Source organism: Gillisella vitis, from assembly GCF_001541345.2.
In the GTDB taxonomy this organism is placed as follows: Bacteria; Pseudomonadota; Alphaproteobacteria; order Rhizobiales; family Rhizobiaceae; genus Allorhizobium; species Allorhizobium vitis.
In genome coordinates this window covers 1-57,671 of sequence record NZ_LMVL02000009.1, presented here as the reverse complement: position 1 = coordinate 57,671, position 57,671 = coordinate 1, and the positions used below count along the sequence as shown (strand labels likewise).

The 57,671-nt window shown below is 56.8% G+C and carries 49 protein-coding genes and 2 pseudogenes (1 of these 51 running past the window's edge); 36 read left to right on the top strand and 15 right to left on the bottom strand.

Annotated elements, in window-relative coordinates; genetic code table 11:
* Positions 1-442: the 3' portion of a conjugal transfer protein TrbH gene (trbH, locus tag ASB66_RS23375; protein ID WP_045025162.1), read on the top strand. The gene continues 35 nt to the left of window position 1, outside the view; the window shows 442 of its 477 coding nt (coding positions 36-477); the start codon falls outside the window, past its left edge; the stop codon is at positions 440-442.
* A 14-nt stretch (positions 443-456) separates the two neighbouring features.
* Positions 457-1,764, top strand: a complete 1,308-nt coding sequence (gene trbI, locus ASB66_RS23370) for an IncP-type conjugal transfer protein TrbI (RefSeq protein WP_060716492.1) — start codon at positions 457-459, stop codon at positions 1,762-1,764.
* A gap of 194 nt (positions 1,765-1,958) precedes the next feature.
* Here trbI (ASB66_RS23370) and ASB66_RS23365 read toward each other — a convergent pair whose 3' ends face one another.
* Both ASB66_RS23365 and ASB66_RS23360 read right to left on the bottom strand, forming a co-directional pair.
* The gene (locus ASB66_RS23365) at positions 1,959-2,717 is read right to left on the bottom strand and encodes an amino acid ABC transporter ATP-binding protein (RefSeq protein WP_060716491.1); all 759 of its coding nucleotides are present in this window, start codon (positions 2,715-2,717) and stop codon (positions 1,959-1,961) included.
* A 14-nt stretch (positions 2,718-2,731) separates the two neighbouring features.
* Positions 2,732-2,917, bottom strand: a complete 186-nt coding sequence (locus ASB66_RS23360) for a hypothetical protein (protein WP_197433256.1) — start codon at positions 2,915-2,917, stop codon at positions 2,732-2,734.
* A gap of 391 nt (positions 2,918-3,308) precedes the next feature.
* Between ASB66_RS23360 and ASB66_RS23355 the strand changes: the two genes are divergently transcribed.
* The 24 genes and pseudogenes from ASB66_RS23355 (at position 3,309) to trbI (ASB66_RS23245) (ending at position 27,635) form a co-directional block, all read left to right on the top strand.
* Positions 3,309-4,082, top strand: a complete 774-nt coding sequence (locus tag ASB66_RS23355) for a DeoR/GlpR family DNA-binding transcription regulator (protein WP_060716490.1) — start codon at positions 3,309-3,311, stop codon at positions 4,080-4,082.
* A gap of 189 nt (positions 4,083-4,271) precedes the next feature.
* The gene (locus tag ASB66_RS23350; protein WP_060716489.1) at positions 4,272-5,831 is read left to right on the top strand and encodes an ABC transporter substrate-binding protein; all 1,560 of its coding nucleotides are present in this window, start codon (positions 4,272-4,274) and stop codon (positions 5,829-5,831) included.
* A gap of 10 nt (positions 5,832-5,841) precedes the next feature.
* Positions 5,842-6,702, top strand: coding sequence for an ABC transporter ATP-binding protein (locus tag ASB66_RS23345; protein ID WP_060716488.1), 861 nt, complete (start codon positions 5,842-5,844; stop codon positions 6,700-6,702).
* On the top strand, positions 6,699-7,571 hold the full coding sequence (locus ASB66_RS23340; RefSeq protein WP_060716487.1) for an ABC transporter ATP-binding protein: 873 nt from the start codon (positions 6,699-6,701) through the stop codon (positions 7,569-7,571). Before ASB66_RS23345 ends, ASB66_RS23340 begins: the two co-directional genes overlap by 4 nt.
* A complete protein-coding gene (locus ASB66_RS23335) occupies positions 7,565-8,491 on the top strand; it encodes an ABC transporter permease (protein ID WP_012654931.1) in 927 nt (308 codons plus the stop codon). The genes ASB66_RS23340 and ASB66_RS23335 overlap by 7 nt, the downstream gene beginning before the upstream one ends.
* A gap of 11 nt (positions 8,492-8,502) precedes the next feature.
* On the top strand, positions 8,503-9,378 hold the full coding sequence (locus ASB66_RS23330; RefSeq protein WP_041723951.1) for an ABC transporter permease: 876 nt from the start codon (positions 8,503-8,505) through the stop codon (positions 9,376-9,378).
* Between the two features lie 96 nt (positions 9,379-9,474).
* Positions 9,475-10,272 (top strand): glycerophosphodiester phosphodiesterase, encoded by a 798-nt coding sequence (locus tag ASB66_RS23325; protein ID WP_060716486.1) that lies wholly within the window; start codon positions 9,475-9,477, stop codon positions 10,270-10,272.
* A gap of 92 nt (positions 10,273-10,364) precedes the next feature.
* The gene (locus ASB66_RS23320) at positions 10,365-11,165 is read left to right on the top strand and encodes a glycerophosphodiester phosphodiesterase family protein (RefSeq protein ID WP_012654928.1); all 801 of its coding nucleotides are present in this window, start codon (positions 10,365-10,367) and stop codon (positions 11,163-11,165) included.
* Positions 11,158-11,976, top strand: coding sequence for an inositol monophosphatase family protein (locus tag ASB66_RS23315; protein WP_012654927.1), 819 nt, complete (start codon positions 11,158-11,160; stop codon positions 11,974-11,976). Before ASB66_RS23320 ends, ASB66_RS23315 begins: the two co-directional genes overlap by 8 nt.
* A gap of 200 nt (positions 11,977-12,176) precedes the next feature.
* The gene (locus ASB66_RS23310; RefSeq protein WP_060716598.1) at positions 12,177-12,704 is read left to right on the top strand and encodes an NUDIX hydrolase; all 528 of its coding nucleotides are present in this window, start codon (positions 12,177-12,179) and stop codon (positions 12,702-12,704) included.
* Positions 12,705-12,726: 22 nt separating this feature from the next.
* Positions 12,727-13,623, top strand: a complete 897-nt coding sequence (locus ASB66_RS23305; protein WP_012654925.1) for a TIM barrel protein — start codon at positions 12,727-12,729, stop codon at positions 13,621-13,623.
* A 20-nt stretch (positions 13,624-13,643) separates the two neighbouring features.
* Positions 13,644-14,618, top strand: coding sequence for an aldose 1-epimerase family protein (locus ASB66_RS23300; RefSeq protein ID WP_060716597.1), 975 nt, complete (start codon positions 13,644-13,646; stop codon positions 14,616-14,618).
* 371 nt (positions 14,619-14,989) lie between these two features.
* A complete protein-coding gene (locus tag ASB66_RS23295) occupies positions 14,990-16,648 on the top strand; it encodes a Na/Pi cotransporter family protein (protein WP_060716485.1) in 1,659 nt (552 codons plus the stop codon).
* Between the two features lie 41 nt (positions 16,649-16,689).
* On the top strand, positions 16,690-17,721 hold the full coding sequence (locus tag ASB66_RS23290) for an aldose 1-epimerase (protein ID WP_060716484.1): 1,032 nt from the start codon (positions 16,690-16,692) through the stop codon (positions 17,719-17,721).
* A gap of 161 nt (positions 17,722-17,882) precedes the next feature.
* A complete protein-coding gene (gtfA, locus tag ASB66_RS23285; RefSeq protein ID WP_060716483.1) occupies positions 17,883-19,349 on the top strand; it encodes a sucrose phosphorylase in 1,467 nt (488 codons plus the stop codon).
* A gap of 120 nt (positions 19,350-19,469) precedes the next feature.
* Positions 19,470-20,174, top strand: a complete 705-nt coding sequence (traR, locus tag ASB66_RS23280) for an autoinducer-binding transcriptional regulator TraR (protein ID WP_060716482.1) — start codon at positions 19,470-19,472, stop codon at positions 20,172-20,174.
* A gap of 44 nt (positions 20,175-20,218) precedes the next feature.
* Entirely contained in the window at positions 20,219-20,530 is a 312-nt protein-coding gene (locus tag ASB66_RS23275; RefSeq protein WP_060716481.1) for a hypothetical protein, read from the top strand.
* A gap of 20 nt (positions 20,531-20,550) precedes the next feature.
* Positions 20,551-20,769, top strand: a pseudogene (locus ASB66_RS27200) (methyl-accepting chemotaxis protein); the annotation flags it as partial.
* Between the two features lie 116 nt (positions 20,770-20,885).
* The gene (locus ASB66_RS26935) at positions 20,886-21,746 is read left to right on the top strand and encodes a DUF4158 domain-containing protein (RefSeq protein ID WP_234614335.1); all 861 of its coding nucleotides are present in this window, start codon (positions 20,886-20,888) and stop codon (positions 21,744-21,746) included.
* Positions 21,722-23,779, top strand: coding sequence for a Tn3 family transposase (locus ASB66_RS23265; protein ID WP_411910138.1), 2,058 nt, complete (start codon positions 21,722-21,724; stop codon positions 23,777-23,779). Before ASB66_RS26935 ends, ASB66_RS23265 begins: the two co-directional genes overlap by 25 nt.
* A 90-nt stretch (positions 23,780-23,869) precedes the next feature.
* Positions 23,870-24,604, top strand: a complete 735-nt coding sequence (locus ASB66_RS23260; protein ID WP_060716479.1) for an alpha/beta fold hydrolase — start codon at positions 23,870-23,872, stop codon at positions 24,602-24,604.
* A gap of 45 nt (positions 24,605-24,649) precedes the next feature.
* Positions 24,650-25,489 (top strand): glyoxalase superfamily protein, encoded by an 840-nt coding sequence (locus tag ASB66_RS23255; protein WP_234625151.1) that lies wholly within the window; start codon positions 24,650-24,652, stop codon positions 25,487-25,489.
* Between the two features lie 222 nt (positions 25,490-25,711).
* The gene (locus ASB66_RS23250) at positions 25,712-26,278 is read left to right on the top strand and encodes a recombinase family protein (protein ID WP_060716477.1); all 567 of its coding nucleotides are present in this window, start codon (positions 25,712-25,714) and stop codon (positions 26,276-26,278) included.
* A gap of 100 nt (positions 26,279-26,378) precedes the next feature.
* Positions 26,379-27,635: an IncP-type conjugal transfer protein TrbI gene (gene trbI, locus ASB66_RS23245; protein ID WP_060716596.1), complete on the top strand. Its 1,257-nt coding sequence runs from the start codon at positions 26,379-26,381 to the stop codon at positions 27,633-27,635.
* 53 nt (positions 27,636-27,688) lie between these two features.
* Here the strand turns inward: trbI (ASB66_RS23245) and ASB66_RS23240 are convergent, their stop codons facing one another.
* The 11 genes from ASB66_RS23240 to ASB66_RS23190 form a co-directional block, all read right to left on the bottom strand.
* A complete protein-coding gene (locus tag ASB66_RS23240; RefSeq protein ID WP_060716476.1) occupies positions 27,689-29,554 on the bottom strand; it encodes a LysR family transcriptional regulator in 1,866 nt (621 codons plus the stop codon).
* 175 nt (positions 29,555-29,729) lie between these two features.
* Entirely contained in the window at positions 29,730-31,067 is a 1,338-nt protein-coding gene (locus ASB66_RS23235) for an MmgE/PrpD family protein (protein ID WP_197433276.1), read from the bottom strand.
* A 145-nt stretch (positions 31,068-31,212) separates the two neighbouring features.
* Entirely contained in the window at positions 31,213-31,998 is a 786-nt protein-coding gene (locus tag ASB66_RS23230) for an amino acid ABC transporter ATP-binding protein (RefSeq protein ID WP_060716474.1), read from the bottom strand.
* Between the two features lies 1 nt (position 31,999).
* Positions 32,000-32,767: an amino acid ABC transporter permease gene (locus ASB66_RS23225; protein ID WP_060716473.1), complete on the bottom strand. Its 768-nt coding sequence runs from the start codon at positions 32,765-32,767 to the stop codon at positions 32,000-32,002.
* Positions 32,768-32,855: 88 nt separating this feature from the next.
* A complete protein-coding gene (locus ASB66_RS23220) occupies positions 32,856-33,578 on the bottom strand; it encodes an amino acid ABC transporter permease (RefSeq protein ID WP_060716595.1) in 723 nt (240 codons plus the stop codon).
* Positions 33,579-33,719: 141 nt separating this feature from the next.
* Positions 33,720-34,622 carry an ABC transporter substrate-binding protein gene (locus ASB66_RS23215; RefSeq protein ID WP_060716472.1) on the bottom strand — a complete coding sequence of 301 codons (903 nt, stop codon included), beginning with the start codon at positions 34,620-34,622 and terminating at the stop codon, positions 33,720-33,722.
* 171 nt (positions 34,623-34,793) lie between these two features.
* A complete protein-coding gene (locus ASB66_RS23210; RefSeq protein WP_060716471.1) occupies positions 34,794-36,755 on the bottom strand; it encodes a hydantoinase B/oxoprolinase family protein in 1,962 nt (653 codons plus the stop codon).
* 3 nt (positions 36,756-36,758) lie between these two features.
* A complete protein-coding gene (locus ASB66_RS23205) occupies positions 36,759-38,816 on the bottom strand; it encodes a hydantoinase/oxoprolinase family protein (protein ID WP_060716470.1) in 2,058 nt (685 codons plus the stop codon).
* A 337-nt stretch (positions 38,817-39,153) separates the two neighbouring features.
* The gene (gene hutC / locus ASB66_RS23200) at positions 39,154-39,903 is read right to left on the bottom strand and encodes a histidine utilization repressor (protein ID WP_060716469.1); all 750 of its coding nucleotides are present in this window, start codon (positions 39,901-39,903) and stop codon (positions 39,154-39,156) included.
* 229 nt (positions 39,904-40,132) lie between these two features.
* Positions 40,133-41,662: a histidine ammonia-lyase gene (gene hutH / locus ASB66_RS23195; RefSeq protein ID WP_060716468.1), complete on the bottom strand. Its 1,530-nt coding sequence runs from the start codon at positions 41,660-41,662 to the stop codon at positions 40,133-40,135.
* A gap of 168 nt (positions 41,663-41,830) precedes the next feature.
* Complete coding sequence (locus ASB66_RS23190) at positions 41,831-42,793, bottom strand: cucumopine synthase-related protein (RefSeq protein WP_060716467.1); 963 nt, start codon at positions 42,791-42,793, stop codon at positions 41,831-41,833.
* Positions 42,794-43,196: 403 nt separating this feature from the next.
* On the opposite strand from ASB66_RS23190, the gene ASB66_RS23185 reads away from it, so the two are divergent.
* The 5 genes from ASB66_RS23185 to ASB66_RS23160 all read left to right on the top strand — a co-directional run bounded on the left by ASB66_RS23185 (position 43,197) and on the right by ASB66_RS23160 (position 48,463).
* Positions 43,197-44,144 (top strand): cucumopine synthase-related protein, encoded by a 948-nt coding sequence (locus tag ASB66_RS23185; RefSeq protein ID WP_071208191.1) that lies wholly within the window; start codon positions 43,197-43,199, stop codon positions 44,142-44,144.
* Between the two features lie 510 nt (positions 44,145-44,654).
* Complete coding sequence (locus tag ASB66_RS23175) at positions 44,655-45,677, top strand: ABC transporter substrate-binding protein (RefSeq protein ID WP_060718526.1); 1,023 nt, start codon at positions 44,655-44,657, stop codon at positions 45,675-45,677.
* Positions 45,677-46,759, top strand: coding sequence for an ABC transporter ATP-binding protein (locus ASB66_RS23170; protein ID WP_060718525.1), 1,083 nt, complete (start codon positions 45,677-45,679; stop codon positions 46,757-46,759). The genes ASB66_RS23175 and ASB66_RS23170 overlap by 1 nt, the downstream gene beginning before the upstream one ends.
* Entirely contained in the window at positions 46,737-47,639 is a 903-nt protein-coding gene (locus tag ASB66_RS23165; protein ID WP_060718524.1) for an ABC transporter permease, read from the top strand. Before ASB66_RS23170 ends, ASB66_RS23165 begins: the two co-directional genes overlap by 23 nt.
* Positions 47,636-48,463, top strand: a complete 828-nt coding sequence (locus ASB66_RS23160; protein WP_060718523.1) for an ABC transporter permease — start codon at positions 47,636-47,638, stop codon at positions 48,461-48,463. The genes ASB66_RS23165 and ASB66_RS23160 overlap by 4 nt, the downstream gene beginning before the upstream one ends.
* Positions 48,464-48,608: 145 nt before the next feature.
* On the opposite strand, the gene ASB66_RS23155 is transcribed toward ASB66_RS23160, so the two are convergent.
* Positions 48,609-49,970: a formimidoylglutamate deiminase gene (locus tag ASB66_RS23155; RefSeq protein WP_060718522.1), complete on the bottom strand. Its 1,362-nt coding sequence runs from the start codon at positions 49,968-49,970 to the stop codon at positions 48,609-48,611.
* 121 nt (positions 49,971-50,091) lie between these two features.
* Between ASB66_RS23155 and hutI the strand changes: the two genes are divergently transcribed.
* The 5 genes and pseudogenes from hutI to ASB66_RS23125 all read left to right on the top strand — a co-directional run bounded on the left by hutI (position 50,092) and on the right by ASB66_RS23125 (position 56,472).
* The gene (gene hutI, locus ASB66_RS23150) at positions 50,092-51,339 is read left to right on the top strand and encodes an imidazolonepropionase (RefSeq protein WP_060718521.1); all 1,248 of its coding nucleotides are present in this window, start codon (positions 50,092-50,094) and stop codon (positions 51,337-51,339) included.
* Positions 51,340-51,412: 73 nt separating this feature from the next.
* Complete coding sequence (gene hutG / locus ASB66_RS23145) at positions 51,413-52,225, top strand: N-formylglutamate deformylase (protein ID WP_060718520.1); 813 nt, start codon at positions 51,413-51,415, stop codon at positions 52,223-52,225.
* Positions 52,226-52,232: 7 nt separating this feature from the next.
* A pseudogene (gene hutU / locus ASB66_RS23140) lies at positions 52,233-53,919 on the top strand (urocanate hydratase).
* Positions 53,920-53,976: 57 nt separating this feature from the next.
* Complete coding sequence (locus ASB66_RS23135) at positions 53,977-54,720, top strand: HutD/Ves family protein (protein ID WP_060718519.1); 744 nt, start codon at positions 53,977-53,979, stop codon at positions 54,718-54,720.
* Positions 54,721-55,437: 717 nt separating this feature from the next.
* Complete coding sequence (locus tag ASB66_RS23125; protein ID WP_233741845.1) at positions 55,438-56,472, top strand: cucumopine synthase-related protein; 1,035 nt, start codon at positions 55,438-55,440, stop codon at positions 56,470-56,472.
* Positions 56,473-57,044: 572 nt separating this feature from the next.
* Here the strand turns inward: ASB66_RS23125 and ASB66_RS23120 are convergent.
* The coding region (locus tag ASB66_RS23120; protein WP_337442304.1) for a RolB family protein at positions 57,045-57,671 on the bottom strand (627 nt) is incomplete at its 5' end.

Here is a 57,671-nt window from a genome sequence, read left to right as displayed (position 1 = left end):
CCCCCTCCGCAGCCTCGCTGCCACCTGCGCCCTCGCCCTCCTCCTTTCCGGATGCCAATCCGCCGGGACGGACGGGTTGAGCTCCAGCAATGCCCCTGCCGAGATCTCGGGGCCGGCGGCCAGCGCCATTGCCGGCGACATGGTGAGCAGGCTCGCCGAGCAGATCGGTCCTGGTACCGCGACCGTCTCGCTGAAGCAGGACGGCTCGCCCTTCGGGCAAGCGTTGGAGGCGTCCCTCAAGGGATGGGGTTATGCGGTCGTGACCGACCAGAAGACGGATGGCACGACGCGCACCGTGCCGCTCGCCTATGTCGTCATTCCCTTCGAGGGGCAAGTGCTCGCCCGTCTGTCGACCAACAGCGTCGAACTCGGCCGCGCCTATACCGTCACAACGATGAGCGCGCAGCCGGCGAGCGCGCTCTCGGTCATGCAACGCGGTTAGTGGAGAGGGCGGTCATGGTTCAATCGCTCAAGCTCGGCGGCTCTAAAAACGAGGAGGTGGGCTCCGGCATGCGCCGGATCAACCGCATGCCGATCATCGTCGTGATCGTGCTTGTGGTCGTCTTTCTAGCCGTCATCTTCTACGGCCTGACCTCACGCGGACTGTATTTCCGCGACACCGGCCCGGACACAAGCTCCGGCAATCCGGCGTCAACCTTCGCCGATCAGATCAAGCGCGGCGTTTCCGACGGCATCATCGGCGAGCCGCAGCAGGTGACGACGCTGCAGCCGACGCCGGTCGAGAGGGAAGAGGAGAAGCGCTCCGTCAATCCATTCACACCTCAGCCCGGTCAAAGGGAAGATGCGCGGACGGAACCGCAACTGGAATCTGAACAGGTCTGGCGCGCCCGCTTGCAGCGCGAGCAGGAAGAGCAATATCTTCGTGAGCGGCAGCGCCAGAGAATGGCCCGGCTGCAGGCCAATGACGCCGCCTATGACTCACCGATCGCTATCGACCGCGGCAAGTTTGACAGGCAGGGAGCTAATGCAAACGACACGGCCGGGACGACTAACGAGGTTTCCACGGCAACGGCTCCCGGAGCATCCGACCTCTACGCCGCCGCTCTTCGTGCGGGTCTCGCCGGGCAAAATGTTGATCCGAACGGCCAGAAGACGAAGGAGGATTTCTTCAATGCCGACCTCAAGGAGCTCGGTTATCTTCCGAACCGTGTCGTCCCCCAGCAGTCGCTTTACGAACTCAAACGTGGCTCGGTCGTTCCCGCGACATTGATCACCGGGATCAACTCCGACCTGCCCGGGCGTATCACTGCCCAGGTAAGCCAGAACGTCTATGACTCGGCGACAGGACACCGCCTCCTGATCCCGCAGGGAACGAAACTGTTCGGCCGCTATGACAGCAAGGTGTCGTTCGGCCAGAGCCGTGTGCTCGTCGTCTGGACGGACATCATCTTCCCGAATGGCTCGACGCTCCAGATCGGCGGCATGTCCGGGACGGACGCGCAGGGCTACAGCGGTTTCCGCGATAAGGTGGATCGGAAGTGGCTCCAGACGTTTGGTTCGGCCGTCCTTATTGCGGTGATCGGCACGGGGATCGACATGGCCGTGCCCGAGAGTTCGACACTGGCGACGCAGGATACGGCCTCCGATGCGGCGCGTCGGAACTTCGCCGAAACCTTCGGTCGTGTCGCTGACCGGACCATCCAGAGAAACATGGACGTGCAGCCGACGCTCGAGATCCGGCCTGGCTACAAATTCAATGTGCTGGTCGATCAGGACATTGTTTTCCCGGGAGCATATCGATGAGACACGTGTCCAGTCCCAACAAGTCTGCTGTGTTCAGGCAAAACAACACCGTGTAGAAAAGTACCCAACCGCTCGAATTGCGTAGACGCCCACCGCAGCGCTGCTTAAGATCAACGATGGTGACGCAGTCCTCCGAGCTCTGGGCGACCATTGATCGAACAAAACGCAAGAGCAGCGGTCCGACCGATCGACACCTAAAGAACTTTGGAAAGAAACTCTTTCGTCCGCAGGTCCTGCGCGTGGTCAAAAAGCTGAGCTGGCGGACCACTCTCTACGATCCGACCGGCATCCGTGAAATAGACCCTGTCGGATATTTCCCGAGCGAAACCCATCTCATGGGTAACAAGTACGCAGGTCATGCCCTCGGCCGCCAGTTCCTTGATGGTAACGAGGACCTCCTTGACCATCTCGGGATCCAATGCAGCAGTCACTTCGTCGAACAGCATGACGTCAGGACGCATGCAGAGGCTTCTGGCGATCGCCACACGTTGCTGCTGCCCGCCGGACAGCTCGGCCGGATAGGCATCGGCTTTCCCTTCGAGACGCACTTTAGCAAGAAGAGAGCGCGCGCGTTTCTCGACTTCGCCTCGCTTTTCACCAAGGACCAGCGTCGGCGCCATCATCAAGTTTTGAAGCGCTGTGCGATGAGGAAACAGATTATACTGCTGAAATACCATGCCAACTTTACGGCGGAGGGCCAACTTGTCCAGGTTTGCGTCGTGGACCTCTTGCCCCTCCACCTTTACAGATCCCTTCGTGACCGGCGTGAGACCATTGATCGTTCGGATCAGCGTCGATTTCCCGGATCCTGACGGCCCGATGATGCAGACGACCTCGCCTTTCATCACCTCCATCGTGATGCCTTTCAAGACTTCGAACGTGCCGAAAGACTTGTGCACGTCCTGGAGAGCGACGATCGGCTTGTCGGGCGACCAATTTGTAGAGGTGTTCATTTCAAACGACTCCGTTACGAGCCGGTCCCAAATCGCCGTTCGAGACGGCGCGTGAAAACCGAAAATGGATAGATGAAGGCGAAGAAGATCGTCATGAGGAAGAGATAGAAGGGCACCAGAAACTCCGGGCGTGAGCCGGCGGCTTCCATAGCCGCTTGCGTGTTTCCAAGTGCTTCATGAACACCAAGAATAGCTGCCATTGGGGTCATCAGTGTCAACAAAGCAAACCAGTTCATCCATGGAGGAAGCATTCGTTTGATGCACTGGGGTAAGATGATATGCCTTAAGTGTTGATTGCCACTGAGAACTGACCCGGTAGCATAGGATAGGCGTCAATCCCGGGGTGCTGCCCCGAAGCTTTGGATCTCGGGCAACCTGACGACACAACCACCATCAGCCTGATTTGCCTTTTATGATCGATTTCGCTCAACATACAGCAGGATTTGTGCGATGCAGCACACAATTAATTCAATTCGTCAGCAGATTTACTATGCAAAAGCCAACAAAGCTGTCATATAGCTGTCATCTACGGGAGGTAGATATCGCTCACGATTGATCGATAAGCATCACATACGGACGAGGAGGAAACGCGTGTTGACCCAAGCGGAAGATCGCCAAGCGAAAATTGTCGACCTGCTGCGGACGCGTAATTTCGTGGATATTCGTACACTGACGGAGCACCTCGACATCTCGGTCGCGACTGTCCGCCGTGACCTTGGCGAGATGGAAGCGGCCGGATTGGTGCGCCGGACGCACGGCGGCGCCGTCAATATCAACCAGGTCGCGATGGACGCATCCAACGCCGCCCGTGCCGTCTCAAACCAGACCGAGAAGGCGGCCATTGCCGCTGCCGTGGCTGAGATGGTTGTCGATGGCGACACTGTTCTTCTTGATGCAGGCACGACAGCATTGGAAGTCGCCAAGCACCTCGCTGGACGCAACACCCTCACATTCATTTCCAACGGCCTCGACATTGTTGCCGAACTGACGCGTGCCGAAAGGCAGAGCATTTACTCGGTAGGAGGCGAATATTCCGAAGCGAACCGCTCTTTCCGGGGGCCGCTGGCGGAGCAGTTCATTCGCCAGTTCAATGTCGACAAGCTTATCCTTAACGCGGCGTCGATCGACATAGATCGTGGTTTGATCTGCACCTCAACGCCCGTGAACGCGAGTATCGCTCGCGCCATGATCGAGGTTTCCCGGCGTGTCATCGTCGTGGCGGATTATTCGAAGTTCACAAAGTCCAGTCTGTCGGTGGCAGCAAAGATCGAAGACATCAGCGTCATCGTCACCGATGCGGGCGCCAAGTCGATGATCGACACCGCTCCAGAGAAGCTGCGCAAGAAGTTCGTGATTGCAACGTGAGGGTCCACGCTCGGTGTGCGTCCATCCTCGAACAGAGTTCGATGGGCATTGATTGCCCGTCTCAGGTCTCGTCTCGCCGGATCAAAGCGTGGGGGAAGTCGCCAACATAGCGTCGGCGACAGGGAGTGAAAGCAAGAAGCACCGGCTCGGTACAGCCCAGCTGACCGGCCTCGTCAGGGAGTGGAGAATATGAAGAGAAGAACATTCATTGCGTCGACGGCACTCGTCATTGCCTCGCTGGCGGCCGGGGCAGCCGTCGCTCAGGAGGACAATCGTCGCGACTTGAGAATAGCAGTTCAGAAAAACCCCGAGACCCAGGAGCCGGTCGACCAGGCATCCAACGCCGCGTTCCGCAATAACCCATCGATCCACGAAACTTTGCTAAAGCTCGACCTGAACGATTACACGGTTCGGCCGAACCTTGCGATCTCGTGGAAATGGATCGACGACACGACCCTGGAAATAAAGCTTCGCAAGGGCGTCATCTTCCACGACAGCCGTGAAATGACCGCAGACGACGTGGCATTTTCGTTTGGTCCGGAACGCTTGACTGATCCAAAGGCGCCTGGATATCCAACCTACCTGACAAGCTTTAGCAGCCTTGATCATGTCGACGTTGTCGATCCGGAAACAGTGCGCTTCGTCACGAAGTTCAAGGATCCCGTCTTGTTGCAGCGTCTGGCGAACTATTCCGCCGTTGTCATCAGCAAGGACGCCTGGGTGAAGATGGGCGGCGACTGGGTCAAGTGGAAGCAGAAGCCAATCGGCGCGGGCCCGTACAAGGTCATTGAGTCTATCGCGAACGATCATGTCACGCTGGCTGCTCACGATCTATATTTCGGCGGTAAGCCCAATGCTAAAACCGTTACTTTCAAAGTGGTGCCGGAGGTCTCGTCGCGCATCGCCGGTCTTCTCGCGGGCGACTATGACATCGTCACCGATCTTCCGCCGGACCAGCTCGACGTTGTAAACAAATCAAATGAGGCGAAGATCGTCGGCGGTCCGGTTCCGAATAATCGCATCCTGTTCTACGACAAGAACAATCCTGTGCTCAAGGATCCGCGCGTTCGCCAGGCGCTAAGCCTGGCCATTGATCGACAGGCAATCGTCGACTCCATCTGGGATGGAAAAACCGTCGTCCCGAATGGCGCGCAGTTCAAGGAATTCGGACCGATCTACCTGAAGGATCGTCCAAAGCCCGAGTACAATCCAGAAAAGGCGCAGCAGCTCCTGAAGGACGCCGGCTATAACGGCGAGCAGATCACGATCCGGTCGCAGAACAACTATTACACGGCAGAAAACCCGGTCAGCGAGGCCATTGTCGCTATGTGGCAGGCCGTGGGTATCAATGCCAAGCTGGAATTTGTCGAAGCCGGCAAATTATTCGAAAACACAAATGCTCGCGCGACGGGCAATTGGTCCAGCACTGCCATCGTTTCGGATCCTTATGTATCCGTGTACGCGCTTTCGTTCGCAAAGACCGCAACGATGGGTACACAAAAGATCTGGGAGAACCCGGAATTCGACGCTCTCGGTGCGAAGCTCGAACAGGCCATCGATCCGGCTGATCGCGCCAAGATCTTTTCCGACATGCTGGACATCATCGAGTTAAAGGATCCGGGCATCACCGTCCTGCACCAGAACGCCGTCTTCTACGGGATTTCCAACAAGTTGAAGTGGGAGCCTAAGCAGACTTTCGCCATGGACCTCGGCGCCCAAAGCCTGTCCTTCGCAAACACCACCAAATGAGGATGCGCCAATGAGTGAACCCGTTCTCTCCATTCGAGACTTGAGCATTTCCTTTTTGAAACTGACTCCAGTCAAGTCCGTCTCTTTCGATGTCAAGGAAGGCGAAATTCTTGGGATCGTGGGAGAGAGCGGTTCGGGAAAATCGCTCTCCTGCCTCGCCATAGCCGGCCTCCTGCCGGCTATGGCTCATGCTTCCGGTACGGTGACGATCGGCGACCACGCATTTGAAGCCTCCGATCTGCCAGGGGCACTTGCGTCGAAAATGCTTCCACCGATCGGTATGATTTTCCAGGAGCCGGTCTCCTGTCTTAATCCGGTGCGAACTGTTGGCGAACAAATCGCCGAGGCCGCAAGAAGTGCCGGACACTCTGCGGAAGAAGCTCGCAAGATAGCACTGCAGCTCCTGAAGGACGTCGCGATCGACGAGCCTGAAAAGCGTTATCACTACTACCCCTCGCAATTTTCCGGAGGCATGTGCCAGCGCGTCATGATCGCAACGGCCCTTGCTCTTGAACCGCACCTGGTCATTGCAGATGAGCCGACGACGGCCCTGGACGTTACTGTTCAGGCCCAGGTCGTTTCGCTTCTCGTTTCGTTGGTCCGTAAACGCGGCATCGCCATGATCTTTATCAGCCATGATCTCGATCTAATCGCCGAGGTCTGTGATCGCATCGTCGTCATGTACGGCGGCGAAATCATGGAAATCGATACGACTGAGAATATCTACGAGCGGCCGAGCCATCCCTACACACGCCTCCTGCTGGACGCGATGCCAGGACACGGCGAACCGCTGACCAGGTTGGTGGAAATGCCTCAGAACTGGCGGCTCGAAGCCGTAGCATCAACAAACGAAACGGAGCTCTCGCCATGAGTCTGGAAACATTGGGCAGGACGACCGTTCTCGAAGCCCGCGATCTTGATTTCACTTACAAATCCGGCTTTTCACTTTTGCCGAATAGCCGCAAGGGTCACCATGCCGTCCGCGGCGTCTCCCTCACCCTCGGCCAGGGCGAAACGCTCGGTCTGGTCGGTGAGTCTGGATGCGGTAAATCGACCCTTTCCGCACTTCTTTGCGGTGACCGCAATCCCGATAGCGGATCGCTGGAGCTGTTCGGCGAGCCATTCAAAACGTATCTCCGGCCGAACCGTCGGCGCCTGGCACGTGTCCTTCAAGTCGTCGCCCAGGATACGCTTGGCGCTTTCGACCCGCGCCATACGATCGGTCACCAGATCGAGGAAGTGCTCGCCATTCATTCGATCGGACGCAAGACAGATCGGCGTGATATGGCCAGGGATGCGCTCGATGCAGTCGCACTTCCAAGCGCGATGCTGGACCGCTATCCCCATCAGATGTCGGGCGGCCAGCGGCAACGCGCCGCCATCGCCAGGGCGCTCGTTGCCGAACCGAAGATCCTGCTCTGCGACGAACCTGTCTCGGCGCTGGACGTGTCGGTCCAGGCACAGGTTCTCAATCTCCTGCTCGATCTTCAGGAGAAGCGCGGTCTCTCCATCCTGTTCATCAGCCATGATGTGCGCGTGGTGCGGCATGTGTCGCATCGCGTCGTCGTGATGCAGGCCGGTCGCGTGGTGGAGACAGGACCGACCGCAAAAGTCTTTGCCGGGCCCTCCGATCCCTACACGGTGAAACTGCTCGCGGCGGTCCCGAAAGGCAGGCGCCGGGCAAATTCGGCGGATTCCGCATCCAACCGCCAGATACCTACGGAGGCTGCATCATGCTGAACACAATGACCAGCGCAGTCCTGCGCGCAATCTTAACGGTCTGGCTCGTCATCACCTTCACCTTCGTCATGCTTCGCATCAGCGGCGATCCGATGACTTCGCTTCTTGGTGTCGAAACCCCACCCCAGGTCATCGAGATGCTGCGCCAGCAATGGGGTCTGGATCGTCCTGTCACCGAACAGTATTTCGCTTATATCGGGCGCATGCTGACCGGGGATTTCGGAGTGTCGCTACGTAGCGGCCAAGACGCGCTCGGTACAGTCCTCGGAAAGCTTCCGGCCACTTTGCAGCTCATGGCGGCAGCACTTGTACTTGCTCTCGTCGTCGGTGTTCCACTCGGCATCGTGGCCGCACGTTACCGTGGCGGTATCGTCGACCGGACCGTGATTGGCCTTGCTGTGCTGACCCATTCCGTCCCGACTTTTCTGACCGGAATTCTCCTCATCCAGCTCTTCGCCGTGAAATTGCGGATCCTGCCGTCCGGCGGAGGATCGACGCTCGCTCACCTGGTGATGCCCACATTGGTAATCGGTCTTTACAACGCGGGAGTCATCGCGAGGTTCGTTCGCTCCAGCGCCCTCGAGGTCATGGGCCAACGCTATATCCTCGCGGCGCGCGCGCGTCGTGTCTCGGAGTGGGGACTTATCGTCAGGCATGTGATGCCGAACGCGGCCCTCCCACTTCTGACACTGCTCGGATTTCTGCTTGGTGGAATGATCGGTGGATCGGCGGTCGTTGAAGCCGTCTACGCATGGCCCGGCGTCGGCCTCCTCCTCATCAGTTCCGTGGCGTCCCGCGATGTCGCGGTCGTGCAGGCTATCGTCATTCTCATCACGATCGCCATGGTCAGTGCAAATCTGCTCGTCGATTTCCTCCAGACGCTGGCTGACCCGCGCCTGCGCTACTCGAACCGGTCTTGAAGGAGGCATCCATGACAGATCTTACGCCCGCTACACCGAAGAGCTCCGACCTCGTCTCGAAGCTGCCGCGCATCAACCCTCTGCTGGCCATGTGCCTTTTCGTGATGGTTGCAGCTATTTGCCTGGCCGTCTTCGCCGACAAACTGGCACCATACGGATTTGCTCAGATTGACCTGAAGGCGCGTAAGATGCCGCCGCTTCACGTCGGGACCGGCGCCGTGCACTGGTTCGGCACGGATGAGATGGGGCGCGATATCCTCAGCCGCATCTTCTATGCACTGCGCATGAGCATCATGATATCGCTCGGTGCGGCGATCATCAGCATGACCATCGGCACCACGCTGGGCCTTATTGCCGCCTTCCGCCGTGGTCTCGCCGATGCCATTATCCGGGTAGCTGTCGATTTCCAGGCATCCATGCCGTTTATCATCATCGCACTAACGGTATTGGCCTTCCTCGGAAACAGCCTGACGCTCTTCATCTGCCTGCTTGGCTTGTTCGGGTGGGAGCGTTTCGCGCGACTGACGCGGACCATGGCCGGTCTTGAACTGGAAAAACCGTATATCGCTGCCTTGCATCGCAATGGCGCCGGCAGCTTCCGTATCGCGGTGAAGCACGTTCTTCCCAACATTCTTGCCATCGTGCTCGTCACGTTCACGGTCGTGATGCCCGAGGTTCTGATTCTGGAATCTTCATTGAGCTTCCTTGGGCTCGGTGTGCAGCCACCGATGGTCAGCCTTGGATCGCTGGTTGGTGCGGGCCGCGACTACATCATGACGGAATGGTGGATTTCGATCGTTCCCGGAGTCGTCATTTTCGTACTTGGACTGACCATCAGCCTTATCGGCGATCAGTTGCGCGACATCTTCGACCCCACGCTGAAATGACCGGAACGGTTTAATTTCGTCTGACGCCCCACTCCGGCCAGATAGTCCACAACCGGCGTCCGGACGGCGTACTTAGCCAGTGACAGGATTTATACCATGTCGATTTTACGATCAGAGACCGGGACAGTTCATATCTGCGGACACCGCGGTCACCTTGTCGCTTCGCCTGAAAACACGTTTGCGTCCTTCCGCATGGCAAAGGAGCTCGGTGCAACCATTTGCGAGACCGATCTGGTCCTGTCGGCCGACGGTGAGTTGATCCTTTTCCATGATGCCACGGTCGACCGCACATCGAACGGCAAAGGCTTGGTGTCAAAGATGACGCTGGCCGAACTCAAGGCGCTCGATGTCAGCAGTTGGTTTTCTCCGGAGTTTGAAGGCGAGCGCGTACCGACATTGCGCGAGGCCATCGTGTTTGCCCGGGAGAACGGGATGCTGCTGCAACTTGAGCTGAAGGTTCAGGGACTGGACGACCTGCTCTTTCCGAAGACGGCTGCGTTGCTCGATGAGCTGGATGCCCACGACGTCGTGTGGTTTTCGTCGCTCGACTTCAGGCAACTTCGGGACATCAAGAGACAGATCCCGGAGGTCCCGACCGTCGGTCTCAGCCACACCAGCTTCATGGATCCGGTCGCGCTTGCGAAAGAGGCGCATCTCGATGCGCTTCAGTTCGATTGGCACCGGTTCTCGCCAGAGGAGGCAATCCTGCTCCACAGGAATGGCATCGCAGCCACTGTCGTCGTCATCGCAACCCAAAAGGAGATCGAGCGTCGAGCCTCCTATGGCGACGATATCGAACGCCGTGTGGCCGGTTGGATATCAGATGGACATATCGACCAATTGCTGGGCGACGACGTTGCCTGGGTCGAACGCGTCGTGCGCAGCGCAAGCTGACATCCGCCTGGAGATGGGCAGTTTTTGTATGCCGACAGAAATTACCTGCGTGATCTCCCAACGCGCAGTTCGGTTGAACGAAAGGAAAGAAAATGAATCCGCTTAGAATGACGCCGCAGACTCTGCGTCTTGGTGGTCACCGAGGCCATAGCGCCGGCGCTCCGGAGAATACGCTCACAGCCTTTAGAAAGGCATCCGAATTCGGGGGCCCCAAGGTCACCTGCGAGACCGACCTCTCGATCACGCGCGATGGCGAACTGGTCCTCATTCACGACAAGACGGTCGACCGGACCACCAACGGTCGCGGTCTCGTCCAGAACATGACCTATTCGGAGATTTCCAGGCTCGACGCCGGAAGCTGGTTCGGCGAACAATTTGCCGGAGAACGGATCCCGCTGCTGAAAGATGCCCTTCAGCTCGCCCGTGAACTCGACATGATCTATCAGGTCGAGCTCAAGATCTACGACCAGAATGACATCTTCTTCCCGAAGCTGAGAGCGCTCGTCGACCAACTGGGTTGTGCCGACCTTATTCAGTTCTCCTCGTTCGATTATGTCCAGCTGAAGGCCGTGAAAGCAGCGATACCGGAAGTGCCGACCGTTGGTCTCATGCACTCCCGCCTGATCGACCCTGCCGCTATTGCCCGCCAGGCCAATCTCGATGCGATGAACATTGAGATCTACCACTTCGCCAGCGGCGAGGCGCGCCAGCTTCGGGACGAGGGCTTCGCGGCATTCTGCTATTTGCCAGCCGGACATCACGAAAAGCTGATGCAGTACGGCGTCAATGTCGAAGCTCAGGTCGTTCAGGGGATTCGCGATGGTCAGCTCGACCAGCTACTCGGAGACGACGTCGCACAGGTTGCAAGGCTGAAAGAAGAAGCAAATGGCTGATCAGAATAATCCGAAGTCTGCGGGCCAAGATACCGCGGCCATTGTCGAGAAGATCGCGCGCAAAGCCGGCGAGCGCGCCCTTGCTCACTTTCGTTCCCTGTCGAGCCTTCCGGTAGAGACAAAGGGACACCTTGATCTCGTTACCGAGGCTGACAAGGACGTTGAGGAATTTCTGATTGCCAGCTTGCGAAAGGCATTCCCGGATGACGGCATCATGGGTGAGGAGAGTGGCGAGATCGCTGGTACCTCCGGTCGCGTCTGGGTCATCGATCCGATCGACGGAACATTCAACTTCGTCCGCGGCGGCCAGAACTGGGCAATCTCGGTCGGCCTTTACGAGAACCGTCGTCCATCATTTGGGGTGATTTATGCGCCTGTTCGAGATCTGACTCTGGTCGGCGGGAAGACTGTTCCGACTCAACTCAACGGTCAACCGATCAAGCCGCTGCCTGCGCTTGATATGTCGCGCGCCTCGACCGGTTTTAGCTATCACCCCTCGGCATCGACGGCTGACCGGCTGGAGGTCATTCGCTTTATTTCGGATGACCTGAATATCAGCTTCCGGTTCTGCGGGGCGGCGACGCTGTCGATGATCGAAGTGGCGATGGGCGAGACCGACGGCTACGTGTCGCTCGGGGATTCGACCTGGGATGTGATGGCAGCACTGCCGATACTCAGCAATCTGGGTATCTCCAATACGATCGACTGGGACAGCATCGATCTCTCTTCGAAGCTCCGCTTTGCGTGTGGAAGCGAGGAATTCCTGAGCAAGGTGCGCCCGCTGATCGAAAAGGTCTCTGCGGCTGCATAGTCGCGGCCCTGGCGGTTTGATTGGACACCTCTTCGCAATCCGGGCGCCGCGTCATTGCTGGTCGCGGCGCCCCTCAAAAGCCGGGCGCGGTCCCTTGTTTCAGGGCGATGCTGCTTCGGAAAGGAACATTCAGTTCGTAGAGCGTGCCCCTCACCGAGGATGGCCGCCATCGCTTTCTCAATTTGAGGGTGGATCACGCCATGCCCGGTGAACCTGCAGGACAAACAGCTTTAACGCGGTTGACCCTGGTAGCAGACAAGCTCTGGAACAGAGAGAGCAGGCCCCAGTACGCGGCGATCTGCTACCGGCGAACCGGCGAAAGTTCATGCCCAATTGAGATTCTTCTCATCACCAGCCGCGGGACCGGTCGATGGGTCATACCCAAAGGTTGGCCAATGGGGAAAAAGAAGCCGCACGAGGTCGCAAGCCAGGAGGCCTGGGAAGAGGCAGGTGTCCGGGGGCGCGTCCGAAAAAAGGCTTGGGGTCACTTCACCTATGTCAAGAGGCTCGATGACGGTGAGCTCATCCCGGCAACGGTGCAGGTTCATCTTCTCGATGTCCAGACAACGGAAGATGACTTTCCGGAGCGCCATCAGCGCGATCTTCAATGGTTCAGCCCGAGCACGGCGGCATCTGCGGTCGGAGAGCCGGAACTGCGCGGCCTCTTCGCGAGACTGGAACAACGAGAAAAGCAACGGACCGCAGGCGGCGCCTCCAAGGCGGGCTGAAACATGAGGAGCGGAAATCACTATGAGCAATATCATTGCAACCGGCTTCAATACGGCATCGGCAGACGGCGAGCTTGGCAGCCTCGAGAGAGATCTGCGCCGGCTTCAGTCAATCGGCGTCGACACGGTCGAACTGGCCCTTTCCAGCCTCGATCTGATCGCGGGCGGCCGTATCATCAAAGAGCGAGCCAATCGGCTCAGGACCCTGCTTCAGACATTCTCCTTTCGCTATACCGTCCACGGCCTAGTGTCCTCGAACTTCATGGACCCCGCCACGCACCGGTATCAGGTCGATGCTGCAAAGGCATTGGTCGAGATATGCGACAGCATTAACGCGCGCGTCCTCGTCCAGCACGCGGGGTTTCTTCGCGCCGACCAGGTTGCTGAACGCGCCAGCGCTGACGAGCGCCAACGCGAAGCCCTGTCCGAATTGGGCGAGCACGCCAAAGGATACGGTGTTCGCATCGCTTTCGAGAATATTTTTACCACAGAGCCGGGCCAGTATCGTCAAACTCCGGCCGAGGTTGCGGCGACGGTAAAGGCCGTCAACCACCCGAATGTCGTAGCCCTGATCGACTTCAGTCACGCCTATCTCGAATCAACCTATCGGGGCCTTGATTTTCGCGATCAGCTCCGCGCCATGGCCCCGGTCGCTGGTCATCTGCATGTCCACGATTCCTTTGGCCGACCGTTTGAATTCTACAAGGGACATTTCCCCCAGGAATACACGGCACTGGGTATCGGCGACTTACACATGCCTCTCGGGTGGGGCGATATCCCTTTCGACGAAATCTTTGCCGAACTCGACTTCCTTCCGGAAACCATCCTGATGATGGAGATCAACTCTCGCTATCGCAGCGAACAACCGGACTGCCTTCAGCGCGCCCATGAGCTGATCGACTTAAATCGAGGTCGATGAAGATGGCCGAGGGCTTCGACATGGATACTGATCTCCTAAGACGAACAGCAGATCTGCGTGCTCTGGCAGATATTCGGCTTGTGACACTGGACGACGGACCAGGGCGCGGCCAGCGACTGTTGATCGGCCGAAATGCAAATGGCGTCGCATTCGAAATCGCGGTCGATCGAGGCTTCGATGTTTCGGGCCTGTCGTTCAGAGGCACCAATGTCGGATGGCATTCTCCGACTCAAATGGTGTTTCCGACCCACGATCCCGACTCCGAGGAAGGATTGGGCTTTTTCCGCAATTTCGATGGCTTCATGGTCACATGCGGCCTGGATCAGTACAGCAGGCCTTATGACGCCGACGTAGGGCACTACAACTATCCCAACCTGAGAACCCGGAGGATGCCCCAGCATGGCAGGATCTCGACTGAGAAAGCGCGACTGCATCGATATGTTGTAGAACCAGGAACCTTGAGAATCGTATGCGAGGGGATCGTACGCCAGGCAAGCGTCTTTGGCGAGGTTTTGGAACTGCATCGCAAGATCACCCTCCCCGTTTTCGAAACCGCTCTGATCATTGAAGACACAATTACGAACCGCAGCTTCCGACCTTCGGACCATGCAATCCTCTATCATCTGAACTTCGGCTATCCCTTTCTGGATGACGGCTTGACGATCGCCGGACTTCCGGAGGGGATCCTCGCTGAGATCAATTCCACGCCGCCCGTTCCACAGGATGGCTTTGGCGAGAAAGTCGACCACGTCGATTTCCGTGTAACGCCACACGAGGCACCGATCAGACTTCACAACCCGACGTGTGGGTTTGCCGTCTCTTTGAAATATGACCAGAGCGCCCTTCCTAAGTTCGCGGCATGGCGGGCATATCAGTCGGGAGTCTTTGCGCTTGGCATCGAGCCGCGCTCGGATCTTCGGCCGGCTGAAGGAGGAAAACTCGGCCCTGGTGAGAGCCGTAGCTATTCTTTGCAATTGAGCTTCACTCAAGAATGACGGCGGGATCGAAGCACATAGCCCCGCGCGAGGGGCCTCGCGAAATGGCAAGAGCTCCCTGGCGACCGATGTCTGCTGGTGCAGATCAAGAGACAAGCAAGCTTGAGCTCTTCCCTGTCGCTCCCACCAAGGCCAGCGCCTTTCGCCAAAACAAGACACTTATCCTGCCCGCGTGGCAAAGTCGGCAGGATAACGGTGGGCAGCGATCCTCCCTTGCTGTCCACCGACCTTTTCAAGCTGCTGGATCGACGAAATACGTGAGGATCCTCATCGCGCGACGCGCGTCGGCCAAACCCGTGTCCATACCATCACCTTCAGCGGTCAACGTTCAGTCGTGCGGTGTGCCCGGCCGATCGAGAAAGGAATAGCCGTTGGAATCGACCATCGTCATGATCAATCTGCTTGGCGCCGTGGCATTGCTCTTGTTCGGCCTCTCTCAGGTGAAGGACGGCGCGACCCGCGCATTGGGAGCCAGATTGCGATCTGGTCTCGCAACGGGAACGCGCAGCAGTCCCCGTTCTTTCCTCTCCGGCTTCGTCGCCACCGTCGCCCTTCAAAGCTCCACGGCAACAGCACTGATGGTCTCGTCCTTTGTGGAACGGGAGCTGATCAAGCCAAGGATGGCGCAGGTAGTTCTGCTCGGCGCCAACGTTGGAACGGCTGTCACGGCATGGATTGTGGCAACCGGCATAGAATGGATTTCACCCGTTCTCCTTTTTCTTGGCATCATACTTCATCGGAGTGGCTCGACATCTCGCCAAGGCGCAGGAGCGGCACTGATCGGCATAGCCCTTATGTTGCTCTCTCTCCATCTGCTGAGCACCGCCACCGAGCCTTTGCGGCATTCTGCGGCGCTTGCAGCCTTTGTCGGTTTGCTCGACAACGCCTGGCCGGTGGCTATGATTTTCGCAGCCGTCATTGCCTTCGTGTCATCGTCAAGCCTCGCCGCCGTCATCCTCATTCTGTCACTGACGTCGGCAGGCATGCCGTCGGGTGGCCTCATCGTCGCACTGGTCCTTGGTGCAAATCTCGGCGGAGCCATTCCCCCCGTGATTGCATCGCTGTCAGGCTCAAGCGCCGCGAGGCGCGTTACCCTCGGCAATCTGATCGTCCGGGCGATTGGTTGTTTGTTGACCTTGCCCATCGCCCAGTCTTTGGCTGAATGGCTCGCCTTGATACCGCTCCCGCCATCGAAACTACCCGTCGATGCGCATCTTGCCTTCAACCTTGCGCTTGCGGCGCTCGCCTGGCCATGCTCAAGGCTTATCGCTCGCTGGATGGCAGTTCTCATCCCGGATCAAACCCAGGCGGAAAACACACCCAACTACCTCGACACGGACGAACTTTCGACGCCGGTCGTCGCTCTGGCCAGTGCGGCGAGAGAGGTGCTCGGCGTCGGCGATATTGTCGAGAAGATGCTCCTGAAGGTTTCCGATGCCTTCGACCGGAACACCACCGCGAGACTGGCGGACATTACCTCTCTCGAGCGTCAGGTCGATCGGTTGCAGCAGGAGATCAAAGTCTATCTTTCAAAGCTGGGACGTAACGGGCTGTCGGAGGAAGAGGGGCGCAGATCGATTGTCATCATCGACTACGCCATCAATCTCGAACATATCGGCGACATCATCGAAAAAGGCCTGGTGCCCGAAGTCACGAAAAAGGTCGCGCAGGGCCTGAAGTTCTCAGACGATGGTTTCGAGGAACTCCAGCAGCTTTTCCAGTTGACAATCGACAACCTCAGGATCGCGCAAACGATCCTGATTACTCGCGACATAAAACTCGCCACGCAGCTGATGGAAAGGAAGATCGACGTACGCCGCATGGAGAAACGCTCTTCGGAGCGTCATCTGGAACGCTTGCGCGACGGGCGCGCCGACAGCCTGCAAACGAGTTCACTTCATCTCGACATCCTTCGCGATCTCAAAAGGATCAATGCTCACATCACCTCGGTGGCGCATCCAATCATGGACGAAGAGGGCCTGCTTGGAGAAAGCCGGCTTCTCACCAGCAATTCTGCGCCTGACGCATAGGAACATTCGACGGCCCAATTCGATGGGTCGGACGCTCGATTATGGAGAAACTGGTGCTCAGTACCAATTCAGGACAAAGCCATACGACAATATCGTCGAAGACGATGCAGGGGATGGAAACGATCGAGGTTACAGGGCCCCGGTACCGTGCCCGAATAGCTTTGCAAGGCGCCACGCTTCTCGACTGGTGGCCAAGAAGCGTCGATGGTCTGGAAGACGAAAGCCTCGTTGACGGCTATCGTGACCTGCACGAACTGAAGTCGCAGAACGGCGTCCGCAATGGAATCCTCGCTCCGTTTACCAATCGCCTCACAGGAGGTCGATTCGATTTCGACGGCCGTGTCCACGAGCTTTCGCCGATCGCCGAAGGCGAAGATGAGGTTTATCACGGATTTGCACGTGTCAGGCTTTTTGCGCTTGGTCAGGTCGATTCTGACGGAGACAATCTCCGGATCGAGCTCATCCATAAAACGGCAGATGTCGGCGCCACCGGCTACCCGTACGATCTTAGAATCTCCGTTGTATATATGTTTTCTGCACATGAGGTCGAGCTTCAGATCGCCACCACGAACCTCGGCCAACAGCGAGCTCCCTATGCTGCTGGATGGCACCCCTATTTCAGATTGCCCGGAACCACCGCGATCGATGATCTGATTTTGCAGGTTCCATCGCGGTCTGTTGTCGAAACCGTTGATCTCATCCCCAAGGTCGCGTCGAACGGCGAGGTGAAGCTTCGAGACGACGATACCTTCAACGAGCCGGAGAGGATTGGGGATCGGGTTCTCGATTGCTGCTTTACGAACCTCGTGAATGAGAGAGGCACTCTACGCACGATCCTTGTTGATCCGGGCTCTGGAGCGGAATTGTCGGTATGGCAAGAACGCGGGCACATGCACGTTTTCACGGGTGACACCCTTGCGAGGGATCGACGCAGGTCCATCGCGCTCGAACCCGTTGAAGATTTGACAAACGCCTTCAATCTGCCGGGTCGCATCGATCACTTACTTCTCGATCCGGGGATAACTCGAACCTTCCGGTGCGGATTCACGTACGAGGAAGGCGAGAGATCATGACAACAATCTCATCGGCGAGGCTCTTTCGATGCTCTTTTTTGGACGAGCGGACCTTGATCGACAGCTGTCCTGGAGAAAGTCGACCGTCCTCGACTGAAGCAACTTACAGAAGTCGAAGACCAACGTACCTCAAGCGCCAGACAGTAGACCGAGAGTTTTGAATGAAAAACAGTGTACAACTTATCACCTACGTCGACCGGTTAAGCGGAGGTGGTTTCCCCGAGTTGAGAGCTTTGCTCGACGGGAGGCTACAAGGCCTGTTCGGCGGCGTCCATGCCTTGCCTTTCTTCAACCCGATCGACGGCGCTGATGCCGGGTTCGATCCCACCGATCACACGATTGTCGATCCTCGCCTCGGTAGCTGGGATGATGTTCGCGCCCTCGCCGGCTCCGTGGAGATCATGGCCGATCTCATTGTCAACCATGTCTCGGCGCAATCGAGCTGGTTCCAGGACTTCATCGCAAAAGGATCTGATTCAGAATTCGCAGACATGTTCATGACATTTGGCAAGGCCTTTCCCCGTGGTGCCAGCGAGCAGGATCTCCTGAATATCTATCGGCCACGCCCTGGGCTGCCGTTTTCAAAGGCCACGCTTGCAGATGGCAGCCAGCGGATGCTGTGGACCACATTCACCCCCCAACAGATCGACATCGATGTCCACAGTGCCCATGGCGCTTTATACCTGGAGACTATCCTCGATCGCTTTGCTGAAGCCAACGTGACGGCAATCCGCCTCGATGCCGCCGGCTACGCGATCAAGAAGGCCGGAACCAGTTGCTTCATGATTGATGAGACCTATGCCTTCCTTGCCAAGCTGGCCGAGAAGGCACGGGATCGCGGGATGGAGGTTCTTGTCGAAATTCACAGCTACTATCGTGACCAGATCGAAATCGCCAGCAAGGTTGACCGCGTATACGATTTTGCGCTGCCGCCACTGATATTGCATTCATTGTTCACGGGCGATGCGACAGCGCTGGCGCGTTGGCTGGAGATCAGCCCTCACAACGCAATCACCGTCCTCGACACTCACGACGGGATCGGCGTCATCGATGTCGGCGCGCACAGTGATGGCCGACCCGGACTTTTGGAACCGCAGGCAATCGACCATCTGGTCGAGGAGATTCACAGGCGCTCAGAGGGACAGAGCCGTTTGGCAACAGGCGCTGCAGCCTCTAACCTGGACCTCTATCAGGTGAACTGCACCTATTACGACGCGCTCGGCCGTAACGACGACGACTACCTCATCGCCCGCGCAATCCAGTTTTTCGCACCCGGTATCCCGCAAGTCTATTACGTCGGCCTCCTGGGCGGGATCAATGACATGGAATTGCTGGGAAAGACGGGCGTCGGGCGTGACATCAATCGGCACTTTTACGAAGACCGGGAAATTGATCTCGCTCTTGAATCGCCGCTCGTCAAACGACTGTCGGACTTGATCCGCTTCCGTAACACCCATCCGGCCTTCAATGGATCGTTCGAGGTAGCAACCGATGACACCGGAAGCCTTGTTTTAAGCTGGAATCTCAACACCGAGTTTGCTCAACTAGTAGTTTCGTTCTCTCAAGGCAAGGCAACGATCACGGCTTCAGGCTGCTACGATTTCACATTCTCAGGAGCGATCGCATGAGCAACCTGGTGAGACCGGGAAGCCACATCCCATCTAAAGTTCAGCCATCGATGTCCTCGATATACTGTCGGACGAACAGCGACGACGAGGATACTGGCGACACCTAGAAGGAGATAGAGAATGCAGCATTGGCTGGACAAGCTGACCGATCTTACGGCAATTGAGGGCGATGGGTGCATCCTCAAAACAGGGCTGGCGGACGTCGCCGACCATTTCGGCTTCACCGGCTATGCTTATCTCCACATCCAGCACAAGCACATCATCGCCGTGACCAACTATCATCACGATTGGCGGTCGCTCTACTTCGACAAGAAATTCGACGCTCTCGACCCGGTCGTCAAACGCGCAAGATCCAGGAAGCAGGTCTTCGCCTGGTCTGGCGAACAGGAGAGGCCGAAGCTATCGGAGGAAGAACGCGCCTTCTATGCACAAGCGGCCGATTTTGGCATCCGCTCCGGCATCACCATCCCCATCAGGACCGCCAACGGTTCGATGTCGATGTTCACGCTGGCGTCGGAGAGGACGGCAATCCCGCTTGATCGGGAGATCGATGCGGTTGCAGCAGCGGCGGCCGTCGGGCAGCTCCATGCCCGCATCTCCTTCCTTCGGATCACGCCCACCGCTGAAGATGCCGCATGGCTCGATCCGAAAGAGGCGACCTATCTGAGATGGATTGCCGTCGGCAAGACGATGGAGGAGATCGCAGACGTGGAAGAGGTCAAGTACAATAGTGTCCGCGTCAAGCTTCGCGAGGCCATGAAGCGCTTCGACGTCCGCAGCAAAGCTCATCTCACCGCGCTCGCGATCAGAAGGAAACTGATCTGAACGGAATACGATTTTGACCGCCGCACACTCGGGATCCCGGAGGAATGAAATTGGCAGATGGATTGCATTGCACATTGTACAGTTATTCGCCGGCAACCGCTCAGCGCAAGCAGCGCTGGCATGAAGACGGGGGTCAACGGCATTTCTATGGAACTGCAGAGGCTGCCCGCCAGGCGGTTCTCTACCTCAAGCGCGAAGTGAAGAGAGATCCTGAGCACGTGTGGGAGCCTATGCATCTTGAGAAACTAGAAATTGCCGTGCCTTCGACGGACGTTCTCGTTGTCTTGCTGAACCAGGGTGTCTCGTCGCTCGTCAAAAGCTGCGACATCATCGAGACCATCGACAACGTCGACTAATATGAGAACGCACAAACGACATGGTCGAGGAGCAAACGGCGGCGAGCCATAGTCTTGCATGCGAAGCTACGGCGCTGCTCGAATTGCCGGAGCAATTCAGGTTCGATGATGTGAAGCAGGCGCCAACCTCCAGCAACTGCGTTCACCATTGCCCAGCCGACGGGACTGCCTGGCGAGGGCCCCACGTGCTCCCGCTTCCCGCAACCCAGGGCTCAGCGCTCGGACCGGCAAAGGCCTAGTCGGCCCGAAGCTGCGATTTTGGCCAACCCGAAGAACGTTGTGGGAACATAGCCTGCGGGATTGACCTGATAAGCGTCTGTTCGTGACATTGCGCTCCGATTTGAGGAGCGTTGCAATGAGTACGGATATTTCGAGTTCGGATTTTGTCGGCCAATGGAGCCTGAGCTTCGCCGACATAGATTTCATCAATTCCAAACCGGCAATAACAAGGTTGGGTCTGGCAACGCAGTTGAAGTTCTTCAGCGCACGCGGTTTTTTCGCTGACGATGGCACATTGGTCCCGAACGATGCTGCCGAATATCTGGCCGAGCAGATCGGCGTCCGAGCCGACGAACTATCCGGCTATGATTTCAGCGGGAGAACTGCCCGTCGGCATTGCGCCGAGATTTTACAATATCTCGGATTTCGCCGCATGAAGCGGGTGGACCGGGAAGCGCTGTCTTTCTGGATTATCGACGACCTTTGCCCATCCGGCCGATCTGTCAGCGCTATGCTTGAGGCGGTGTTCCTCTGGTGCCGGGATCGCGATATCTATGGTCCCTCGGCCAAGGAACTGGAACGGCTGGTTCGCTCGCAACGCCAACAATATCTGGATGGTTGGCTTCATGAGGTGAGCGCCGCGCTTCCGCCTGAGACTGTTGCAGCGATGGAAAGCTCCCTGGCTGACGCAGAAGGACCGACGGGCTTCAATGCGATGAAAGCCGATGCAGGTCGGGCAACGCTGGACAACATTCTGGAAGTCACCGAGCGGCTGTCGTTCATCCGAAAGCTCGCTCTTCCCCGGCGTTTTCTCTCGAACATTAACCCGGCGTGGATTGAACATGTCGTCCGCCGCGTTTCCGGCGAAAAGGCGTCGGAGATGCGCCGTCACACGGAGGCTCGCCAACTCGCGCTTTATGCGGTGTATCTGATGGCGCGGGAAACGGCGATCACGGATGCGATGGTCTTCTGGTGGAGACGGTGCACAAGATCGTAACCCGGTCGAAACGAAAGGTGGTGGGCGATATCGCCAAAGATGTTGAGCGGGTCTATGGCAAGGAACGGCTGCTCGTCGATATTGCTACAGCATCGATTGACGATCCGGTTGGTCGCATTTGCGATGTCATTTTCCCGATTGTCGGCAAGGAAAAGCTGGCGGCGATCATCAAGGAGAGCAATGCCAAAGGCGCGCTTGACCGCCGCATTTACGCGGTGATGCGCAATTCATGGGCCAATCACTATCGTCGAATGCTGCCAAGTCTGCTTTCAGTGCTTGAGTTCCGCTCGAACAATACGGTCTGGCGACCGGTCTTGTCCGCTCTCGACTGGATCAGGGCGAGGCTGGATGATGGGTGCCGGTTCGTGCCGCAACACGAGGTGCCGATAGAAGGCGTGATCCCGGCAAAGTGGCGCAGTTCGGTCATCGACGGAAATGGTCGGGTCAACCGCATCAGTTATGAACTCTGCGTCCTGACCCAATTGCGGGAATGCATCCGGTCCAAGGAAATCTGGGTTGTCGGCGCTGACCGTTACCGCAATCCCGACGATGATCTGCCGAAGGATTTTGCGGCTCGACGCTCCTCTTATTACTCCCGGCTGAACCTGACGCGAAATGCCAGCGAATTTGTAACGTCAGTTCGCAAAGAGTTGGAGCATGCGTTGCTACTGCTGAATGAGACAATCCCGCGAAACGAGAAGGTTCGCATCCTCTGGCGCGGCGAAAACCGGATTTCGATCACGCCTTTCAAGCCAGCGCCAGAGCCGAAGGGGCTGGCCGCCATCAAATCGGAAATCGGTCAGCGCTGGCCGATGACCGGCCTTCTTGATGTCCTGAAGGAAGCAGCCCTCGACACTGGGCTTCTCGACGCGTTCGAAACGTCGGCGTCCCGCGTCGCGCTGCCCAAGGCTGTTCTGGATCAACGACTGCTTCTTTGCCTCTATGGCCTCGGCACCAATGCCGGGCTGAAGCGGGTCGCCGGTGCCAGCTATGAGGAGCTTCTGCATGTGCATCGTCGCTTCGTTCACGCGGGCGCTTTGCGGGAAGCCTGCGGTCGGGTCGCCAATGCCACGCTTGCAATTCGCAATGCAGCGGTCTGGGGTGATGCAGGAACCGCCTGCGCATCGGATTCCACTAAATTCGGAGCCTGGGATCGCAACCTGATGACCGAATGGCATGCCCGCTATGGCGGGCGCGGCGTTATGATTTACTGGCATGTCGAAAAGCGCGCCACCTGCGTCTATTCCCAGCTCAAACGGTGTTCGTCATCGGAGGTCGCATCGATGATCGAAGGCGTTCTCCGGCATTGCACCGATCTGGAAATCCAGCGGCAATATGTCGACAGCCACGGGCAGAGCGCCGTTGGTTTTGCCTTTTGCCGGTTGCTCGGCTTTGAACTCGCCCCACGCCTGAAGGCGATTGCCCGGCAGAAACTGGCGTTACCGGATGCGAGCTTCCGGACAAGATTGCCGAACCTGCTTCCGATCCTTTCCAACCCGATCAACTGGGAGGAGATCGAGCAGCAATATGACGAAATGGTCAAATATGCCGCCGCCATGCAGACGCGCACAGCTGACCCCGAGGCGATCCTGCGCCGTTTCGCGCGGGCGGAAGTGATGCACCCGACCTACAGAGCGTTGAGCGAGCTTGGTCGCGCGGTCAAGACGATCTTTCTATGTCGCTATTTACGGCAAGAAGCATTTCGTCGGGAAATTCATGAAGGGCTTAATGTTGTTGAAAATTGGAACAGCGCCAACGGGTTCGTCTTCTTCGGCAAGGGCGGTGAGATGGCAACCAACCGCACCGATGAGCAGGAGGTTTCCGCGCTGGCGCTGCATCTGCCTCAAGCATCGCTCGTCTATGTGAATACGCGCATGCTGCAAACGGTGCTCGCCGAACCGTTGTGGGAAGGCCGCATGGCACCGGAAGATTATCGCGGCCTCACGCCGCTGATCTATGCCCACGTCAATCCCTACGGCCGGTTCGATCTCGATCTGGACAGCCGGATAGATTTCGGCAAAATCGCTGCCTGAGCAGCGGCGCGAAAGTGCGCGTTGCAAAACTCAAGCGCAAAATTCCAACTTCTGTTGGGATTATTGCGACAAATAAGAGAATGTCGATATATGGAAATGTTGCTTTTGCACGCGTTGCCTTTCGACGGCTCGATGTGGGCGGACCAAATGCATCTGCTGCCCGGATCGACCTTTGCACCAACGCTCTATTCTTTGGGTGAGAATATCGAGGAGTGGGCCGTCAAAGCTCTGGAGCTGGTTGAAGGTGATCATATCATCGTCGTTGGTTGTTCGATTGGGGGGTCTTGTGCGCTGGAAGTTGCCGCACTTGCACCCGACCGAATAGCAGCTCTGGTTCTGATCGGAACGAAAGCGCGCCACAGGCCGGAGCCGGCCTTCCAATCTTCGGCTCTGAAATTGCTTCAGGAACAGGGGCCAGAAGCAGCATGGGAAACCTATTGGGCTCCGCTATTTTCAAGATCAACCGACTGTCAGGTGGTCGAGACCGCGAAGACCAACGCGCTTCGACAGTCGCTACACGACATTGAGAACGGTGTCAGGGTGTTTCACACGCGGCCGAGCAGAGACCAGGTTCTGTCAAGCTTACCGAAGCCAATTCTGGTCGTCACCGGCGAAGACGACATTGCGCCTGGTCTCAAGACTAGTTCGAAGCAGGCGAAGCAGGCACAACATGGGCGGCTTCAGATCGTCCCAGATTGTGGTCATTACGTTCCACTGGAACGGCCCGGATATCTCAACGGGGTGCTGAACGAGCTGATCCTGTCTTTACGCCCGGCGAGCCTTGACAGGAATCGGCCGAACGAACATTTTTGCAAGCAAGGTTGATGCTGCCGGCCGCTCACGCCCATCCGGGATGGTGAAAGCATCTGAATGACGATCAATTTCCTTGCGAGAGGTCGATCCGTCAGCAACGTGAGCACTGGCTTTTGGATTGACCCATCACAGGGAAACTCAATGCACACCTACCGAGACGCCAAACGTATGGCGAAAGTTCTCGAATCTTCTCTACGCGAGAAGAATGTCGATATCTCTCACGGCGAAAGCCTGAATATCATCGCAAAGCAATTTGGGCTGGATGATTGGAATACCCTCTCAGCTAGGATCAAGCGGACCGAAGCCTCCGATGCACGCCGCATGCAAGCGCTTCAGTCCTGGGATTTCGTGGGCGAGCACCCAACCGAATTCGATTATGGAGTTGATGACAACGCACTCGGGTCCGGCCGGAGGGCGGCGCTGATCCGCTACACACGGTTCCCATTCACACGATATCGCGATACGGCACGGGTGTTCGGAACGCTCGCGCAAACCATCGCGGCAACACCCTACCATGGAAAACGGCTTGAAATTCGCGCGGACTTGGCGACCGAGCGGGTTTCGCACGGCGCAACCCTATGGGCGCGGGTCGATAAATCGCCTGGACACTCCCTCGCATTCGACAATTTGAAGCATCACCCTGACGGATGGCTCTTTGGTGACAATGGTTGGACCACCCGCAGGATCGTCGTGGATGTGCCATCGGAAGGCATATCGCTTTTCTTTGGTTTCTTCTTGAAGGGAACCGGCGCTGTCTGGGCGGCAAATTTTGGGCTTACAGTTGTGGACAACACCGTTCCGCTAACCCGCGAGCCGAAAGACCAAGCACCACGCGAAATGGGTTGGATTACGCCTCAAAACCTCGACTTTTCGAAAGTCGTCGATTTGATCTCTTGAAGAGCAGGGAGCGGGAAGCCTTCCCGCTCCCTTGTCGCAAATGTCGGTCGGAAAAGTCTGCCTGAAGCGGGTGACTTTTGCGACAGCGTTTTGCCCAGCGTCACTTTTGGGTATACCCTAGCGAGACGTTGGAGAGTTACGCAACGATGTGTAACAAAAAGGTGGATTTTCGATCAAAGTGACGTTACGCAATCGAAACCACCCTAATGTGACAGATTCGCAATGGCCCGCATCGGATACGCTCGCGTCAGCACCACAGACCAGGATCTCGATATTCAAAACGAGCGGCTGAAGGCCGCCGGTTGCGAAATCATCCGGTCAGAAACCGGATCGGGAGCCTCCCGGAGAGGTCGCTCTGAGCTGGAAACCATCATGCAGTTTCTGCATGCAAGCGACGAACTGGTGGTTCTGCGGCTTGATCGGCTCGGTCGATCTACCCGCGATGTTCTCAATCTCGTTCAGGAGCTTGACGAAAAGGGCGCATCCCTGCGCGTCCTTGAACCGGAAGTCACGACGGCAGGCAGCATGGGCCGAATGGTCATCACCATCCTCGGCATGGTCGCCGACATGGAACTCAAGTTCATCAAGGACCGGCAACGAGCGGGTATCGACGCGGCAAAAGCTGACGGCATCTATAAGGGCCGGAAAAAGAATGTCGATGACGCCGAAATCCGCCGGCGGATTGCTGCTGGCGCGACCAAAGCCGCCGTTGCCCGCGACCTGAACATTTCCAGGATGACTGTCTACCGCGCCTTGGAAGGTCAAGGCGCACCGTCAGATTCTATTTGATCACGAGTTCGCCATCTGTTCTTTGAGTTGGCCAAAATCGCAGCTTCGGGCCGACTGGGCCAAGCTCGGCGGCGCCAAGAACGAGGAGACGGGCTCCGGTATGCGCCGGATCAACCGTCTGCCGATCATCGTCGTGGTCGTGCTGGTCGTCGCCTTCCTCGCCGTCATCTTCTTCGGCCTGACGTCGCGCGGGCTTTATTTCCGCGACACCGGACCGGACACAAGCTCCGGCAATCCGGCGTCAACCTTCGCCGATCAGATCAAGCGCGGCGTTTCGGACGGCATCATCGGCGAGCCGCAGCAGGTGACGACGCTGCAGCCGACGCCGGTCGAGACGCAGGAAGAGAAGCGCTCGGTCAATCCGTTCACCCCGCAGCCCGGTCAAAGGCAAGAGGCACGGCCGGAACAGCAACTGGAATCTGAACAGGCCTGGCGCGCCCGTTTGCAGCGCGAGCAGGAAGAGCAATATCTTCGTGAGCGGCAGCGCCAGAGAATGGCCCGGCTGCAGGCCAATGACGCCGCCTATGACTCACCGATCGCTGTCGACCGCGGCAAGTTCGACAGGCAGGGATCAGATACAAACGACACCGCCGCGACGAAGACGAACGGCGTTTCCACTGCGACGACACCGGGCGCATCCGACCTGTACTCGGCCGCTCTTCGTGCGGGACTCGGCGGTCAAAATGTTGATCCGAACGGCCAGAAATCCAAGGAGGATTTCTTCAATGCCGACCTCAAGGAGCTCGGCTATCTTCCGAACCGTGTCGTGCCCCAGCAGTCGCTTTACGAACTCAAGCGCGGCTCGGTCGTTCCCGCGACCTTGATCACCGGGATCAATTCCGACCTTCCCGGTCGCATCACCGCCCAGGTGAGCCAGAACGTCTATGATTCAGCGACGGGACATCGGCTTCTGATCCCGCAGGGAACGAAACTGTTCGGTCGGTACGACAGCAAGGTCTCGTTTGGCCAGAGCCGTGTTCTGGTCGTCTGGACCGACATCATCTTCCCGAACGGCTCAACGCTCCAGATCGGCGGCATGGCTGGCACAGACGCGCAAGGTTACAGCGGCTTTCGCGACAAGGTCGATAGGAAGTGGCTCCAGACATTTGGATCGGCGATCCTCATTGCGGTGATCGGCACGGGGATCGACATGGCCGTTCCGCAGAGTTCGACGCTGGCGACACAGGACACCGCCTCGGATGCCGCCCGGCGGAATTTTGCCGAGACCTTCGGTCGTGTCGCAGACCGGACCATCCAGAGAAATATGGACGTGCAGCCGACTCTCGAGATCCGGCCGGGTTACAAGTTCAATGTCCTTGTCGACCAGGACATCGTTTTTCCTGGGACATATCGATGAGCGCTTGGCCGGACAAACGGTCGCCCATCTTTTTGTTTCTTGGTGTATCGCGCTCAGAACGTGCCGGCAAACGCGTCCTTTATATGCCCAACTAGCCGACGTTCGATTTCACTGAGTGGATTGTCGGTGGAAAAAATCGCCCATAGACGCCGTCTGGGCACGATATGGTCGAGGGGGAAGGCCTCTACCAAGTCATCCTCAAGCTCCTTGCGCACGACAGAAGCGGGCAATATCGTCCCGAATGGCGAGCGCCGTATGACCGAAACAATCAACGGGATTGAGCCAAGTCGCATGACTGGTTCGAGTTGCACCGTCGCCTTGGCAAGCGCCGTAATCAGAGTTTGATGCATCGTCACTTGTGCCGGTGCCAGAATGAGCGGAATTCCCCGTAGCTCGTCGGCAGACACGCGTTTGGATTGTGGACAAAACCCAACGTTCTTATTTACGATTAACGAAATGTCTTCGCTCGCGCCTACGGGTAAACTCCCGACTTGAAGGTCAACTCTCCCCACGACAGCTATATTAAGTTGACCGCTGCGTACTCCTCCATGGAGAGTGTCACGGGGACCTTCAACGACTTCAATCCGGCAATCTGGAAATTCACGGTGAAACGCGCTCAACGCTTCGGCCATGCATTCCGACGTGCGCGAATCGCTGCTCCAGCTCGGGGGTAGACCGATGCGAATAGACTGCCGGAACTCCGCAGCCACCTTGCCGCTCTTTGCGAGAGCATCATTGAAGCATTGTTCGATCCCAAGGCAGATAGGATGTAGCCTCATGGCGGATTCCGTTGGAGTGGAACCCCCGCGGCCCTTAACAATCAATGAGGTTTCCAGGGCAGTTTCAAGCAGAGCGATCTGCGTCGGGACCATAGGAGCAGTCAGGCCAACAGCGCGCGCAGCGGCGGCCATGCTGCCCGTTTTCACGACAAGGTTGAACGTTGCTATCTGCTTTAGCGTCGCCGCAGGGCTGAAGGGCTGGAAGCGGCCGCCGGACGAGCCGTCTGTTGAAAGAGACCGCCGCAACTCTGCCAGGAATGTTTGCATAACGGGGTCCAATCCCGACTCGCGCGCATGAATGACGCAAGGTGGACCATCAGGCACCGCGTACATTCGTGGTGCAATATCTGCAATACGGGCTGGCATAAGCGGCCGCGGCAACAGAAGGTCATGACTGGAAAAGAGAAGTGCCATGCCGAAGTAGTCTTGAAGGCCAACTGCCGCTGTACCGACTTTGTGCGACAGCCGGGGCCAATTAGGGTGTCGTGCTATGTCATCGCTCAATGTTCCCGGGAGTTCGGGAACTATCATGTCTCTGAGCGCATCCTTATTCATCTGCGGATCGAACGCACCTTCACCTACCGCCATCCACGTACCGATGGGCATCACGGAAGGTTCGTCTGGTCTGTTATTTCCTTTGGTGCACCGGACGGACAACTCCAATATTGACGAGGAGTTTGCAATCATAGGCTGCTGGTCGGCGCGTGACTCAAAAGGCGAATGACGCGACGAAATAAGATCGAGAAAGCAATCCTGCTGGATGGAATGCACGCGTCGGATCGCGTCCTGGACAGCAAGCGCCATATACGTTCCTGTATATGCTTCGTCCAATTGGATGATAACGCTTCGAATAGTTTCTTCGGCGCCCGAGCGAACGCGCAGGCGCAGGCGCAGAAATTCCTCCGCCAGCAGAAGGCGGACACTCCGATTATACAGCCAAACGGCTGATGGCAGCGGCCACATGTTCCGACCGTGGCGAGCGAAGAGTTTCAACCCAAGCCGCGTTTCCAACCCATGCAGTCGTGCGCTGAAGGCAGAGGTTGTGAGTCCAATCGCATCCGCCGCTCGCGACATGCTGATACTATCGCAGGCGGTGATAAAAGCTGCCAGATGTGAGAGGTCTATTTTCGGCGTGGTCATCCTGGCCCAACTCCTCACATTCTAGACGCATTGACTATTAAAGCGCGTCCCCTCGCTAACTCTCTGAAACGCCTGACGATGTGCGCGTGCTAGAGCGTTGCTACTGAAGGCGCGGATTCACTTACCCAGGACACTATTGTTCTGGCCAGTATTCCCGGCAAGGCCTGCTGGAAAATCATGTGCGCAAGAGATCGAGAAATTCGGACTGTTTATCCATTTCTCGCAATCCTGCAAAAAGCGTTTCAGGATGGACCGGCCTAAGTCTCCCGGCTCGCGCCAGGCCGTCCCGCAGCTTTCCGATGATATCTTCCCAATCTGCGGGGGTTTCTGGAGATCCTCGGGGAACGTCCCGGTACGCCGTCAAACGTAATCCGCCCTTCAGGATTACCTCGATTTCCCCAGCGTCCTTCTCGTCTGGGCGAACGACCATGTGAACCTTAGGCATGAGCAATGCGATATCGTCATGCCCCAGAGCGGCCGTTTCGAAATCGTCCAGTGTCACTTTGCCGCGCGCCAACGCCACGGCGACTGTGTAGTTCATGCTGAATTTGCCCTCGATGCCGGTAGCCGGATTGGGGAAGCGCAAGTAATGCGTGCATTCTTCGCGAACCGCACACGTGACTTGCTCAATTCTTTCCGGGTCGATCGCATGACGGCGTTGAATTTCAATCGCCCCGTCGATGGCCAGATGGGTGCAACTGCAGCATGGGTAAAGCTTTACAGCGAGGCCAGGAGAAACCAGTTCCCAAACGTCACCAATTCCAGAGAGGTCGATGCGGTCCTTAGATCGGTCGGTTAGTGCGGCCAGAAACCCATTCTCGGCCTCCAGGATATCCGCGCCGGCGGAGAAACCTTGCTCGGCAAGCGCGGCGGCGAGATAGGCGGCCTGCGCCGCACGCCCACAATGGAGGCTTTTGGTCATGGTTCCCGTGTTACCCAGAAGCCCTCCAGCGAAAGAAGAGGCGATTGCCAGGGCACGCTCGGTTTGACCGGTATGAAGACCACGAAGATGGGCGGCGGCAGCCGCGGCGCCGAGAGTTCCGAGGGTCGACATAGTGTGCCAACCGCGACGCGTATGTGCCGTGCCGATGGCGCTGCCGAGCTTGCAAGCTACCTCGATCCCAACAGCATAGGCGCGAAGCATTGCCATACCGCTCGCTTTTGTCGCAACGGCGGTCGGTATCAGCGCGCTGACGATGGGCGCGCTGGGATGACCATTCATCGAATACTCGCTGGTATCGTCAAAATCGTCCGCGTGCGCGCAGACACCGATAAGCATGGCCGCCAGAGCCGGATCGCTCCAGCGTCCCAAACCGGGGGCGATAAATGGCGCGTTGTCGTCGGAAGGTGCGCAGACCCGCTCCAAAAGCGCTACGGCTTCAGAAGCGGAACCGGCATAGATGCATGCCAGAGTATCCGCGATATGTAGCTTGGCTTTTTCCGAAACCTCCGTCGGCAATTCGCGTACGTTCGCGATGAATTCCGAAAGGCGGGTAGTTGCGGAGATAGCCATGACGATTGTTCCATTGCGTCGATCCGCAGGGTTTCGGACCGTCATTTAAGCCTCTCCGGGCCAGCGACCTTGTTTTTCCAACCCTGATCGCCCAGGAAGTCGGTTCGGAGCCAATGATGGCTCGATTACTCGACCTCTGTTGCGGTCAAGCAATACGTTCCAGGAAGGACGCTGTACGCGCGTTTTTCGGTGCCGAGAAAATCTGCTCAGGTGGTCCTTCCTCGATAATGGAGCCCTTGTCCATAACAACGACACGATCAGCCACTTCACGGGCAAATCCCATCTCATGTGTCACGACAATCATGGTCATTCCTTTTCCCGCCAGTTCCTTCATAACAGCTAGAACCTCGCCAACCATTTCAGGGTCAAGCGCGCTGGTTGGTTCATCAAACAGCACGACTTCTGGATTCATGGCGAGGACACGTGCAATCGCGACACGCTGCTGCTGTCCTCCTGATAATTGAGCGGGATACTGATCTCTTTTGTCTGTCAGACCCACACGATCGAGGAGCGCCAACCCGCGCTCGGTCGCCTCCCGTTTTGTCTGCTTGAGCACATGGACCGGTGCTTCAATGATGTTTTGAAGGGCGGTCAGATGTGGGAAAAGATTGAACCGCTGGAAGACCATACCGACGTTGCGTCGTATAGAGGCCTTCTCCTTTTCGCTGAGGTCAACCTTCTTGCCGCCAACAATCTTGTTGCTGACGAGGGTTCCATTCATAAATATCTCGCCGTTCTGGATTTCTTCGAGATGATTTATACACCGAATAAGCGTCGTCTTGCCTGATCCAGACGGACCGATCACGACAACAGTCTCTTTGGGTCGAACGGTCATCGAGATATTTTCAAACACGCTCAAGGTGCCGAATGATTTGCTCACGTTGCGGAGTTCAACGGCAGGTGCGACGCTGCCTTCGGAATGATCGGCCATATCAGGTATCCATTTGTAAGAGGTTGGCAGCTTTTGCGTCTGGTCTTCGCGCGGCGGTTCGCGGGCTCCAGGAAAGCCGGTTCTCGATCCATTGCTGCAACCCAGTCCATACTCCGGTCAGGACGAGGTAGTAGACGGAAATCGCGGCATAGGCTTCAAATGTCTTGAAGTTTTGCGATCGCATGCTGTCAGCAACATGGACGAGTTCCGGTACGGCGATAACGCTCAGGAACGCGGTGGTCTTGAACATCATGTTGCACTGGTTTCCGAGCGATGGCAGGATTATGCGCAGCGCCTGGGGAAGAATGATACGACGCATCGCCATCGATGGCATCATGCCGAGTGCCTTCGCAGCCTCGCTTTGTCCATTGTCGACCGACCTGATACCAGCACGCGTGATTTCGCTCATGTAAGCTGCTTCATGGAGGCTAAAGGCTAAAATCCCGGCGACAATAGCGCCGCTGATCGAGAAGACCGGTGTGCTGATCGTGGACGGAAAAATATCGACGCCGATGAGGTATGGCAGCCCGAAATAAATCAGAAACAGCTGGACAAGAATTGGCGTACCGCGGAAGAACCAGACGTAGAGCCAGTTGAACCCCCTGAGCACACCGAAGCGGCTCAATCCGAACAGGGCCAGAAACAAGCCGGCCACCACGCCAGCTATCATCGAGGTAAGTGTGACGGAGACTGCGATCCAAACAGCATACAAAAGCTGCGAGGGCGGCGAGAAAACCAGCTCAAGGAAGTAGTTGAAATCGAAGTTCATGGTTGAGCTCCCGGAGCAACTTGTCTGCGTTCACGAGAAATTTGTGGCTTAGCGCGAAGACGCTTGCAGAATGGGGGACGGAGCGGTGTCATATCGATGCGAACCCCTTTGAATAGCGTTTCTCCAATGCGGCTTGGACGAAGCTCCACGCGGTTGTCAGGGCCAGGTAATAGATCGATACACCGAGATAGACCTCGAAAGTCTTGAATGTCACAGAGTTGACTGCATCGGCGATGAACAACATCTCCGGAACTGCGATCAGGTATAAGAGTGATGTCGCCTTGAACATGCCGTTCATCTGGTTGCCCAGCGGTGGCAGCATGATGCGGATCGCCTGTGGCAGAATGATTCTCTGCATCAGCAGCCTCGGTGTCATTCCCACGGCCTTGCCAGCGTCCCACTGCCCGTGATCTACCGACGCGATCGCGCCGCGGGATATTTCGCTGAAAAATGCGGCCTCATGCAATGCAAACGCGGTCACTCCCGCGACTATTGTGCCGCTGAGTGAAATAAACCCGAACAGGTGAAAGTCTTGTGGAAAAAGGTCAATATTGGTGAGGTAGGGCAGCCCGAAATAGATGATAATGACCTGCACTAGAAGTGGGGTGCCTCGAAACACAAAGATGTAAACACTGTTGAACCAGCGAAGCACACGCAATCGCGAAAGCCCGAAAAGCGAAAGCACCAGTCCCAGCACGACGCCGATGACCATGGAGGCGAATGCCACCAGCACCGTCGTCAGCAGGCCTCGCAGAAGCGCCGGGCGAGGATTGAAGACAAAATCCAGGTAAAAGGTGATATCGAACTGCATTTCGATAATGGTCCCCATTTATTTTGTTTGAGTCCGCCGCGCCGAGAGATGGTCCTCTTATGACGGAAGCCTGCCGCCGCGGCGGCAAGCTAAAGCCTTACAGCTGCCCGAACGCATGGAGCTTACAGCGTCATCGCCCGATCACGGGCACTGCTTGTCATCGCGGCACAGCTCGACGTGGCCATCCATACCCCAGGTCTTGGCCGCTTGCTCGACATAGCCGCCCTCAAAAAGAGCGACGTAGGCCTTACGCACTGCTTCGTGCAATGCAGGATCGTCCTTTCTGAGGACGATTCCGATCGTTAGGGGATCGATCGGAAGGCCGCCGATCTCATACTTGTCGTCCGTAAGCTTCATGAAGTAGGACAACGTCATAGCGTCGCTGACAAATGCGTCGACGCGCTTCAGATCGAGCTGGCGGAACGTGGTTGTATTCTGGGGGTAGGATTGAATTTCGATAGCTGGCTTGCCTTCAGCTTCGACTTTCGCGCTCGCCTCTTTCAGCAACCGTTCATTCGTGCTCGAGACAAGTACCGCGACGCGATGGCCTGCAAGATCCTCATATGTCTTGATATTAAGAGGGTTTCCCTTCGGGACGAGAAGCCCCATGCGTTCGCGGATGTATTCGACGAAGTTGTACTTAGCAATACGGGTCGGGCTTTTCGAATTGTTGGACATAACCGCATCGCATTTGCCGGTGTCGAGGGCAGCGAATATACTTGCGAACGGGTAGTGAACCACTTCACTTTTGATGCCCATGACTGGGCCGATTGCCGACATGACGTCAACGTTGAATCCCTTGGGGGTTACCCCGTCTTCAGCCAGGAAACCACCGGGCGGATTGCCCAGTTCCGTGCACATCACGATCTTGCCGGCCTTAGCCAGCTTCTCGGTCGGCTCGACGCTCTTCGCGGGCGTGGTCGGAAGCTTGACCTCGTAGGCGGTACCTTCTTTTGCCTCCTGGGCGCTGGCGATCGAAGTCGTCAAGGCCACTCCGGCGGCGAGCCAAAGGCTCATGATCATTGCGGACGAACGAGTATTCATTGTATTCCCCTTTCTTTTCATTGCGTCAAAGCCGAACTGTTTAAAACTCCCAGTTTCGACAACAGTCAGGCTTGGTGTTGTTCACATAGAGCGAAGTGTATCAACGGATTACGGCATTGGACTCTCCATTATAGTTGAAGCGGCCGGCCTGCCGACCGCTCCCGCATCCCACTACAATTGCAGTTTTCTGTTTTCCTCGGCCAGAGCGTCGGATATTGCTTCAATGGTCGCGGTTTTGCTGCTCTCCATGAAGCGCGAAACTGTGTTTCGCACGAGGATTGGTCTTACCGAAGCGTCATAAGCGAAGGCTCCAACCGCAAGCGCGGCTCGGACATCGGTTGGCCAGATCGCATCGAATGCTCGCCGGGTCTCGCAAACGGAGAACCGCCCTTGACGAGCTGCCATTTGCGATCGGGCGGCTTTGGTTTCCGCATCGTCGATTGTATAATCATCACGAACGACAACCCCGTAGGCGGTTCGAGCCCAATCCACTGAGACCAGGCCACGCTTGACGTCGCTGGCGACCTGGTGGGGATCCCTTTCTGCAGCAGGGCCGAACCCGCCACCGGCTGGAGTGATCAAGCGAACCACGTCACCGCGTTTGAAATGCAGAACATCGATCTTGCCGATGTCGCGCTCATCCTTGCGGCCTGGGTTCATGATGACCCGGGCGAGCGATCCCGGCGCTCCGCCTTCGACGCCCCAAGGGCTGAATTTGAGACGATCCATTCCGCGGACGGTCATGACCGCTTCGACATCGGTATTCTCGAGATCAAGAACAACGGCCGCGCCACTGCGCCAGCGTCCCGGCGCCTGACTGTCTGCGAGCAGACCATAGCGCCGCACGCGCATGATCGTTTCGACTTCGACAGTTTCCGCGGGGACCGTCAGCAACGAACCGGAACGGTTGTCGATGCCATCGATCCCATCCTGTCCGATTCGACCACCGCCGCCGCCGCAAATCGGATTGATTACACTAACGCGCTTACCACCATGCAGCCTGTCGCGGCCTGTCACGACTATAATGCCGGACATGCCAGGACCCGCCGCTGCCAGCGCGTCGGGTATTGCTGCGTTCAAGCAACCGAGGACAACGTCGTATACGCGTGTCGACGCAGTAACACGCGATCCCCCGGCCGCTGGGAAGTTCGCGTTAATGATGGTGCCGCGAGGCGCTATGATCCTGACGGGGCGGAGGAGACCCCGGTTTCGTGGCGCATCGGGCGCCTTCGTCAGAATGTAGTAGATGAGCGATTGCAACGTATACGGGTGGGTTGTCGTCCCCGTCACGTAGTTGAACGCCGCGAGCACCTGTGGATCTGTACCCGTAAAATCGAAGATCAGGTTGCTTCCGTCGACGGTCATGCGCGCGTGAATATTGATGTACTCACCAGGCCGCATTCCTTCGATGTAGTCAGCGAACTCGTAGGTGCCATCCGGGATGGCCGAGATCACTTCCCGTGCACGCGCCTCCGACAGCGCGAGGGTCGCGTCCATTCCCTTCAGGACCTCGTCGGTCGAATAGCGATCGCACAACTGGCCCAGCCGGACATCCATGCTTTTCAATGCCGAGAGCATCGCCTGGATATCACCCCAGAGTTCGCTGGAGATGCGACTATTGTCCAGGAGGATGTTCTTCACAGATTCATTGAGGACACCTTCCCGATAGAGTAGGACCGGGCGAAGTCGCAGCCCTTCCTGAAAGACCTCGGTCAGGGTCGGAGCAATGCTACCTGGCACTGCGCCGCCAATATCGGACGCATGTACGAATGCCCACGCCAATGCGATGAGTTGGCCATCCCGGAAGATCGGACGGACAAGCGATACGTCCATCATGTGAGTAACCATCCCGTCGCTGGAGAACGGGTCATTCGTGATAATGCAATCACCTGGCTTGAGCGAAGAGAGCGGGATATCCCCTAGCCCTCCTTTCACCGACAGGCCTATGAACGCACTGACGCCAGTATTGATCGGGTAGGCAAATGCTTCTCCATCCGCATTGGCGAGCGCGCATTGAAAGTCCTGGACGAGCTTCACGAAGGTCGTGTGCGCCGTGCGCTGCAGCGTCGACGACGCTTCTTCGACAATTGCGTTGAAGCGATTTGCCATGATGGCGGTTTGAACGGGATCCATGTTTTAGCCCCTCCGATCCAGAGAAATAGCACCGGAGCTGATTGCTTCGGCCGTGTAGGCAGGCGGGACAAGGATCGTTGAGTCATCCTCTTCGATGATGCATGGCCCCTCGACCCTGCTTCCTCTTTCGAGGTCACTGCGGGCATAGATCGGAGTATTTGGATAAAGCCGCCCCGCGATACGGAGGTCGCGCCTGGCGATGGCTGAGACCTCGCCCCTCCTGGAGCTCCCCTCGATATTCACCTGCGAGGGAGAGGGCAGGCTTCCGCGGATGCGAACGCGCAACTCTACAAATTCGACGGCAGCATTCCGGTCGCAATGGGCATAAAGCCTGTTGTGCTCGTCATGGAAGCGATCGGAAATCGTTGCCAGATCCGGGAAGCTGCCATCGGCTTTGGTCGGGACGACGACCGGAACCTGGAATGACTGCCCTTTATATCGTAGTTCCGCCCAAAATTCGTGATCGATCGACGTCAGGCGATCGAGTTCCACCTGCTGCTTGAGCCAGTCGACCGTCTCCGATGCGAGGTGCCTGAATGCGTCAGAGAGCGATTCATGCGTTATCGTCGTGCCTTGAATGACGTTGACGACATCGTGGGTGAGGGTCGTGACCACGCCGCCACAGGCGCAGAAAACCGAAGGCGCGGCAGGCACGATGACCGAATTTATTCCAACCTCGTCCGCAAGCAGTGGTCCATGCAGAGCTCCGTTTCCGCCGAACGTCACAAGCGTCACGTTCTGCGGGTCGAGTCCGTGCGCAGCGAGATAGGGCAATATCCTGCTGACCATTGTCGAGGTTGTCACCGAAAGGCAGGCATCGGCAGCTTCCGCAGTCGACACACCAAGCCGGCCCGCAATACTGTCATATGCGGTCGCAGCGCGGTTCACGTCCAACGGCATGGCACCGCCAAGGAAATTGCCGGCATTGAGGTAGCCGCACAGAAGATAAGCGTCGGTCACTGTTGGGCGGACGCCACCCCTGCCGAACGCTGCCGGGCCAGGATAGGCACCAGCGCTTTCAGGGCCTATCCGCATTGCGGGTCCCTCGAGATAGACCAAGGAGCCGCCGCCAGCGCCAATCGCTTCTATCTCGGTCACGGGCAGGGTGATCGGAAAGTCGCCTACTGCTCCCTGCGAGGTGACCGTCGGGTTGCCCTGACGGACCAGCGACACATCTGTGCTCGTGCCGCCCATATCAAAGGTGAGCAAGTATTCATGCTTGCTGAGCGAAGAGACAGTCTGTGCGGCGGCCACCCCGGACGCCGGCCCCGACAACAGCGTGTGAACCGGAAACTTCGCCGCGTCCGCAAGCCCAAGTGCACCACCATTGGAGCGCGTCACAAACAGCCGGACAGATGAAAGCCTGTTAGTGACGTAGCGCTCAATCTCCTGCAGATATGCCTGGACGCGGGGTTTGACATAGGCGTTTAAAGTTGCATTGACAGCACGCTCGTATTCCCCGATGCGCGGCCAGATTTCACTCGAAATACAGACGTCCATTTCCGGGTCGATCTCATTGATCAAGCCACGGATCTCGCGCTCGTGCTTAGGATTTCGAAAGCTGTGAAGAAAAACGACGGCGATTGCCTTAACGTCGGCGGCCTTAACGCCAGCCACTGCCCGGCGAACTGCTTCGGCGTCGATCGGTGTAAGCACCTCGCCATCGGCATCGAGACGTTCCGGGATCTCGAAAACGAGGTCCCGAGCTACAAGCGGAATTGCGCGGGAGGAGAATAAATCTACGGGATTCTTGAGACGAAGGCGCTGGAGCTCAAGGATGTCGCGGAAACCCTCCGTCACGAAAAGCGCGATGGGTTCTGCGGATCGTTCGATCACCGTATTGGTGCTAACCGTCGTACCGTGCATGACAACGACTTCGTCATCATCCGAAATTCGCAGCTGGTCGAGAAGCGGCTCAAACCCGTCCTTGAACCCTTCCGCAAAGTGCGGAGGCGTAGAGGGAACCTTCAGACGAGTAATTCCCTGGGAGCTGTCAGAACGCCAACCGACAAAGTCGGTGAACGTTCCGCCGATATCCACTCCTATGCGGACGAGAGCCATCAAACACTTCCTATCTTGACCTTTGCAACGGCAACAAACGTCCTTCCCGGGCGAAATGCTCGGGCGTACTAATCTGTCGCAATCGGCTTTGATGAGGATTATGTTATGTCGGAATGGCCAATGGTTTATAGCGGGGTTTCATTGAAATGGGCGAATAGTTTCTTCGAACCATCAGGGCTGCATTGCAGCCTGTTCCCAAGGGCTAAAGAGGCCGGCGATTTGTCTTCGCCCGGAAACGCAGTTCAAGTGGAAAACCGCGACGAAGCCACCGAAAAAGTTCGGCAGCTTCGCCAACCCACCAACTTACAAAGTTTGGCTAATCGCCCGACGAGGCAGCCTAGGACACGCCCGGTTGTGCTGACGGCTTGAAGCGCACCACGAAACGGTGGCGGTCGCCAGGATAAATAAGACGGACGAAGGTAATAAGCTGTTCATCCAGCCAGGTCCGGCGCGCGATGGATATGCATGCGGTTCGCTCAACCACTTGCAACCGGCGAGCAAGTATGGCGTCAGCCGACACCGCTCGTATCGAATGTTCTCCGTCTGTGAACGGAACGTTATGAAGGAGCCAACTGCCGGGCGGTTCGTCCTTGAACTGAAGTCTCTCCACCTGGGGAACCGCGTCGAGGTTGATTTGGCGGGTTTCCATGGTGAACGGGAGATTGTCAGCGTAGTGCATGACTTCAAGGGTCAAAAGACGCGTCCCGACAGGAACGCCGACATGACGCGCATCTAGAGGGTCGGTCGCCTTGCGAATGCTCCGATCCGTGATCTCAAACGTGTAGGTCCGGTCAATCGCCATGACCTCTGCACGGATGTCCTGAATGTGCATCAACGGCTCTTCGATCCGCGGCGGAGCTACAAAGGACCCGGATCGGCGCTTCCGGGTAATCATTCCCGAAGCAGCCAGGCTCGACAGAGCCTTGTTCACCGTCATCCGAGAGCAGTTATAGATGTCGACCAACTCACGCTCCGGCGGAATCCGGGCACCTGGGCCCCACTCACCCGTGGCAATCTTGTTCTCGATGTCACGCTGGATCTCCGAGTATCGAGATGCGGCATGCTTTTCTATTGCAAGATCATCCATGGGCAAGCGACGCTGCCTTTGAAATATTGGAACTGCTCACGATCGTACCTCTTTCACCATCTGCAAAAACCGTATCAATGGTCTATAACATATGGTTGATTAATCGTACACCAAACGAAGGCCAGATCGCGATTGCTAAGGTCCATGGAAAGAAGGGTTTTCGACCGAAATGTGAAAATGCATGGCGGCGAGATTAACGTCGCCGCCACCAGGACAATATCACTGCCAATCAGAGAACCGGCAGGAGGCCCTTCGTCAACGGAGCAATCAAGCGACCGCTCGCGACAAGCTCGGTTGCGCGCTTGAGATCGTCAGCCATGTAGCGGTCATCTTCGAGCTTGGGTATTACGGCGCGGATTCCCTTGCGGACCGTATCAAGCGCCGGGCTCGAGGAAAGAGGAGCCCTGAGATCAATGCCCTGAGCGGCGCTGATAGCTTCGATCCCCACGATAGAGAACAGGTTTTCGGTCATCTGCAGGAGACGCCTGGCACCATGGCAAGCCATGGACACGTGGTCCTCCTGGTTTGCGGAAGTTGGTGTGGAGTCAACCGAAGCAGGATGCGACATCTGCTTGTTTTCCGACATGAGAGCAGCAGAGGTCACCTCGGCGATCATGAAGCCGGAATTCAGACCTGGTCTGGGTGTCAGAAATGCGGGGAGACCGTAGCTAAGAACCGGATCCACCAGCAGGGCGATACGTCGCTGTGCGATTGCACCGATCTCGCAGATGGCGATGGCAATCTGATCCGCGGCAAAGGCTACGGGCTCGGCGTGGAAGTTGCCGCCAGAGACGATCGTTCCATCGGAGAGCACGAGGGGATTGTCGGTGGCAGCGTTCGCCTCGATCATCAAAGTGTTGGCAGCCTGACGCAGGAGGTCCAGGCAGGCTCCTGCCACCTGTGGCTGGCATCGCAGGCAGTACGGGTCCTGAACCCGCTCATCGCCTTCTTCATGACTTGCGCGGATTTCGGAGCCATCCATGAGCGAGCGCAGCGCCTGTGCAGCGTCGATCTGACCCTGATGGCCGCGAAGAGTGTGGATCTCCGGGTGGAAAGGCGCGGTCGATCCCATCGCGGCGTCGGTTGAGAGCGCACCGGATACCAGCGACGATACCAGTGCCCTGTGAGCCCGAAAGAGGCCAACAAGTGCGAGGGCGGTTGAGGTTTGAGTACCGTTGATCATCGCCAGGCCTTCCTTGGCCTTTAGCGTAATCGGGGTGATACCGGCTTTGGCCAACGCCTGCTTTGCCGACATGACTTCGCCATCGAACATGGCGTCGCCTTCACCGATCACAGCCGCCGTCATGTGAGCGAGTGGCGCGAGGTCGCCCGATGCGCCCACAGATCCCTTTTCGGGAATGATCGGAAGGACATTCTTCTCGAGCATGGCGGCGAGCACGTGAATGACTTGCGGCCTGACGCCCGAAGCGCCCCGTCCTAGCGAAATCAGCTTTAACGTCATGATGAGGCGCACGATGCCGTCGGCGAGTGGAGCGCCGACACCGCAGCAATGAGAAAGGATCAGATTCCGTTGCAAGGTTTCGACGTCGTCGGCGGGAATGCGCACGCTCGCCAGCTTTCCGAAGCCGGTATTGATCCCGTAATGCGCCTCATCTCCTCCCGCAATCTCGGCCACCCTGTCGGCGGATGCCTGTACCCTTTTCAGGGAGTCCGCATCCAGCTTTGGGATCAATGCGTTCTCATAGACGGCTGCCAATGTTTCGAGCGTTACTTTTCCTGGGACGAGCGTGTTGGGCATATTCAAACCTTTAGGATGAGGGAGGGGCAGACATATTCGCGTTGTGGCCCCATATTTGTATATACCATACCAAATCTGCCCCTGTGTAAAGCTCCATCCCAAAAAATGGAGCGGGCGACCACGTCGAAACGGGCCGCCCGGAGGAATGGATATATTCTATGAGACTGATTAGTTTGGCTTAATCTGGTTGAATCGACCGGAAAATTCCTGACCGTTCACTGCACGCCCATAAAACATCCCAAGGTACCAGGGGAAGTAATGATATGACCAGGCGCATAGCCGATTGCCATACATAATGAAGGTTCGCAGCAGCGTGCGGAGCTCTTCCTTGTCGTCAGTCTCACGGATGGCGGCACGCAGCTTGTTGGAGAAGTCGAGCAGCGTGTTCAGTCCGGAGTAGCCAAGATATTCCGAATAGGCAGGATCAAACGCCTCGACCGCCGCCACAAAATCCTCATGCGAGAGTGTGTCGATCAGCTTCAGAAGTGGATACGCAGTGTACATGATGTAGTCGCGGAGCATGCCGTTGGCGAAGTCCCACGCAGTGAAATACTGACCATACGTTCCAGTGTCACCAATCTCACCCGTCCGTATGCGACGCAAGTCTTCCGGTTCGTCCGTCTGGATCCTTTTGGCTTCCGCATAAAATACCGCAGCAGCGCCCTTCAGATTTGCAAACCTGCCTTCGCCTTTGAACGCCTGTGACACGTCGTGCGGCCTTACCTCCACGAAGATCTTTTCCTTTACGAAAAACAGGTTGTTCCAGATCGCCTTGCCGACGACTGGCAGCAGATGATGATATTCCTCCAGGACTTTTCCGAGGACGGGCTGAGCGAGCGGCTCAAGTCCCTTGCCGTACTGGATCGAAAACTTGTTGCCGGTGGCTTGGGAGTATCTCAGGTCACCGATTGCGCAATCGACAATGCGTCGGCGCAACCGAACTGGTGCCGTGCTGATCGTTGGCGTCCACGCATAAAGTGACTCTCCCGACACGACCGGATGCGCCTGCATGACCTTGAATGGCAGGTCCTGCCAAAACTCCTCGCAGAGTTCGGGATTTTCCTCGTCTGCGAGCTCGGCCACCACGACGATGTCGAGCTCTGGCCACGCGATCTCAACCAATCTTCCCATTTCGCTTCCCCTTTTGGAATTTTTTCAGGTCAAACCGAAAGCCATAACCTGAATAGGTATAGACCATATTTGTTTATTCGCCGATCTCAAGCCGAAATGATGATAAAAATAGTCGTTCTCGCAGATTTATGCTATACATAATGCCATATTTGTCTACTTATCCCCCAATTTTGACCATTTATGGAAAATATTTCTCCCCAAGCAGTCACCCAGAGGACATCGACCTAGAGTGCCCGGCGTGGCTTCACGGCACTTATGTTCGCCGTACGTTCCAATTTCGGGAAGCTAAGAGCATCATCGTCCAAACCAGAATGGATAAATGGTCTATACAAAATGGCATTATTGGATATGCTTATCCCCGTGCGGCCTCGTAGCCGCACGATCAACGATAGGGATCTGCGAAATGTCGTATAATAGCTTGAGTGACGTCGTGAAGGCGGTGAAGGAGGCGACCCGTGCTTATGAAAGCACCGAGCCGAAGGAACTTCACGATATCCGCACCGGGACCTTCGCGGTCGGCACAAACAACCAGTACTTCACCAACCTGGACTTCGTGAACGGCATGCTTCGCGACCAGTCGATGTACACATGGTACCCCCTCCTGCTCACGTTCCAGGACGAGCGCTTCACCCTCGAGCAGTGCTGCGCACTGGTTCATCGCTTTGATTACGCATACAGCAACTACCTGCGTTATAGCGGCCTGCAGGAAATGGGCGCGTTCGCCGAAGCGATCACGAAGCACCTGCCGACAGCTTCCAGCCGCGGGGAAGCGGTTGAGGCGGTCAAGGCGTTCCTCGGATATCTCAACCGACTGGCTGCCTGGTCCTTCCACTATTTCCCCTGGAGCATCGGCAAGCATCTCACCTACGAGACCCCCGAAGGTTCTATCGCGGCACTGGCCGATCTCTCGCGGCGCGTGAAGATCAACGAAGGCCAGAAGGTACGCCTCACATGGCAGCCACTCGGCATAAGCGTCATTGCCTATCTTGCTACCAAGGAAAACCCGGAACTCTGCAATGACCTCATCGAGGCTTTGCCGTTCACCGTCGTTCAGGACCACGCTGTTGTCAGCGGTGAATCCATGTACGCCTGGGCTCCCGTGGTCAGCACTTCGCCGGTTCATGTGAAGGAACGTCAGTGTGACGCTCCGGTCGGCCGTATCCGCTATTCGCAGGGCACCGGCAACAAGGTCATCGTGCAATACGGCGAAGTAACCGAAGACATCGCAACGCCGGTGCTCGGTGAGATCCTGCCGCAATACGCCGAAGACCTCGCCAAGGTTGGCCGGGCGGTTCTGGACAGCAACTTTGGCGACAAAACGCCCATCATGTTGACGGTCGAACTCGCGTAAATGCGTTCAACCATGCGGCCCCCGATAGCGGGGCCGCCTTACGTTTAGGCCTGCATAAAAATTGACTTGATTGGCCATGCCAATCTGTTAATATGTATAGACCAAACCGCAGCAAAGAATGCGGAAAGAGGAGAACAGGAAATGGCATTCTGGTTCGAATTCGAAATGATCAATGAAGTTCCGAACAAGACGCTGCGCGCCGGACTAATCGCCGGCGATCCGTGGGTGTCTGGGCGTGTACACAGTTTGACAATCCGCTCGATCCGGAATGGTCTCGAAAGACTTTTGAGCTTCAGGGCTCATGCAGGACTTGCCCGACCACGCTGATTATCGCCCGTCGCCGGCAACAGACGCCTCGAGCGAGCCGCTCGTTTGCGAGTTGACGCGCCCCAGGAGGGGCCAGTCATGAAATCCGAACTCAACTGAGTGTCTGCGCGCGGCAAAGATTCCGGCGCGGAGCGGTTTGTCTCGTCTTAGTGCGGGTCGAACTTCAACCAAAGGGGAACTGATATGAAATGGCATTTTGGTAAAGCCATCGCCGGTGGCATGTTGCTGGTTGCAGCCTGCGCATTGAGCTCGGCAGCGCTCGCGCAACAGAAAGAACTTATTCTCAGCGGCTTCGGCGGCGCTTACGACGAGGCGATGGCTGCGAGCGTCAAGTCCTTCGAGCAGGAAAACGGGGTGAAGGTGACAATCGTTGCGGGTTCCGGTGCCAGCAACATCGCGCGCGTCCGCAATAAGGAAGTCGATGTGATCGTTTCCGATCCGGTCTTCGCCCTCCGTATGGAAGCTGAGAAGGCCTTTGCGCCCCTCGACCCGAAGCTTGTTCCCAATCTCAAAAACATCTACCCGAAGGCAATCTACTCCGATGCGGTCGTTGCCGCGAATTTCGGAGCATACGTCATCGCCTACAATCCGGCCGAAGTTAAGGCCCCGGAATCGTGGTACGATCTCGCAAAGCCGGAATATAAGGGCCGGATCGCACTGCGCGGCTTCCGACCCGAAAACATCGATCTGATCACGCTCTTCGCAAAGCGCGCCGGCGGCAGTGAGCGCAGTCCGGACGCCGGCTTCGCTGAAATGGCAAAAATTGCCCAGAACATCGATGTCTGGGTCGATTCCCATGCCAACCATCTCGAACTGTACCGCAACGATCAGATTTCCATGAGCATGTGGACCGATGGTCGAATTGCCTGGGCGCGTGACACTGAAGGCCTGAAAATCCAGGGTGCCATTCCGAAGGAAGGGTTCTTCCCGCTCTCATCGACACTCAGTGTCGTTGCTGGACGCCCGAACGCGGATCTCGCCCAGAAGCTGGTGAACGTACTGCTGAGCCCTGAAGCCGGTGTCATCATGGCGCAGAAGCTTGGCTACTTCCCGACGAACAAAGAAACCAAGTTGCCGCAGGATGTTCAGGCCAAGATCATGATCACGCCGGACAACGTCAATGACCTTCAAAGTGCCGACTGGAAGTACATTGTGTCGGTCTATGATCAATGGCAGCAGCGCTGGGAACGGGAAATTCAACGCTAATGGCTGAAAATTTTGACATTGAGCTTTCGCATTGCCGCAAGGCTTACGGCGACGTCATCGTTCTCGATGACGTTTCTCTCCAGGTCAAGAACGGTGAGTTCATCACCGTTCTTGGTCCGAGCGGCTGCGGCAAGACGACAACGCTGCGCATGATCGGTGGGTTCATCATCCCCGATAGCGGTCGCGTGTCGATCAGAGGCAGAGAAGTAACCCATCTGCCTCCATACAAACGCAACATCGGCGTGGTTTTCCAGAATTACGCCCTGTGGCCCCATATGACGGTCGCGGAGATACTCTCGTTTGGTCTTCGCATCCGCAAACTACCCAGAGAAGAAATTGCTCGTCGTGTAGATCGGGCGCTTGGCATGGTACAATTGACCGGGTTGAAGGATCGCTATCCGCGCGAATTGAGCGGAGGCCAACAGCAGCGCGTCGCAATGGCGCGCGCCCTTGCCATTGATCCGGAGGTCATCATTCTCGATGAGCCGCTATCCAATCTGGATAGGCGGCTGCGTGAAGAACTCCGCATTGAACTGAAGCGGCTGCAACGGTCTCTTGGCGTGACGATGCTATTCGTCACCCACGACCAGGAAGAAGCGCTCTCGATGTCCGATCAGGTCGTCGTCATGCAATCCGGCAAAATTCAGCAGATAGCAGACCCACGGACCGTATACGAACGACCAGCGAACCGTTTCGTCGCGGGCTTCCTTGGTAGCGCCAATTTCATGCATGGCGAACTGGTGCAGAATACTCAGGAGAGCAAAGCCGAGATCAAGCTTGGCAATGGTGCGATCGTGACCGCGCATGCGCCCGCGGCAAAGCCGACAGGCGAGAAGGTTACCGTCATCGTTCGACCCGAGTGGCTTGTGCTTGAGCGGCAGGGAACCGATCTGACTGCAAACCAGCTCGAAGGCACCGTGAGTGACGTGGTCTATGAGGGATCGGCGATCCGTTACGGTATCCATCTCACGCACGACCCCGAGGCGCCGATCTTCCTTCAGGAGCGATCGAACGCCGATATTTTGAACCCCGGAGATAAGGTCAGGATCAATGTCACCAATGCCGTCATTGCCGCAGACTGACGATCAGGGCGGCCTGCGGGGCCGGGTAGTTGCCTGGGCCGCGCGTGCACCGCTATTCGTGCCTTTCATCTTCGTCATCCTGTTCTTTTTTGTCCCCATGGGCTGGCTTGTCGGAACAAGCATGTCCACGCATGAGGTTGGCAGTGCGCCTGTGTTTACCGGCACACTCGAGCATTATGCGCGGTTCTGGACAGATCCCTTCTATCTGGAAACAGCGCTTTGGACGACCGTAAGGCTGTCGGTTGTCTCCACGGTCTTTGCTTTAATTATCGGCTATGTGCTTGCCTACTATATCGCTGAACTTCCCCCGCATCGGAGAGGTTTTCTCACCAGCATGGTGGTCGTCTCGCTCTCGGTAAACATTGTCATTCGGATTTTCGGCTTGAATGTGCTTCTGATGAGCGGCGGACTTGTCGACAGCGCCCTGACCTTTATCGGCATGCCAAAGGTCCGCATTATGTATACCGAGCTTGGCGTCTTGATCGGCTTGATCCAGATTGCCGTGCCTTACGTTGTTTTGCCCCTTATCGGCGTAATCGCCGCGATCGACCCGGCGCTCAAAGAGGCGGCAGAGAGCGTCGGTGCGAACAAGTACAGGACTTTTTGGGCCGTGACATTTCCGCTCTCGCTGCCGGGAGTGGTCGCGGGCACCCTGATTGCTTTCACGCTAAACGCTGCAGCATTCGCCATCCCGTCCCTGATGGGGGGTGGTCGAGTGAGAATGATGGGGATGATGGCGTACGAACAGGCAACCGTGCAAGGCAATTTTCCCTTCGCCGCCGCGATCGGGATTAGCCTGACAATCCTGAGCATCCTGATTACCGCAATCTATTTGTTCGCCATCAATCGAACATTCCGAACGGCGAGGAGAGCGGCATGAGCACCACCTTAATAGCTCCAGGCAGGAAAGTGCGGTTACCGCTTCCTTCGGCACTGGGAATTGCCGCATTTTGTGCATTTGTCTTTGTTATCGCCCCGCTTATCGTGGTCGCGGGCGCAGCCTTGAACGCGGAAGCGATGTTTTTCCCACCGCGACAGTTGACCTTGCACTGGATGACTGCGGCGCTGACCGACGGCAGCTTCGTTAATGGTGCGCTCATCAGTTTTGTCGTCGCATCGGTGGCAGCTTCTGTCTCGACGCTCTTTGCCCTTCCCGTTGCGTTGCAATTGCGAAAAGCCCCGCCGACGGTGGCGAAAATCCTGACCTTGTCGTTCATGGGACCGTTGCTGGTGCCCTCGGTGATCTTCGCCTTGTCCCTTTATTCCGTGATGATCTACGTGTTCGGTGTGACCAATCTGTTCATCCTCATGATTGGCCACGTGATAATCACCATGCCGTATCCGGTTCGTACCATCACGGCGGTTACCGAGCATCTTGATCCTGCGCTGGAGGATGCAGCCAGCAGCATCGGGGCAAATCCATGGCGGACTTTCGTTTCGGTGACACTGCCCTTGATCAAACCCGGAGTCATTGCCGGCTTCCTGTTTGCGTTCATAACGTCATGGAACGACTTTTCGATCTCCGTGTTTCTCACGCCGCGCGAATTGCAGCCGTTGCCCATCAAGATCTACGAATATCTCTTGTACCAATATAGACCGCTGATTGCTGCCGTCTCCACCTGGTCGGTCATTGGCTCGGCAATTGTCGTTCTGATCATCGACCGCCTTGTAGGCCTGAATGTCTTTACCGGCCGGCGCAACTAGATCGACCGGATCAACATAAAAGACAAAAGGGGCGCTCGACGCCCCTTTTGCAGTTGATGCTGCCAAGGAGTTATGTTCTGGACGCCGGGCCAAATATCCTCGCAGCGTTACGGGAAGTGTTTCCCGCGCTCGCACTTGCAGCCCGCTATCGACGAAGCAACTTATGCATCGTGGCGAGAAAGCGACGATTGATTTCGTCGCGAGCGACATGGCGTCCCGCAACGACTTGTCTGCGGCCGCGAACCCAGACGCTGTCGATCGTCACCCCGTCGGCAAATATCCAGTGGTCCAGAATTTCATCTCTCTCAAGGTAGGAAACGGCATCGACATTGAGCGACAGCAAATCGGCTGAGTTGCCGGCCTCGATGCCAATCTCCGATCCCAAAGCCACAGTGCCACCGCGGCCCGCTGACTCAAGAAGATGACGGCCCGTGGATTCATTCGGCGCCGCCAGTACGTTTCTCATCTGACGTCCCAGCCTCTGCGAGTATTCGAGTTGCCGCAATTCACCAGCGAGGGAGATCAGGATGTTCGAGTCCGATCCGATGCCGATCCTGCCTCCCTCCTCAACGAATGCATGGCCGGGAAATATGCCATCCCCGAGATTGGCCTCGGTTATCGGGCAAAGACCCGCAACTGCACCACTACGCGCAACTCTACGCGTTTCGGTTTCGGTCATATGGGTCGCATGAATGAGGCACCAGCGCTGGTCGACCGGCGCATTGTCCAGCAACCATTCGACCGGGCGGGCGGAGGACCAGGCGAGACAATCTGTGACCTCCTTCATTTGCTCGGCAATGTGAATGTGGATCGGCCCTCTGGCCCACCTTTCAGTGATCTGAAGCAACTCTTGCGGCGTGACGGCTCTCAGGCTGTGGGGCGCCACGCCGAGTTCGGCGCCAGCAATTTTCCCGACTAGCGATTGGCACTCGCTCATCAGTTGGTCGTAACTGTCGAGCGAGTTGATGAACCGCCGTTGCCCCTCGACCGGAGCAAGGCCACCAAACCCCGAATGAGCGTAAAAGACCGGCAGTAATGTCAGACTTATTCCTGTGGCGCTGGCCGCCGCGATAATGCGTTCCGCCATCTCGGCAATATTTGAGTAGTGGCTGCCATCTGGGCTGTGATGCAGGTAGTGAAACTCACCGACACGGCTGTAGCCAGCTTCAAGCATCTCCATGTATAGCTGCGAAGCGACGGCCTCGACATCATCGGGGCTCATTGTCAAAGCGAACCGGTACATCACATTTCGCCAGCTCCAAAAGCTGTCATCGGTTGGTCCGCGTGTTTCGGCCAAGCCTGCCATGGCGCGCTGAAAGGCATGGCTATGAAGATTGCCCATCGCGGGCAAGATGAGGTTGTGGCGCTCGTCGGCCGGCGTTGCCGCCGTACCTGTTTCGACGGACGCGATAAAGCCGCCCTCGATCCGCAGCAGAACGTTCTTATGCCAACCGGTGGGCAAAAGGGCGCTCTTCGCAAATAGTGTGGTGCGATCCAACTCTCCCATAACCTCTTCTCCGAGCTTGATGCGATCGCCAAAACGATCAACTTGGTTCTTGCAATTTACGCCATTGGTATATACAAAATACAGATAAGGAAAGACAAATCCAATTGATGGGGGGATCGCGATGTCTGAGGCAAAACCCACATCCGATGAGGAGATCGTCATCTGGAGGAATGCGCGACTGGCAACCGTCGCGGAGGGAACGGATGGCCTTGGCGTCATCGACGGTGGCGTAGTCATCGTCAAAGGCGAGCAGATTTCTTATGTCGGCACAGACAATGATCTCCCCTCCTCCCTGACAAAGGGAGCGATCGAGGTTGATTTGGGAGGTCGGTGGGTAACGCCCGCCCTGATCGACTGCCATACACATCTGGTTTTCGGCGGCGACAGGGCGTTGGAATTCGAGATGAGGCTTTCGGGCGCAACCTATGAAGAGATTGCGAGAGCCGGCGGCGGCATTGTCTCCTCTGTCAAGGCGACTAACGCGCTTTCGGAGGACGAATTGGTTCTTCAGGCACTTCCCCGATTGGACGCTCTCCTCTCCGAAGGAGTCGGCACCGTGGAGATCAAGTCGGGCTACGGCCTTAATGTCGCAACGGAATTGAAGATGCTTCGAGCTGCGAGGCGGCTCGCGGCGTTACGCCCTGTGCGGATCGTAACGAGCTATCTGGCAGCGCACGCGACGCCGGAAGCTTATCGTGGTAACAACGGTGGGTACATCGAAGATGTTGTTATTCCTGGCCTCGAGGCAGCCAGACGAGAAGGGCTGATTGATGCTGTCGACGGTTTCTGTGAGGGTATTGCCTTTTCTCCTGACGAAATGTCTCGGGTTTTCGACGCTGCCAAAAGGCATGGATTGCCTATCAAATTGCATGCCGAGCAGTTGAGCAATCTCGGTGGAGCAAAACTCGCGGCTTCTCGCGGGGCGCTTTCGGCAGACCATCTAGAATATCTCGATGAACATGGCGCCAGGGCTTTGGCTGCGTCTGGGACCGTTGCCGTCCTCCTGCCCGGAGCTTTCTACACCCTGCGGGAAAAGCGGCTACCACCGGTTCAGGCGCTGAGGGACGCAGGTGCCAGCATCGCCATCGCGACAGATTGCAATCCAGGAACCTCGCCTCTGACGTCCATGCTGCTGGCCATGAACATGTCGGCCACGCTTTTCGGATTGAGTGTCGACGAATGCGTTGCTGGGGCGACCCGGGAAGCTGCGCGTGCACTCGGCTTGGTCACGACCACAGGCACGCTTGAAGTTGGTAAATCCGCCGATTTCGCTGTGTGGAATATCGGGCGACCGGCCGAACTCGTTTATCGCATCGGGTTCAATCCGCTGCATGCCCGAATATTCAAAGGCCGCAGATTGCGGCCCTGAAATCAAAAACCATGACTACTCGTGCGTCGCGATCAGCACCCCACGAGTCGTCTTTTGCAATAGAGAGCAATCGATGAGCGTTTTTGAAGTCCAACAAGGTACTTCCCCCATCATTCTTGGTATGCCGCATACCGGAACTGATGTTCCAGGTGATATATGGCACAAACTGAACGACAATGGTCGACGGCTTGCTGACACCGATTGGCATATACATAATCTGTACGATGGCTTGCTGGAAAACGCTACTGTCGTTCGAGCAACCTTCCATCGCTACGTCATCGACGCCAATCGCGATCCGGCTGGGACGTCCTTATACCCAGGCCAGAATACGACCGGACTCGTTCCGACGACAGATTTCGACGGCAATCCTATCTGGACTATCGGCGCCGAGCCTAGCGCCGAGGATGTGGCCGCACGTGTCGCCAGCTTCCACGAACCTTATCACGCCGCTCTGCTGGCGGAGATAAAACGGATCAAGGCGATCCATGGTATCGCCATCATCTATGACTGCCACTCAATCCGATCACATATCCCCTTTCTGTTCGAAGGCAGGCTTCCGGATTTCAACATCGGTACTGACGGAGGTGTGACCTGCGATCCGCGGATCGAAGAGGCCACAGTGGACGTCGTTGCGTCGGCCAAAGGCTTTAGTGGCAACCTCAACGGCCGCTTCAAGGGCGGGTGGACGACGCGCCACTATGGCAGGCCGGAGACGGGCGTGCATGCGATCCAGATGGAGCTTGCCCAGTCGACGCATCTCCAGACCGAAGCGGCGCCCTTCGCCTACGACCCGGCGAAGGCAGAACGCCTTCGTGTCCATCTGAATGAAATACTGACGCGCCTGGAGCGCGTTGCAGCTGATCTCAAGAACGAAGCGAGGAGCTAAAAACTAGATGACCAACCCACGCCATAACATCCGCGAAATCCGCGCGCCGCGCGGCCCGGAGCTCAACGCCAAGAGCTGGATGACCGAAGCGCCGCTCAGGATGCTGATGAACAATCTTGATCCGGATGTCGCGGAAAACCCAAACGAACTGGTCGTCTATGGCGGCATCGGCCGCGCCGCCCGCACCTGGGAGGATTTCGACCGTATCGCCGCGACGTTGAAGACGCTCACCGAGGAAGAGACGCTGCTGGTGCAGTCCGGCAAGCCGGTCGGCGTGTTCCGCACCCACAAGGATGCGCCGCGCGTGCTCATCGCCAATTCCAACCTCGTGCCGCATTGGGCGACCTGGGATCACTTCAACGAGCTGGATAAGAAGGGTCTCGCCATGTACGGCCAGATGACCGCCGGTTCGTGGATCTATATCGGCACGCAGGGCATTGTGCAGGGCACTTATGAAACCTTCGTAGAAGCTGGCCGTCAGCATTATAACGGCAGCCTCAAGGGCAAGTGGATCCTGACCGGCGGGCTCGGCGGCATGGGCGGCGCGCAGCCGCTGGCGGCCGTCATGGCCGGCGCCTGCTGCCTTGCCGTCGAAAGCGACGAGACCCGCATCGATTTCCGCCTGCGCACCCGCTATGTCGACGAGAAGGCGACGACGCTCGACGAAGCGCTCGCGATGATCGACCGCTGGACCAAGGCCGGAGAAGCGAAGTCGGTGGGCCTGCTCGGCAATGCCGCCGAAATCTTCCCGGAACTGGTCAAGCGCATGAAGGCCGGGCGGCCCACGCCCCGACATCGTCACCGACCAGACCTCCGCGCATGATCCGCTCAACGGCTATCTGCCGCTCGGCTGGACAGTCGCCGAAGCCAAGGCGAAGCGCGAGAGCGATCCGAAGGCTGTGGAAGCCGCAGCTCGCGCCTCGATGAAGGTGCATGTCGAAGCCATGGTCGCCTTCTGGGACGCCGGCGTGCCGACGCTCGACTATGGCAACAATATCCGCCAGGTTGCCAAGGACGAGGGCCTGGAAAATGCCTTCGCCTTCCCCGGCTTCGTGCCGGCCTATATCCTACCGCTGTTCTGCCGCGGCATCGGCCCCTTCCGCTGGGCGGCACTGTCGGGCGATCCGGAGGATATCTACAAGACCGACGCCAAGGTGAAGGAACTCACCCCCGGCAACACCCATCTGCACAACTGGCTGGACATGGCGCGCGAGCGCATCGCCTTCCAGGGCCTGCCGGCGCGCATTTGCTGGGTCGGCCTTGGCGACCGCGAACGTCTCGGCCTTGCCTTCAACGAAATGGTCAAGAACGGCGAGCTGAAGGCTCCCGTCGTCATCGGCCGCGACCACCTCGATTCCGGCTCCGTCGCCTCGCCGAACCGCGAGACGGAAGCGATGAAGGACGGATCGGACGCCGTTTCCGACTGGCCGCTCTTGAACGCGCTGCTCAACACCGCGTCCGGCGCCACCTGGGTGTCGCTGCATCACGGCGGCGGTGTCGGCATGGGCTTCTCGCAGCACTCCGGCATGGTTATTTGCGCCGACGGCACCGACGACGCGGCACGCCGCATCGAGCGCGTGCTGTGGAACGACCCGGCGACAGGCGTTATGCGCCACGCCGATGCGGGCTACGACATCGCCATCGATTGCGCCAAGGAGAAGGGGTTGCGGTTGCCTGGGATTCTTGGAAATTGAAGGCCGCCAGCGGGGAGGTCGCCAACCCCGGCCCTCCGCGAAGCCAGGAGATGCAGCATGCAAATTGTCCGAAAGAGCGACTTTTGTTCCATGCCATGGAAGAATGGCGGCGGTGAGACGCTGGAGGTTGCCGTCCATCCTTCAGAAGCCTCAGTAAACGATTTCGATTGGCGTGTCAGCATCGCTAAAGTGGCGTCTGATGGCCCCTTCTCTATTTTTCCGGAGATCGAGCGGACACTCAGCGTGCTTGATGGTGACGGTATCGAGTTTGCATCCAAAACGGGATCAACTAGAACACTACAACGCGGCAGTGAACCGTTTTCTTTTCCTGCGGATCAACCAATTGATGCTCGCCTTTTGAATGGGCCGATCACTGACCTGAATGTAATGAGCAGAAGAGGGCGCTTTACGCACCGAGTGCAACGCCGCGTCATCGACAATACTGTTTCGATCCCGGCATGCGTAGGCGCCACTTTGATCATTGGCAACTCATCGTGGGTTGTCCTTCAACCAAAGGCCGAAATGCAACCTTTCGATCTCGTCATATTGACAGGCAGCGAAATTAAAGTGCGGCCGCATAATCGGTTCGCGGTTATTTTCGTTGTCGACTTCATCCCTGTTACGAATGACTCACGACGGGGTCCCGGTAGGGGCGATGGCGCAACCATCGTCGTCCCTACCGGGATCACTCACGGCGCTCTCACGAAAAGAGCTCCACAAAGCCGATCAATGATGAAACAGGCGTCCCCTCATGCGCCATCAGGCAATGGGTTGAAGATAACGCAGCATGATAACACGTAAAAAAGCGGGCAAATCGGTCGGGCTCTCCAAGCGGATCGCTTGTCTTCTAAACATCCGGAAAGCGGGCCTCTCACTGCCAACTACGGGCCGGTCGGCATCAAGGCGGTCATCGCAGCTTGCCTTGCCGCGAAGACAACGGAAAGCTGCTCTTCAATGTGGCATAAGGCAAGCAATTCCCGACCATCGTCCGCTCTGGAACGAACAGGGCAGCATGGGGAGCGATCTCCTCGCCCGGCTTTCCTGGATACAGGAGCCTGAAGCGTCTTATTCTGAGCGATAACGCAACAACAATTCGGATTTGAAGATCGGATGACTTCGTTTCTACGACCCTGAAGAATATCGCGCACTCCACCTCCGTGATCAAATAGCTCACGTCTAATCGTAATTTACCAACGCCATCGTCCATCTTATTTGAACTTTTGAACTTTTGAACTTTTGAACTTTTGAACTTTTGAACTTTTGAACTTTTGAACTTTTGAACTTTTGAACTTTTGAACTTTTGAAGTTGACTCTATAATATATCCTGTCAACGCCGTACTTGTGGATTTTTCGTGGACTAATAACTGAGTCATTTCCTTTCACCGCTATATTTGACGAATATAGAAACTTTCCATCTCCTCAAATAAATAATTTTTTCACGCCGGTCCCATCCAACGTCCACACCACATCGATCTCTACTAAAGGAGCAACCTCCGCTTTTCCTTGAGCTCGCAATTATTGAACGAAGCAACAAGTCCCCAATCACCTCTTCCCAAATTGAAATTTGGCCGGCTCCATTTTTCCGTCAACTTTATGGCCAATGTACCATATGCGAATCTCTCTGCGGTTTTAACCGCCATAAAGGGGAAAACGACGGCTATCGAGAGCACCGAGCCGAAGGAACTTCACGATATCCGCACCGGGACCTTCGCGGTCGGCACAAACAACCAGTACTTCACCAACCTGGACTTCGTGAACGGCATGCTTCGCGACCAGTCGATGTACACATGGTACCCCCTCCTGCTCACGTTCCAGGACGAGCGCTTCACCCTCGAGCAGTGCTGCGCACTGGTTCATCGCTTTGATTACGCATACAGCAACTACCTGCGTTATAGCGGCCTACAGGAAATGGGCGCCTTCGCCGAAGCGATCACGAAGCACCTGCCGACAACTTCCAGCCGCGAGGAAGCGGTTGAGGCGGTCAAGGCGTTCCTCGGATATCTCAACCGACTGGCTGCCTGGTCCTTCCACTATTTCCCCTGGAGCATCGGCAAGCATCTCACCTACGAGACCCCCGAAGGTTCTATCGCGGCACTGGCCGATCTCTCGCGGCGCGTTAAGATCAACGAAGGCCAGAAGGTACGCCTCACATGGCAGCCACTCGGCATAAGCGTCATTGCCTATCTTGCTACGAAGGAAAACCCGGAACTCTGCAATGACCTCATCGAGGCTTTGCCGTTCACCGTCGTTCAGGACCACGCTGTTGTCAGCGGTGAATCCATGTACGCCTGGGCTCCCGTGGTCAGCACTTCGCCGGTTCATGTGAAGGAACGTCAGTGTGACGCTCCGGTCGGCCGTATCCGCTATTCGCAGGGCACCGGCAACAAGGTCATCGTGCAATACGGCGAAGTAACCGAAGACATCGCAACGCCGGTGCTCGGTGAGATCCTGCCGCAATACGCCGAAGACCTCGCCAAAGTTGGCCAGGCCGTCCTAGAAAGCACCTTCGAGACAAAAGCCGTTATCACCTTCACAGCAGAAATTCTCGAATAGAAGCGGAACCCAGCCCTGATAAAATTGCAATACTGTATTCTAATATCCGGATACTATGATTTTCCGTCCACCTTTACATTTTCTGTATTTTTGCTTTATTTAATAAAACGACGCCCGTGATTATTGTCGAATAATTTCGTCCTTCGATGCATACAGACATCGCCCATAACTTTTAGTTGCGTGGTTGTTAATGGTTACCTTGCAATAAATTTCAGTCTTCAGTAATAAGAAAAATCGCAATTTGACACCTATTAGAATAATGATTTCGACGGCTATCGATGGGCATTTAAACAGGCCATGATATCAAGTGTTAAATTACTAAAATATTTTGGATATTTTGCGGTTTCTTTCGTCGGGGGGAAATTCCATATTTTGTGACAAACACCTCGCAAATCAGGCAACGCAATAATAAAATGACAATCCATTGGAACTTAGGGCATAGAAGTACTTTTTATCTATTTTTTACAAAAAAGCGTTGATAGGACTATTAATACATCACGACATCCAGATTAATTTGAAACAAACACCGTTTTCATTACAGAATTATTAAAGTAGAAAATTCGAACTAGCCATCAGTCATCTGGATCCGGAGGATCAAGAGCAGCCTCAGGAAGAAAAGATGAGCGACCCACAGCAATTAGATCGTAGGGTAGCAGCTCACCAGCGTGCTGAACGTTCCTTTTCCACACCGCCTTGGTAACGCCAGGTCCGTCCTGGATGGCCCCGACCTCCTCAAACTCGTTGCTGGCCTGTATCATCAAAAAGTATGAGCAAGACAGTTCATTTGCAGCGTAGTTAATCACACCGTCGCCGCAGAAAGCCTGCAACTGTTCTCTCACTTGCCGGTAGGTATAACTCTCAGAGTGCGGCTCCAGTGCTGTAGCAAGCACTCCATCGCCCGCGTTTGGAACAAGAACGTTCTTCTCTCGGCATTTTTTGTAATTCTCTTCATCTAGGTAAACATAGAGAAAATCTCCTTTAGGATCTACGATTTCGCCAGACGGAGCACGCAGGGCGGCTTGGAACTGCCGCCGATAAGCTTTTCCTATCTTACGAAGATCACCCACTAGTTTATTATCTTCGCCATGAGTAAAGCCTGGAACAAACCAACCCCTTCGAGCCATTTGCATTTGGCGATACGGGAGCCAATCGGCACAAGTAAACCTATAACAAACCAATCGAAAATTTGCCGCAACTTT

Coding starts and splice junctions, on each gene's coding strand:
- trbI (WP_060716492.1), top strand. CDS start 457: ATGGTTCAATCGCTCAAGCTCGGCGGCTCTAAAAACGAGGAGGTGGGC.
- ASB66_RS23365 (WP_060716491.1), bottom strand. CDS start 2,717: ATGAACACCTCTACAAATTGGTCGCCCGACAAGCCGATCGTCGCTCTC.
- ASB66_RS23360 (WP_197433256.1), bottom strand. CDS start 2,917: ATGGCAGCTATTCTTGGTGTTCATGAAGCACTTGGAAACACGCAAGCG.
- ASB66_RS23350 (WP_060716489.1), top strand. CDS start 4,272: ATGAAGAGAAGAACATTCATTGCGTCGACGGCACTCGTCATTGCCTCG.
- ASB66_RS23345 (WP_060716488.1), top strand. CDS start 5,842: ATGAGTGAACCCGTTCTCTCCATTCGAGACTTGAGCATTTCCTTTTTG.
- ASB66_RS23340 (WP_060716487.1), top strand. CDS start 6,699: ATGAGTCTGGAAACATTGGGCAGGACGACCGTTCTCGAAGCCCGCGAT.
- ASB66_RS23335 (WP_012654931.1), top strand. CDS start 7,565: ATGCTGAACACAATGACCAGCGCAGTCCTGCGCGCAATCTTAACGGTC.
- ASB66_RS23330 (WP_041723951.1), top strand. CDS start 8,503: ATGACAGATCTTACGCCCGCTACACCGAAGAGCTCCGACCTCGTCTCG.
- ASB66_RS23325 (WP_060716486.1), top strand. CDS start 9,475: ATGTCGATTTTACGATCAGAGACCGGGACAGTTCATATCTGCGGACAC.
- ASB66_RS23320 (WP_012654928.1), top strand. CDS start 10,365: ATGAATCCGCTTAGAATGACGCCGCAGACTCTGCGTCTTGGTGGTCAC.
- ASB66_RS23315 (WP_012654927.1), top strand. CDS start 11,158: ATGGCTGATCAGAATAATCCGAAGTCTGCGGGCCAAGATACCGCGGCC.
- ASB66_RS23310 (WP_060716598.1), top strand. CDS start 12,177: ATGCCCGGTGAACCTGCAGGACAAACAGCTTTAACGCGGTTGACCCTG.
- ASB66_RS23305 (WP_012654925.1), top strand. CDS start 12,727: ATGAGCAATATCATTGCAACCGGCTTCAATACGGCATCGGCAGACGGC.
- ASB66_RS23300 (WP_060716597.1), top strand. CDS start 13,644: ATGGATACTGATCTCCTAAGACGAACAGCAGATCTGCGTGCTCTGGCA.
- ASB66_RS23290 (WP_060716484.1), top strand. CDS start 16,690: ATGGAGAAACTGGTGCTCAGTACCAATTCAGGACAAAGCCATACGACA.
- gtfA (WP_060716483.1), top strand. CDS start 17,883: ATGAAAAACAGTGTACAACTTATCACCTACGTCGACCGGTTAAGCGGA.
- traR (WP_060716482.1), top strand. CDS start 19,470: ATGCAGCATTGGCTGGACAAGCTGACCGATCTTACGGCAATTGAGGGC.
- ASB66_RS23275 (WP_060716481.1), top strand. CDS start 20,219: ATGAAATTGGCAGATGGATTGCATTGCACATTGTACAGTTATTCGCCG.
- ASB66_RS26935 (WP_234614335.1), top strand. CDS start 20,886: ATGAGTACGGATATTTCGAGTTCGGATTTTGTCGGCCAATGGAGCCTG.
- ASB66_RS23260 (WP_060716479.1), top strand. CDS start 23,870: ATGGAAATGTTGCTTTTGCACGCGTTGCCTTTCGACGGCTCGATGTGG.
- ASB66_RS23255 (WP_234625151.1), top strand. CDS start 24,650: ATGACGATCAATTTCCTTGCGAGAGGTCGATCCGTCAGCAACGTGAGC.
- ASB66_RS23250 (WP_060716477.1), top strand. CDS start 25,712: ATGGCCCGCATCGGATACGCTCGCGTCAGCACCACAGACCAGGATCTC.
- trbI (WP_060716596.1), top strand. CDS start 26,379: ATGCGCCGGATCAACCGTCTGCCGATCATCGTCGTGGTCGTGCTGGTC.
- ASB66_RS23240 (WP_060716476.1), bottom strand. CDS start 29,554: ATGACCACGCCGAAAATAGACCTCTCACATCTGGCAGCTTTTATCACC.
- ASB66_RS23235 (WP_197433276.1), bottom strand. CDS start 31,067: ATGGCTATCTCCGCAACTACCCGCCTTTCGGAATTCATCGCGAACGTA.
- ASB66_RS23230 (WP_060716474.1), bottom strand. CDS start 31,998: ATGGCCGATCATTCCGAAGGCAGCGTCGCACCTGCCGTTGAACTCCGC.
- ASB66_RS23225 (WP_060716473.1), bottom strand. CDS start 32,767: ATGAACTTCGATTTCAACTACTTCCTTGAGCTGGTTTTCTCGCCGCCC.
- ASB66_RS23220 (WP_060716595.1), bottom strand. CDS start 33,578: ATGCAGTTCGATATCACCTTTTACCTGGATTTTGTCTTCAATCCTCGC.
- ASB66_RS23215 (WP_060716472.1), bottom strand. CDS start 34,622: ATGAATACTCGTTCGTCCGCAATGATCATGAGCCTTTGGCTCGCCGCC.
- ASB66_RS23210 (WP_060716471.1), bottom strand. CDS start 36,755: ATGGATCCCGTTCAAACCGCCATCATGGCAAATCGCTTCAACGCAATT.
- ASB66_RS23205 (WP_060716470.1), bottom strand. CDS start 38,816: ATGGCTCTCGTCCGCATAGGAGTGGATATCGGCGGAACGTTCACCGAC.
- hutC (WP_060716469.1), bottom strand. CDS start 39,903: ATGGATGATCTTGCAATAGAAAAGCATGCCGCATCTCGATACTCGGAG.
- hutH (WP_060716468.1), bottom strand. CDS start 41,662: ATGCCCAACACGCTCGTCCCAGGAAAAGTAACGCTCGAAACATTGGCA.
- ASB66_RS23190 (WP_060716467.1), bottom strand. CDS start 42,793: ATGGGAAGATTGGTTGAGATCGCGTGGCCAGAGCTCGACATCGTCGTG.
- ASB66_RS23185 (WP_071208191.1), top strand. CDS start 43,197: ATGTCGTATAATAGCTTGAGTGACGTCGTGAAGGCGGTGAAGGAGGCG.
- ASB66_RS23175 (WP_060718526.1), top strand. CDS start 44,655: ATGAAATGGCATTTTGGTAAAGCCATCGCCGGTGGCATGTTGCTGGTT.
- ASB66_RS23170 (WP_060718525.1), top strand. CDS start 45,677: ATGGCTGAAAATTTTGACATTGAGCTTTCGCATTGCCGCAAGGCTTAC.
- ASB66_RS23165 (WP_060718524.1), top strand. CDS start 46,737: ATGCCGTCATTGCCGCAGACTGACGATCAGGGCGGCCTGCGGGGCCGG.
- ASB66_RS23160 (WP_060718523.1), top strand. CDS start 47,636: ATGAGCACCACCTTAATAGCTCCAGGCAGGAAAGTGCGGTTACCGCTT.
- ASB66_RS23155 (WP_060718522.1), bottom strand. CDS start 49,970: ATGGGAGAGTTGGATCGCACCACACTATTTGCGAAGAGCGCCCTTTTG.
- hutI (WP_060718521.1), top strand. CDS start 50,092: ATGTCTGAGGCAAAACCCACATCCGATGAGGAGATCGTCATCTGGAGG.
- hutG (WP_060718520.1), top strand. CDS start 51,413: ATGAGCGTTTTTGAAGTCCAACAAGGTACTTCCCCCATCATTCTTGGT.
- ASB66_RS23135 (WP_060718519.1), top strand. CDS start 53,977: ATGCAAATTGTCCGAAAGAGCGACTTTTGTTCCATGCCATGGAAGAAT.